The organism is Aminobacter sp. GW821-FHT11F06, from assembly GCF_058808215.1.
This window is the reverse complement of record NZ_JBXARL010000003.1, coordinates 568,236-624,022: the sequence shown is the minus strand read 5'-3', so window position 1 is coordinate 624,022 and position 55,787 is coordinate 568,236. Positions and strand designations below refer to the sequence as shown.

Genomic DNA, 55,787 nt, shown 5'->3' with positions numbered 1-55,787 from the left:
ATCACAGAGTTTCGCCCCTTTGGCGCTGTTTCGCTTTTCAGGCAATGGCCATAGATCACAACTGGCTTTGCCGGGCAACGCTATCAGCTGCCAATCGCGCAATTTTGTGGCAGGTGAACGCACATGCCATTTCATCGGTCGAGTGGTGCAACAAGGCCACACCACTCTTCCGGCAAATTGCCTGCGCTCAGAGAGTCCAGGGCGCGTGGACAGCGGCGCTGACAGCGATCAGCTCCGCCGAACGGCCGCGCTCGCGGCGCGACGTTTCGACGACCTCGAAGGCCGAATGGTCCGAAAGCAGGCGGCGCAAAGCAGCAGCATTCAGCCTGTGGCCGCCGCGATAGGAACGGAAGCAGCCGATGAACCGCGCACCGGCAAGGGCCAGGTCGCCCATGGCGTCGAGCGTCTTATGACGCACGAACTCATTCGGATAGCGCAGGCCTTCGATGTTGATGATGTGGCTGTCGTCGCCGATAACCACGGAATTCTCCAGCGACGAGCCAAGCGCATAGCCGGCAGCCCACAGCCGCTCGACGTCCTTCATGAAGCCGAAGGTGCGGGCGCGCGCGATGTCGCGGCGGAAGATGTCGTCATTGATATCCGACGCAAAGGACTGGCGCCCGATCGCCGGGCTTTCGAAATCGATTTCGACCTCGAATCGCGTGCCGCCATAAGGACGGAACTCCGCCCACGAGGCACCGCTTTCGATTCGCACCGGCTTGAGAACGCGGATGTAGCGACGCTTGACGTCCTGCACTTCGATGCCGACCTGGTCGATGGCTTCGACGAATTGCGCAGCACTGCCGTCAAGGATCGGCACTTCCGCACCGTCGACCTCAATCAGGAGATTGTCGATACCGAGGCCAAACAGTGCGGCCATCAGGTGTTCGATCGTGGCAACGTGGAGCCCGGAGGGGTCACCCAGCAGCGTGCAAAGGTCGGTCGCACCCACTTCCGACACAATTGCGCGGAACTCTCGGTCAGCAACCTGAAACACCACACCCGTGTCGGCGTCCGCCGGCGCGAAATGGATAGTCACGGGCTTCCCGCTATGGACACCTATGCCCGATAGCGAGACGCGTGATTTGAGTGTTGTCTGATAATCTTGCAAGTCGATCCCCATATGCCCGTCCACTTCACGTCCGCTTCGCCACACCACGGCGCACGGCTCTTATCTTCGCCAGACGGGTCCTCATCCCCACGACACCCGCCCAAGCGACCTTAATCGAGGCGAAGATAGTCTTCCGGATGATAGACTCCAAATCACGGTTTCTTACTCTGTGTAACTGCGGGGACGCTTGGACCCGCCCCGTCAACCTAATGATTTGAATGATCTTTTCAGATTAAAAGGCGGACGTCGAGACGCCCGCCTTTCAAACAATGTTACTGGTCGTTCACAGTTCAGTTGGCTTGCCGGCGAAGGAACGCCGGAATCTCCAGCTGATCGTCTTCCTGAGTCCGTGTCTGCGGCGCAAGGCGGCCCTGCTCGTCGAGCTGTCCACGACGCGGTGCGTAGAGCTGCGATTCCTGGCTGGTCATGCGGCGCTGCTCGGGGGCCGGCTGGCGCAGCTTGGGCTCGCGCGGCTGCGCGGGCTGCAGGCGTGCGGGTTCTTCCTCGCGGCGGGTCAGGCCGCTCGTCAAGCGCTTGAGCAGGCCCATCGGACCGCGGTCCTCATGATCGACCGGCTTGGCCTTGGCTTCCACCTCGGCTTTCACCATCGGCGGAAAGTCCTCGACGCGCGGCATGCGCTGCTGAACCGGAGCCGGCTGCATCATCTCGCGTTGGGGTGCCACCTGTGGCTGTGCCACCGGCTGAGGCGCGGGCTGATGGAACTGCTGCTGCGGCTGCGGCTGGTACTGCTGGGCCTGCGGCTGGGCAGGCGGAGCCTGGAACAGCTTGCTCTGGGGGCGGAACTCTTCACCCTGTGGAGCGGCTGCACGCGGCTGTGCCATGGCAGCGGCGTTGGTTTCGGCCAGGCGGATTGCCTCGGCGACAGGATCGTTGGCGCGGATTTCCATGCGCGGCTGCTCCTGCGGAGCGGCCTGCTGCGCCGGGCGGACCTCAACCGGACGCGGTGCCGGCTTCGGCGCCTGACGGATGGTCAGCGGTGTTGCAGCCATGTCGGCGGCCGCCTTGTCGATGCCGGTGGCAACAACCGACACGCGGATGACGCCTTCCAGATCTTCGTCGAAGGTGGCGCCCAGGATGATGTTGGCGTCCTGGTCGACTTCTTCACGGATACGGGTCGCAGCTTCGTCGACTTCAAACAGCGTCAGGTCGCGGCCGCCGGTGATCGAGATCAGCAGGCCCCTCGCGCCCTTCATCGAGGTTTCGTCGAGCAGCGGGTTGGCGATCGCAGCTTCGGCCGCAGCCATCGCGCGGCCCTCGCCCGATGCTTCGCCGGTGCCCATCATGGCCTTGCCCATCTCGCGCATCACCGAACGGACGTCGGCGAAGTCGAGGTTGATCAGGCCTTCCTTGACCATCAGGTCGGTGATGCAGGCGACGCCCGAATAGAGCACCTGGTCGGCCATGGCGAAGGCGTCCGCGAAGGTCGTCTTGTCATTGGCGAGACGGAACAGGTTCTGGTTCGGGATAACGATCAGCGTGTCGACGCATTTCTGCAGCTCTTCGATGCCGTAGTCAGCCGTCTTCATGCGGCGCTGGCCTTCGAAGTGGAACGGCTTGGTGACGACACCGACGGTCAGGATGCCCTTTTCGCGTGCAGCGCGGGCAACGACGGGAGCAGCACCGGTGCCGGTGCCGCCGCCCATGCCGGCGGTGACGAAGCACATGTGGGTGTTCGACAGGTGATCGATGATCTCGTCGATGCACTCTTCAGCGGCGGCGCGACCGACTTCCGGCTGCGAACCGGCACCCAGGCCCTCGGTGACGTGGGCGCCGAGCTGGATGAGGCGCTCGGCCTTCGACATGGTGAGCGCCTGGGCATCGGTGTTGGCCACCACGAACTCGACGCCGCGCAGGCCAGCAGTGATCATGTTGTTGACAGCATTGCCGCCGCCGCCGCCGACACCGAACACGGTGATGCGGGGCTTCAGTTCGGTGATGTCCGGCTTCTGCAGATTGATCGTCATAGTCCTCGTCCTTTTTGCCTTTCAAGCCGCTTCGCCGTGCGGCCGCCAATGGGGCTGTCCCCGTCAATTCCTAAAAACTGTCTCTCAACCACTGACTCATGCGATGCAGTTTTCCGCCCGTTCCCGTTGCCCTGTAACGGGAAATCCCTTTCGCCGAATGGCTTTCGATGCCGGCCATCTGCGGGTAGATGAGAAGCCCGACGGCGGTCGCGAAAGCCGGCCCCTTGGCCGCCTCCGGCAGACCTGCCACGCCAAGCGGGCGGCCGATGCGCACATTGCGGCCAAGAATGCGGCGGGCTGCTTCCGGCAGCCCGACCAACTGGCTCGCACCGCCAGTCAAAACGACGCGCTTGCCGACAGCATTGCCGTAGCCTGACTTGTTCAGGCGATCGCGAAGCAGCTCCAGCGTCTCATCGATGCGGGCGCGGATGATGCGCGTCATCATCGAGCGCGGGATCTGCAGTGGCATTTCATTGTCGTCGACGCCGATCGGCTGAATGCTGATCAGGTCGCGATCGTCGGCACTGCCGGGCAAAGCCGACCCGTGCATGACCTTCAGCCGCTCGGCATCGTCGAGACGCGTCGACAGGCCCTTGGCCATGTCCATGGTGACATGATTGCCGCCGATCGGAATGGAGTCGGCATGAACGAAGCGGCCTTCCGAGAAGACCGACAGCGTCGTCGTGCCGCCGCCCATGTCGATGCAGGCAGCGCCCATTTCGAGTTCGTCGTCGACCAGTGCTGCCAGGCCGCTGGCATAAGGTGTCGCAACCATATGCTCGACCGACAGGTGCGAGCGGTTGATGCAGAGCTCGAGATTGCGCATCGGCGCCGAATCGCCGGTCAGCACATGCATGTCGACGCCAAGCGTGTCGCCGACCATGCCGCGCGGATCGCGCACGCCGCGTTCAGCGTCGAGCGAAAAGGCGATCGGCAGCGAATGGATGACATCGCGCTCGGCCTTGAGCGCCTGCTTGGCACCCGCAGCGAGCACGCGCTGGACGTCTGCCTCTTCGACTTCATGGCCGCCGAGATTGATCGTCGCCGAAAATGCCTCGCTCTTGATGCGCCCTGCAGACAGGTTGACGATCAGGGAATCGGCGGTCAGCCCAGCCATGCGTTCGGCCGCATCGACGGCGAGCCGGATGGCATGCTCGGCGCGATCGAGGTCGACGACCACGCCCGACTTCACGCCTTGCGATTTCTGATGGCCGATGCCGATGACCTGGGCCTGATGGGTGCGCCCCTTGAGCAACTGGCTGCCCTCGGCCGGCTTCAGCTTGGCGACCACGCAGCAGACCTTGTTCGAGCCGACGTCGAGCACCGTCAGGATGCCCGAGCGGCGCGAGACCGGATCTTTTTGACCGCCAAGCCAGCTCATGTTTTCTTCTCCACCTTCGCCTTGACGGCCTTCGGCTTGGTGTTCAGCGCGGCCGCGCGCCGCTCGACCGCTTCCGGCGTGAGCTGAACGACCAGCCGGTCGCCGAAGCGCATGTCCACGGCCGAAATGTCACGCGTGAAAAGCGCGTTCTCGCGGTCGAGCGCGACGAGATCGGCAAGTGCCGCATCGACCTGGTTTTCAGGCAGCTTGACGGTGATTCCGTTGTCGAGGCGCAGATCCCAGCGCCGCTCGCCGATGCGGATATAGCCCTTCACGCGCGACGCCAGCTCTGGAAAGGCCTGAACCCGGGCAACGAAGTCGGCGGCACGTTCGGCGGCACCGAAACCAATGACCAGGGGCAAGGCAACCTGGCGACCGCCGGTGAACGGGGCGATGACCTTGCCATCCTTCTCAACGACGCTGAGCTGACTGCCGTGCTGCCAGATGGCGAACGCATCGCGCTCATCGACGCGAACCTCGATGGTATCCGGATAAACCTTGCGCACGGCGGCATCGCGCACCCAAGGCAGACTGACGATGCGCTCGCGCGCTTCTTCCGGATTGAAGCCGACCAAAGAGGTCCAGCCGTCGAGTTCGAGCTTGTCGAGAATGTCGATTTCGGAGGTCTCGCGATTGCCCGAAACCTTGATCTGGTCAACGGCAAAACCGCTGCGGGCAGTCACGCCCTGGACCATCGCCGGGAAGTGACCACCGAGATAGGCGCCATAGAGCGAGCTTGCGGCGAGAAACGCAGCCGTCAGCATCGACGCGGCATAGGGCGGAGGAGTGAACTCCCCACGCCCGAAGCGCGACAGCATGCGAACCGGCTTGCGCAGCAGCCGCGGCAGCACGAAATGCTCCGCGGACAAGGACAGCCCGAAGACGCGCGGCGTCGCGCCGTTCACCCTCCTGTTCTGTCCCGACCTCAACGCAAACACGAAGCGTCCTCCACCATCCAACTCAACAACTCACCAAACGAATGCCCGGCGTGGGCAGCAATCTCAGGCACCAGCGACGTCGGCGTCATGCCGGGTTGCGTGTTGACCTCCAGCCAGACGACCTCCCCATTTTCGGAATGGCGGTCGTCGTACCGGAAGTCAGACCGGGAGACACCCCGGCACCCGATCGCTTGGTGAGCCTTAAGCGCCAGTGTTTGTATTTTTTGGTAAATATTCGGTGAAACTTTCGCGGGGCATTCGTGCTTTGATCCCCCAGCGACATATTTTGAATCATAATCGTAGAAGGCGTGACCCGTCGGGATGATCTCGCAGACGCCGAGCGCGACATCGCCCATGACAGCGCAGGTCAGCTCGCGCCCATGGATGTAGCGCTCGACCATCACGGTATCGCCATAGCGCCACTCCGACGACGAGATCACCTGCGGCGGATGCGACTGATCCTCCTTGACGATGACGACACCGAAGCTCGATCCTTCAGCCACGGGCTTGACCACATAAGGCGGCTTCATCGGGTGCTGGTTGCGGATCGAGAAACGATCGAGAACCCGGGATTCGGCAATCGGAATGCCGGCAGCCTTGGCCACCTTCTTCGACTGCTCCTTGTTCATCGCAAGTGCTGAGGCGAGCACGCCGGAATGTGTGTAGGGAATGCCGAGATATTCGAGGATACCCTGGATCGTGCCGTCTTCGCCGAAGGGACCATGCAGCGCGTTGAATGCAACGTCGGGCTTCAGAGCCGAGAGCACCGCACCGACGTCGCGATCAACGTCAACGCGGGTGACCTGATAGCCCACCTGCTCAAGCGCAGCGGCGCAGGCATTGCCAGACGACAGGGACACAGGCCGCTCGGACGAAAACCCGCCCAACAGGACAGCGACATGCTTCGACTTCATCCCCAGTATCCCCTCTAGACTCGGACACAACACCTTGCTTCCAAAGACTAAATCAGAGCCTCCGGAAGTTGGACCTCCGAATGGAAACGCGGGCTACGCGTAACGCGACTCAAATCAGGAAACGCTTTAGGTCAGAGAATCAGAGACTTGATTCCGTGGCAAGAGCCGATTGGAATTCATTGCGATTTGATGACCCAGGCAGCTTCCGATCAGCCTCGCTTTGGCAGCACCAAAAGGCGGATATCGGGCAGCAAAAAGCCCTCGGCGCGGAGAGCGCGAGGGCTTGCGAAACATTGTCGCTATCGATGCTTTTCGGTGGCGCCCGCCCGATCTTGCCGGGCTGCGAGCAAGGCTTGAAACCTAGAGCAATTGCCCAAGGAACTCCTGCACTTCGTGGCCTGGCTTGAAGCGGCCGAGACGCTTGATTTCCCATTGCAGGCGGATGCCGGAATTCTCCAGCACACGGCTGCGCACGGTCTCGCCGAGATACTCCAGATCGTAGCCAGTGGCGTTGCCGGTGTTGATCATGAAGTTGCAATGCAGCGGCGACATCTGCGCGCCACCGATCATCAGGCCGCGGCAGCCGGCCTTGTCGATTTCCTTCCAGGCTGAAGTGCCTTCGGGGTTCTTGAAGGTCGAGCCGCCTGTCTTTTCGCGGATCGGCTGCACCGTCTCGCGGTGATGCTGGACTTGGTCCATGGCCGCCTTGATGGCGTCCTTGTCGTCAGCGTAGCCCTCGAAGGTCGCCGAGGTGAAGATCAGGTCGGAAGCCGCCGAAGAGTGGCGATAGCTGTAGCCCATGTCGGCGTTGGACAGCACATGCAGCTTGCCAGTGCGGTCGAGCGCGCGGACTTCAACGACACGCTCGCGCGTCTCAACGCCGTTGGCGCCCGCGTTCATGCGCAGCGCACCGCCGATGGCACCGGGGATGCCGTGGTAGAAATGAAAGCCGCCGATGCCGCTGTCGTGCGCAAGGGCCGCCACGCGCTTGTCGGGCGTCGCAGCACCCGCCTTGATCCCGGTTTCGGAAATCGCCGTCGCCTCGCCGAACCCCTTCGCCGAGAGGCGCACAACAAAGCCCGGAACGCCACCTTCGCGGACCAGCAGATTGGAGCCGATGCCGACGACCAGAACGGGGATCTCCTCGGGCACCGCCTTCAGGAAGGCCGCGAGGTCTTCTTCGTCGGCGGGCTGGAACAGCGCATCGGCAATGCCGCCGGCGCGGAACCAGGTGATCTTTTCCATTTCGGCATTGGGCGTCAGGCGCCCGCGCAGGCCAGAAAGGCGATCGCCAAGCTTTGTGATCAGCGCTTCGCCGCCCGTCACGACCCGCCTCCGGCGAGTTCTCCAGGCAGCGCATAGGCCCATTGCGTGATGTTGCCGGCACCGAGATAGACGACGAAGTCGCCCGGCTTGGCCAGCTCGCGCACGATCGGCGCGACAGCGGCGGGACCTTCGATATAGCGTGCGTCGCGATGGCCGCCAGCGCGGATGCGCGCTGTCAGCGTTTCGGAATTGACACCCTCGATCGGATCTTCGCCGGCGGTGTAGACGGGTGCGACCATGACCGTGTCGGCATCGTTGAAGCAGGCCGAGAAATCGTCGAACAGGTCGCGCAGGCGGGTGAAGCGATGCGGCTGGGCAATTGCGATGACGCGGCCCTTGGTGGCCTCGCGCGCCGCACGCAGCACAGCCTTGATCTCGACCGGATGGTGACCGTAGTCGTCGAACACTTCGACGCCGTTCCAGGTGCCGGTATGGGTAAAGCGGCGCTTGACGCCGCCGAAGGACGACAGCCCGCGCTTCACCGCCTCGGCCGAGACGCCGAGTTCGGTCGCGACAGCGATTGCGGCGGTAGCGTTGGAAACGTTGTGGCGGCCCGGCATCGGCAGGCGCAGGCCTTCGATGGTCGTCGACGATGCCGACTTGCGGTTGCGGATGACCACGTCGAAGACCGACACCGCACCGTCCATGTGGTGATTGGTGAAGCGCACGTCGGCCTGGGTGTTTTCGCCATAGGTGATGACGCGGCGGTCCTCGATATGGCTGACCAGCGCTTGCACTTCGGGATGATCGGTGCACATGACGCCAAAGCCGTAGAACGGCACGTTCTCGACGAACTGGCGGAATGCCTCGCGCACGTTGTCGAAGCTGCCGTAATGGTCGAGATGTTCGGGGTCGATGTTGGTGACGACGGCGACGTCGGCCGGAAGCTTCAGGAAGGTGCCGTCGCTCTCGTCGGCCTCGACCACCATCCAATCGCCCTCGCCCATGCGCGCGTTGGTGCCGTAGGCGTTGATGATGCCGCCATTGATGACTGTCGGGTCGAGATCACCGGCGTCGAGCAACGCCGCCACCATCGAGGTGGTGGTGGTCTTGCCGTGCGTGCCGCCGATGGCGACCGCGTTGCGGAAGCGCATCAGCTCGGCCAGCATTTCGGCGCGGCGTACGACCGGCAGCAATTTCTCGCGCGCGGCGATGAGCTCCGGATTGGTTTTCTTGATCGCGGTCGAAACGACGATCACTTCGGCGTCGCCAAGGTTCTCGGCACGATGGCCAACGAAGCACTCGATGCCCTTGTCGCGCAAGCGTTGCACATTGGCGCTATCGGCCTGGTCGGAGCCCTGCACCTTGTAGCCGAGATTGTGCAGCACCTCTGCGATGCCGCTCATGCCGATGCCGCCAATGCCGATGAAATGCACGAGGCCGATCGTCTGCGGCATCTTCATGGCCGCACTCCCTTCTTGAATTCCGAAACGGGTATTTTCGACGCAATAGCCTCTGCGAGGTCGGCGAGCAACCGTGTGGCATCTGCTTTGCCGACTGACTTAGCGGCAGCAGCCATAGCCGAAAGACGCTCTGGATCGCCCATCCCACCGCTCAAAAGCTCGGCGATGCGCTCCGGCGAAAGCGTTGCCTGCGGATGCACTTCACCTCCGCCGGCAGCGGCCAGACGCGCGGCGTTTGCCGCCTGGTCGTGGTCGAGCGCATGCGGATACGGCACCAGCAGCGCCGGACGACCGATGACGGCGATCTCGGAAACGGTCGAGGCGCCGGAGCGCGAAATCACCAGCTGGGCGGCGGCCATGCGCTGCGCCATGTCGGTGAAGAACGGCGAAACGTCAGCCGCGATACCGAGCTTGGCATAGGCCGCCTTGACCTTGTCGGCATCCTCGACGCGAGCCTGCTGGGTGATGCGAAGACGTTGGCGCTGCGCTTCGGGCAGCAAGGCAATCGCTGCCGGAACAGCGTCGGAAAAGAACTGCGCGCCCTGGCTGCCACCGAAAACCAGAAGGTTGAACGCATCAGCCCCAGCCGACGCGACATAAGCCGTCTTCGCCGCTTCGATGACCGCCGGGCGCACCGGATTGCCGGTCACAACGATCTTGGCGCTGTTGGCGCCGCTATTTTCCGGCAGGAAGCCGCCGGCAATCGCATCGACCCGGCTGGCCAGCGCCTTGTTGGCGCGACCCATCACCGCGTTCTGCTCATGCACCATCGAAGGCACGTTGCGCCGTGTGGCGGCATAAAGCGGTGGCAACGTCGGGTAGCCGCCGAAGCCGATGACGACCGAAGGCTTGATCTTGGCGATCACCTGCGAAGTCTGACGCACCCCGCGCCAGATGCTCCAGAAGGCGCGCAGCAGCGAAACCGGGTTCTTCGAACCGATGGTCGAGGACGAGATCGGATGGATGGCGGCGGCCGGAAACTTGCCGGCGAAACGCTCGGCGCGCTCGTCGGTGGCAAGATGCACCTGCCAGCCGCGCGCCGTCAGCTCGTGCGCCAGCGCCTCAGCCGGAAAGAGATGGCCGCCGGTCCCGCCGGCGGCAAGCATGACAGTTCCCTTGGCCATGTTATTCGGCCGGTACTGCGTGCCGCTGCATCGCGGCAAAACTGTTGGGCCTGAGCTTTTCGGGTTTCTTGCGCGTCAGCGCCAGCACCATGCCCATCGAAATCGCAATCGCGATCAGCGACGAGCCGCCATAGGAGATGAACGGCAACGTCATGCCCTTGGCCGGCATCAGTTGGAGGTTCACGCCCATGTTGATGACCGACTGGAGACCGAAGACGACAACCAGGCCTGCCACCGCATAACGGGTGAAATCATCGTGTTCCTTGAGCGCCGTGCGCAGGCCCCGCAGCACGATGAAGGCGAAGATCGCCATGATGATCAGGCACAAGATGATGCCGAACTCTTCGCCCGCGACCGAAAAGACGAAGTCGGCGTGGCTGTCGGGGATGACGCGCTTGACCGTGCCTTCGCCCGGCCCGACGCCGAACCAGCCGCCATTGATGATGGCATCGCGGCCCATGTCGACCTGGAAGGTATCGCCCTCGCCTGTCATGAAGCGGTCGATACGGCCAGCGACGTGCGGAAAGATCGTATAGGCGGCAAACAGGCCGCCGACACCGACAGCGCCAAGCGCGACGATCCAGAACCACGACATCCCTGCCATGAAGAACATCACGCCCCAGGTGCCGAGCACCAGCATTGTCTGGCCAAGATCGGGCTGGGCGACCAGCAGCGCCACCACGAGGCCAAGCAGGATCATGGCGAAGAGGTTGCCCGGAATGTCGGGCTGGCGTTCATGCTCGGCAAACAGCCAGGCGCAGATGACGACAAAGGCCGGCTTGAGGAACTCCGATGGCTGGATGGAAATGCCGGCGAGAGAAACCCAGCGCCTGGCGCCCTTCACCTCGACGCCGATGAACAGCACGGCCACCATCATCACCAGCATGATGCACAGCATCACCAGCGCCATGCGCCTGATCTGCCTGGTATCGAGGAATGATACCGCGATCATCACCAGCAGCGCAGGGATCGTGAAGATGATCTGGCGGGTGGCAAAGTGGAAGCTGCCCAGGCCGATGCGCTCGGCAACGGCGGGGCTTGCGGCGAATGAAAGCACGATGCCCAGTCCCATCAGCGACAGGAATGCCGCGAGGAACCAGCGATCGACCGTCCACCACCACAAGGCAACGGGACTTCTGTCGAGACGGCTGGCCATTATCTTGCCCCTCCGATAGCGCTGACGCCATCAATAGCATTCACAGCTTGCCTGAAGGCTTCGCCGCGAATCTCGAAATTCTTGAACTGGTCGAAACTGGCGCAGGCCGGCGACAACAGGATCACCGCTTCGCTGCTGTCGTCCTTGGCGGCGTCTTCAGCCGCATGTTCGACCGCGGCAGCTAGCGTGCCCGATATCTCGTAAGGCACCGCCTCGCCGAGCGTCGCGGAAAAGGCGGGTGCCGCCTCGCCGATCAGATAGGCGCGCGCGATGCGCGGAAACAGGCTGCGCAGCGGCTCGATGCCGCCTTCCTTGGGCAGGCCACCGGCGATCCAGTAGATGCGCGGGAAGCTCGACAAAGCCGGTGCCGCCGCGTCGGCATTGGTCGCCTTGGAATCGTTGACGAACAGAACATGCCCCTTGCGGCCAACCTGCTCCATGCGGTGCGCGAGGCCCGGAAAGCTCTCGAGCCCGGCCTGGATCTCGCCGAGGTCGAGCCCGACCTTGAGGCAGGCGGCAACAGCGGCAAGGGCGTTCTGCGCGTTGTGCTGGCCGCGCAGCGAACCGATGCCTTCGAGGAAGGCGATGCGGCTGTAGCGGCCGTCGATTGCTTCCATCAGATCGGCGCCGTCAGCGAAATAACCGTCGGTCAAAGGCAGGCGCTTGGATATCCGCACGACTTGCTTGCCGACGCGCTCGAGCCGGTCGGCGATCTGGGCGCAATAGATATCGTCGACGCCGATGATCGCGGTTTCGCTGCCGGCGACCAACCGCTCCTTGATCGTGGCGTAGTGCTGCATGGTGCCGTGACGGTCGAGATGATCGGGCGTCAGATTGAGCAGGATGCCGGCAGTCGGGTTGATCGAGGGCGCGAGATCGATCTGGTAGGACGAGCACTCGACGACATAGTGGCGGTCGGGCCGCGGCGGATCGAGCGTCATCACGGCGCGGCCGATATTGCCGCCCATCTGCGTGTCGCGCCCAGCCGACTGCAGGATGTGCGCGGTCAGTGCCGTCGTCGTCGACTTGCCGTTGGTGCCGGTGATGGCGATGAACGGCGCTGTCGGGGCAGTCGCGATCCGCTCGCGCGCGAACAGCTCGATGTCGCCGATGATCTCGACGCCCGCACCGCGCGCCAGTTCCACCGTCCAATGCGGCTTGGGATGGGTCAGTGGAACGCCGGGCGAAAGCACAAAGGACGAGATGCCGGCCCAGTCGGCTCCGCGCAGGTCGCCTGTGGCTATGCCTTCGGCGGCAGCCTTGGCCACGCTTTCGGGGTTATCGTCCCAGGCGAGCACGTCGGCCCCACCCTCGCTCAATGCACGCGCGGTCGCAATCCCCGAGCCGCCGAGGCCGAAGAGAGCTACTCGCTTTCCCTGAAATGAGGTGGCGGGGATCATATGAGGCCTCAGCGCAGCTTGAGGGTGGAAAGGCCGATCAGCGCCAGAATAACAGCAATGATCCAGAAGCGAATGACGACCTGACTCTCGGTCCAGCCAAGTTTTTCGAAATGGTGGTGGATCGGCGCCATCAGGAACACCCGCCGTCCGGTCAGCTTGAAGAAGCCGACCTGGATGATGACCGAGAGTGCTTCCATGACAAACAGGCCACCGACGATCGCCATGACGATCTCGTGCTTGGTGGTGACTGCAACGGTGCCAATCAGGCCGCCGAGCGCCAGCGACCCGGTGTCGCCCATGAAGATGGCGGCGGGTGGCGCGTTGAACCACAAGAAGCCGAGGCCAGCACCAATGACCGCGCCCAGGATGACGGCGAGTTCGCCGGTGCCGGGCACGAAATGGATCTGCAGATATTCGGCGAAGACAGCATTGCCCGAGAGGTAGGCGATGACGCCGAAGGACGCCGCTGCGATCATGATCGGAACGATGGCGAGGCCGTCGAGGCCGTCGGTCAGGTTCACCGCATTGCCGGCACCTACGATGACGAAGCAGGCGAAGGGGATGAAGAACCAGCCGAGATTGAGCAGGAAATCCTTGAAGAAGGGGAAGGTCAGCGACGACGAGAACGGCGCCTGGCCATTATGCATGATGATCCAGGCGGCGATGGCGGCGATCACGAACTCGATGCCGAGACGCGCCTTGCCGGAAAGACCGAGATGCGACTGCTTGGTGACCTTGAGGTAGTCGTCATAAAAACCGATGGCACCGAAGCCGAGCGTGACGAACAGCACCACCCAGACGTAGACGGAGGCGATGTTGGCCCACAACAGCGTCGAGCCGATGATGCCGCACAGGATCATCAGCCCGCCCATGGTCGGCGTGCCGGCCTTCTTGAAGTGGGTCTGCGGGCCGTCGGCGCGGATTGGCTGGCCCTTGCCTTGCCTCAGGCGCAAAGCATTGATGATCGCCGGACCGAAGATGAACACGATCAACGCCGAGGTGATCAGCGCGCCACCGGTGCGGAAGGTGATGTAGCGGAAGACGTTGAAGAACGACACCTTGTCCGCGAAATCGACAAGCAAAGTTAGCATAAGTATCGGTCCCCCGAGACCCCGTCAGGTCGGTGTTGTGTTGCCGGCCTGCGCCGGGAATGTCTTGATGAGCGCGTCAACCAGCCGGTTGAAGCCAATGCCCTTTGATGACTTGATCATGACGGCGTCGCCGGGCTGAAGCGTCTTGAAGAGGACGGATTTCAGCTCTTCGACACCGGTGCGATACTCCGCCCTGAACCCCTCGGGCAGCGTATCGGCAAGTGCCTTCATTTCCGGACCGGCCATCAGAACCATGTCGGTCCGGGTTGAACCGATAAGCTCGGCAAGCGCTGCATGCAACTTGGCCGAATGGCTGCCAAGCTCCAGCATGTCGCCAAGAACGGCGATACGCCGGCCGGCACCATAGATGGGCGTTGCGTCGAGCAGTTCGATCGCCGCCTTCATCGAGGCAGGATTGGCGTTGTAGCTTTCATCGATAAGCGTGATCGGCCCATTCGGAAGCTGCAGGATATGGCGCTGCCCGCGTCCGCTCTCAGCCGTCATGGACGCAAGCGCTGTGGCAACGGTCGGAACGTCGGCGCCACAGAGATGGGCAGCACCCAGCACTGCGAGCGCGTTCTGGACGATGTGGCGCCCCGGTGCGCCGATGCGGGCCGGAACATCGCGGCCGCCGATGCGGGCGACGATCATCGAATGATCGGCCTCCAGCGTGCATTTGAGCAGGCGGAAGTTGGCGCGGGCGTTTTCGCCATAGCTCATGACATTGTCGATGCCGGAGGCGCGGGCGAATTTTTCGAGCAGCTTGAAGCGGCCATCGTCGCGATTGAGCAGCACCGCCCCGCCCGGCTCGACGCCTTCGAATATCTCGGCCTTGGCCCTGGCGATCTCATCGAGACTGCGGAAGAAACCGAGATGAGCGGCGGCGATCAGCGTCAGCACCGCGATATGCGGGCGCACCATGCGCACCAGCGGGCTGATCTCGCCGGGATGGTTCATGCCGATCTCGAACACGGCGTAGTCGCAATCCTCGGGCATGCGCGCCAGCGTCAGCGGCACGCCCCAGTGGTTGTTGAACGAGGCGGCCGACGCATGCACCTTGCCGACGGACGACAAGGCGTGGCGCAGCGCTTCCTTGGTCGAGGTCTTTCCGACCGATCCGGTGACGGCGATGATGCGCGCCCGCGAACGGGCACGCGCCGCAATGCCGACCTTTTCAAGTGCCGCCAGCACGTCGGGCACAACGATCATCGGCGTGCTCAGCCGCCCAAGCGCCGGCAGCTTGCCTTCGGCAACGACTAGAAGGCCAGCACCGGCCTTGATGGCGGCGGTGGCGAAGTCGTGGCCGTCCATCGCATCGCCCTTGATGGCGAAAAACGCTTCACCGGGCTTGAGGCTGCGGCTGTCGATGGAAATTCCAGTGATGCCTTCTGGCATCTGGCCAAGTGGGCGGCCATCTGTTGCCTCAACGAGAGCGTCGGAGGTCCACAGAAGGCTCATGCCGCAACTCCGGCAAGCGCCTTGCGGACTTCCTCATGGTCGGAGAAATGCAGCGTTTCGCTGCCGACGGTCTGGCCCACTTCGTGGCCCTTGCCGGCAACGATCAGCGTGTCGCCCGCGTGCAGCATGCCGACGGCATCCTGGATGGCCTGGCGGCGGTCGCTGATCTCGATGGCACCGGGAGCCGCCGCCATGATCGCCGCGCGGATGCTTTCAGGCACTTCCGAGCGCGGATTGTCGTCGGTGACGATAGTCACGTCAGCCAGACGGGCGGCTATTTCGCCCATGATCGGACGCTTGCCGCGGTCGCGGTCGCCACCACAGCCGAAAACGACGATGACGCGGCCAGTCGTGAACGGGCGAACGGCTGCGAGAACGTTTTCCAGCGCGTCGGGCTTGTGGGCGTAGTCGACATAGACTGGGGCGCCATTCGCCTTGGTGCCGACGAGATCGAGCCGTCCGGGCGCACCTTCGAGATGTTCGAGTGCTGCAAGCGCCTTGGCGACGTCGGTACCGGTAGCAATCGCAAGACCTGCGGCAACGAGCGAATTGGAAACCTGGAAATCACCGGCCAATGGCAGGTCGATCTCGTAGATCACCCCGCCGCATTCGATTTCGGCGCGCTGCCGATGGCGTTCGTGCTCGACCCGTTTAAGGGCGAGGAACTGGCCGTTGCGGCCGACAGTCAGCACATTGAGCCCTGCGGTACGCGCGGCGTTGATGGTGGGCTCAGACCACGGATCGTCGGCGAAGATAACAGCCGGCGCGCCCTTGGGCAGGAGCGTGTCGAACAGGCGCAGCTTGGCGCGGTGATAGTCCTCGACGGTCGGATGGTAATCCATGTGATCGCGACCGAGATTGGTGAAGCCTCCGGCTGCCAGCCGCACACCATCGAGGCGACGCTGGTCGAGGCCGTGGCTCGACGCCTCCATCGAAGCGTGGGTCACCCCTGAATCGGCGAGTTCAGCAAGCAGCTTGTGCAGGGCGACCGGGTCAGGCGTCGTCAACTGGCCGTATTCGTTGCGCCCGGGCGCAACAACGCCCGTCGTGCCGATGCTGGCGGCGGCATAACCAGCATGCTTCCAGATCTGGCGGGTGAAGGCTGCGACCGAGGTCTTGCCGCTGGTGCCGGTGACGGCAACCATGGTTTCGGGCTGGCGACCGTAGAACCTGGCGGCTGCAAGCGCCAATGCCTGGCGCGGATCGTCAACCGAAATGACTGGAACGCCGACCGAAGCAAGGTCTGTGCCTTTGGCCGCAACGACAGCCACAGCGCCGCGCTTGGCCGCGTCGCCGGCATAAGCCGCGCCATCGGCCTTGCTGCCGGAGACGGCAAAGAAAACGGTCCCGGCATTCACCTGCCGCGAATCCGAAGAAACCCCGCTCACCTCGACATCTCTGGGCAAAACCCCATCGACGGGCAGGATACCGGCAAGGTCAAATAGTTTCATCGAGTTCCGTTCGCTACATACAAAGTGGCGCGCCACCACGGCGCGCCTCAAGAATCAGGGGTAGGAGGCCAGCGTTGCACCACTTTCGTGGCTGAATTCTGGCTTCACGCCAAGTAGGGGCGCTGAGCGGCGAATGATGTTGGCAACCATCGGAGCGGCATTGAAGCCTGCAGTTGCGCCCACTCCCGCATGTTCAGGCTTGGGCTCGTCGACGATGGTCAGCACGACATACTGTGGATCATCCATCGGGAATGCAGCAACAAAGGCGTTGAAGCGAACGTCCGAGGAGTAGCGGCCGTTGACAACCTTTTCGGCGGTGCCGGTCTTGCCACCGACGCGGTAGCCTTCAACCTGCGCCCGTGCGCCCGAACCGCCGGAGCCCTTGGTCGCATTGAGCGTGTAGAGATACTTCATGTCCTCGCTGGTCTTGGGCTTGACCACCTGGGTTGAGGCAGCGTTGGCCTCGGCTTCGGTGCGCATCAGGAAGGTCGGCTCAATCAGCCGGCCACCATTCATCAGCGCAGCCGCACCCACTGCTGTCTGCAGCGGCGTCGTCGACATGCCGTGGCCGAAGGCGATCGTGATCGAGTGCACCTTCTTCCAGACTTTCGGTTCAGTCGGGCGCGCAACCTCGGGCAGCTCGGTCTGCATGCGGTCGAGCAGCCCCATGCGCTTCAAAAACTCGCGATGGCCTTCGATACCGACAACGTCGGCCTCGCGCGCCGAGCCGATGTTGGACGAATAAATGAACACCTCGGGCACGGTCAGCACCCTGCCCTTGCCGTGAAAGTCGCGGATGGTCTGGCGTCCGATGGTGATCGGCCGGCTCGCGTCGAAGGTGGAATTGAGTGTCACCTTGCCGGAATCGAGCGCCATGGCGGTGGTGAAGCTCTTGATCGTCGAGCCCATCTCGTACAGGCCAGCCGACATGCGGTTCAGCCGATCCTTGTCTTGGGCATTATACGGGTTGTTAGGGTCGAAATCAGGCACCGAGCCCATGGCGAGCACTTCGCCCGTCTTGACGTTGAGCACGACAGCACCCGCGGCGATCGCCTTGTATTTTTCGAGCGCAATGACGAGTTCGTCGCGAACGATGTGCTGAACACGCAGGTCGATCGACAGCTTGACCGGCTTGAGGTCCTTGGCGATCGCCAACCCCGAGGCCTGGAGATCGGCGAGACCCTGGTCGTCGATGTATTTTTCGAGACCGGAAATGCCCTTGTTGTCGATGTTGGTCAGGCCAACGATATGCGAGGCCGTCTCGCCGCCGGGATAGAAGCGGCGCTTTTCGGTACGGAAGCCGATGCCGGGAATGCCGAGTTGCATGATCTCGGCCTGCTGCTTGGGCGTCAGCTGGCGCTTGAGCCAGACAAAGCCGGTGCCGCTCTTGAGCTTGAGATAGGTCTGCTCGACCTCGATATCGGGCAGCACAGTCGACAGCTTCTCGATCGCCTCGTCGGCATCGACGATGCGGCGCGGCTCGGCAAACAGCGAGGCCGTCTTGATGTCAGTGGCCAGGACCTCGCCGTTGCGGTCGACGATATCGGGACGCGAGGCGGTGACGCGCGATTCAGGCCCGCTCGACATTTCAGGGTCCAGCATGCCGAGATAGACGAGGCGTCCGGCAATCGTCGCATATATGCCGAAAAACACCGCCATGGTCATGACGACGCGGTTGCGCGTGCGCCCGCCATTCGCCTTGCGCGCGCTGTCGACGACGATCGACGCGTCCTTGCCTTTGCCAGTGCTGCGTTTTTTGCCGAGCAAGCCGATCATCGGGCAATCCCTCCGGTCACGGTCTGGTCCGGCGCGGCTTCGGCGACACCGCCGAAACGCCCCCTCGTAATGTCTTCGATGCTCAACGGTCGCACCGGCAGATCATTGAGATTGACGATCTGCCGTGCATCCACCGGCTGGAGCTTGAGCTCGGACTCGTATGCCTGCGACAGCTTCTGCAACCGCGACGGCTGGGTGAGCAGGCTCCAGTCGGCCTTCAAAAGGTCGATCGTGTCTTCCTCGAAGCGGATCTGCGCCTCGATCTTGTTGACGGCTTTGAGCTGGTTTTCGGCCTCGTCCTTGGTCTTGTAGGTGAATGCCGCGGCGCCAACCATGACGGCGATCAGCACGATGTCACTGGTGCGGAACATTGGCTCACCTTTCTCCCGACTGACTGACGTCGGGAAGCTTCGGAAGTCCGAAAATGGAAAAGTCTTCGCCGCGCGGCGCAGCAGCAGTGCGGACGGCAGCCCGCAGCTTGGCCGAACGCGAACGCGGGTTGATGGCCGTCTCGGCGTCGCTTGGTCCGACCGCACCGCCCGCCTTGTCGAAGGTCGTGACGATGGTTTCGAGTTCGGGCATGTAGCGCGAACGCGACGGGCTGGACGAGCGGTCGGTGATGAAACGCTTGACGATGCGGTCCTCGAGCGAATGGAAGGTGACGACGACCAGCCGTCCGCCGGGCTTGAGCGCGCGCTCGGCGGCAAACAGCGCCCGCGCCAGTTCGCCAAGCTCGTCGTTGACATAGATGCGCAGCGCCTGGAACACCCGCGTCGCCGGATGGATCTTGTCTTTCGGAGCACGACCGATATGGGTCTCGATGGCGTCGGCCAGGTCCAGCGTGCGTTCGAACGGACGCCGTTCACGGCGGCTTTCGATCATGCGGGCGATGCGCCCGGCATGGCGCTCCTCGCCGAGGAAACCGAAGATGCGCGCGAGGTCGCCCGTCTTGAAGCGGTTGACGATATCGGCGGCACTGGCGCCGGCCTTGGCCATGCGCATGTCGAGCGGACCATCTGTACGGAACGAGAAGCCGCGCTCGGCCTGGTCGAGCTGCATGGAGGAAACGCCGATATCGAGCACGACCCCGTCGACAAGTTCGACATGTTCGTCGAGGCTGGAGAACGGCGCCTGCACCAGCCGCAGCTTGCCGCCCGATTGTACTTCAAGTCCGCGCCCGGCAGCGATGGCATCTGGATCGCGGTCGATCGCCACCACCGACGCACCAGTTGCCAGGATGGCCTTGGTGTAGCCGCCAGCGCCGAACGTGCCGTCGACAATCACGTCGCCCGGCTGCGGATTGAGCGCAGTCAAAACCTCGGCGAGGAGAACCGGGATGTGGCGGGCCGGTCCGCCCTCGTGGCCATCGCCGTGACCCGCCATCATTCCGGTCGCTCCCCAGGCTTCGTCCCCTGCCGAAGCTTCAACAGCCGCGAGCGAACTTCCGCGCCATGGGCGCGCAGTCGCTCCGGCTCCCACATTTGAAAAAACTGTCCACGCCCGACAAAGGCCACGTCCGTGGTGATCCCGGTATGCTCGCGCAGGAAATCCGAGACCGAAATGCGCCCGTCCTGGTCGAGCTTCAGGAAGGTGCTGTCGCCATGGATGAAAAAGGACATGTCGTCCGCCGTCTGCAGGAACGGATCTTCTTGCGCGATGCGCTGTTCGTAGCGGTCGAGCAGGTCGAGACCGCCGACATCCAGCGCCGGAACATCGAGCGCCCTCAGCGCATAGAGCTCCGTGTAACCGCGCTTCTGCAATACGGCACGGAAATGCGCCGGAACGGAGACCCGTCCCTTCGCATCGATCCTGTTCACCGCATTTGACAGAAACCGATCCATCGCATGATCCGGCCGTTTGTGCGGCCGCGCCCCTCGTCGTCATGTCGTCCGCGCCCCAATGGCCCGGCCCAACCAGAATTCCAGACAGCCTCCGTCGACCGACAATGCATCGCCACCCGCAGCCGCCGCGGCAGCCGGATCGGCGAACGCCTCACCCTCTACTGGAACGAAATCATGGTTACCGATTTGGGATAACATGGGGTGATATGGGCGTCAACGGGAACTGGCTACACTGGACACCACGACCAGCCTTTCGGGCGCTTTCACGGTGCTCCGTTTTTTATGATCCATTAAGGCTAACGAAGCGTTATCGACTGGCAAAGCTCAGCCGAGCAGCAGCGAAGCCAAGCCGCATCGACAGGGCGGAGGCAGATCACCACTCTGACGCACAATGGCCTCGACATGACTGCGGAACGAGGCGAGAAAGGTTACGACATTTCATCGGGGATATTCAGATGTCTAGGCTAAGCCACTTTCTGCGTTCGCGGAGCAACATGGCCAATGCAGTTTCGTCCCTCATTTCCCAGCCACCAAGCGAGCCCGCACAGCCGCCTGAGCCGTCGGTTTACGAACAAGACGGGCTGCGGACGGCCCACAACCATGAATTCATGTATCAGCCTGATTTTGCGCGCGCATACGCACGCGGGGTGCAAGCGACCGGAACCGACTACTGTTGGCATTGGCGCGTGCACGTTGGCCTGTGGGCCGCTTCGGTAGCAGCGAGACTGCCCGGCGACTTTGTAGAGTGCGGCGTAAACCGAGGTTTCCTATCGTCCGCGATAATGCAACATCTGAATTGGAACAATCAGAACCGACGGTTCTTCCTTCTCGACACGTTCAACGGCCTGGACTTGCGTTTTGTAACTGAGGAAGAAGTTCGCTGTGGCGCTCCAGAAAAGAACCAGGCTGCAATAGACAGCGGCTTCTACACCGTCGACATCGCACCCGTGCGCCAAAACTTCGCTGAGTGGCAGAACGTCGTGATCATTCCCGGATCAATCCCCGAGACGTTGCCACAGATTACTTCGGACGCGATCGCGTTCGCCAGCATTGATATGAATTGCAGCCCTCCGGAAGTTGCTGCCATGGAATATCTGTGGGACCGCCTCGTTCCAGGTGCCATGATCCTCCTTGATGATTATGCCTACTTTGGCTACCGCCCACAGAAAGTGGCAATGGACGAATTCGCTGACAGCAAGTCCGTCAACGTCTTGTCTATGCCAACCGGCCAAGGCCTCATCATCAAGCCGAACACGGCCATTTGATTGCTTTCGACGAAAAGCAGCCGTAGCGTCGTCAGGCCCACCAATTGCAGCTACGAGCCCTATCGATGACCGACACGTCCAATTCCCGCGCTGCCTCGCTTGCCCATCTGCGCAGCACCAGGCTTTCCGTCGGCGATCCGATCCCCCTGCCCTTGACCATGGCGGCGATTTTTCATGCGCCTGGCGATGCCACCGGCTTCAACCAGTATGGCCGCTTCTCCAATCCGACCTGGGATGCGGTGGAAGAGATGCTCGGGCATCTGGAAGACGCGCCATGCCTGGCGTTTCCGTCGGGCATGGGCGCGATTTCGGCGGTGTTTTTCGCCCTGCTCAAAGCGGGCGACCGCATCTTGCTGCCTTCCGACGGCTACCACACCACCAGGATCCTGGCGGACCGCTTCCTCGGCGCGTTCGGTGTGACTTGCGACGTCAGGCCGACATCATCGTTCCTCGACGGCGGTTTCGACGGCTATCGCCTCGTCTTTGTCGAAAGCCCATCCAACCCGACGCTCGATATCTGCGACATCGCCGCTGTGGCTGAGGCCGTGCACAAGGCCGGCGGCCTGCTGGTCGTAGACAACACCACAATGACGCCCTTCGGCCAACGCCCGCTTGATCTCGGCGCCGACATCGTCGTTGCCGCCGACACCAAGGCACCCAATGGTCACTCAGACGTGCTCTTCGGCCACGTCGCCAGCCGCAACGCCGAAATCATCACCGCGGTCGCCGACTGGCGCCAGACCGCAGGCGGCATTCCCGGGCCATTCGAGGCCTGGCTCGTCCATCGCGGCCTCGAAACGCTCGAACTGCGTTTCGACCGCATGTGTTCTTCGGCCGAGATCATCGCCCCGCGCCTGAAGGCTCACCCGGCGATCCGCTCGTTACGCTTCCCCGGCCTGGAAGGTGACCCCTCCCACAATCTAGCGCGCGCCCAGATGGAGCGCTTCGGCTTTCTCATCAGCTTCGTGGTGGCTTCGGAAGACAAGGCGGAGGATTTCATCAACGGTTGCGAACTGATGCATGCAGCCACGTCATTCGGCGGCGTCCACACCGTTGCCGAGCGGCGCACGCGCCGAGGCGATGCCGTGCCGCCAGGGTTTGTCAGGCTTTCGGTCGGCTGCGAACCGGTTGAGGAACTGTGGCAGGCGATCAAGGCGTCGCTGGACAGGATCGTCGCTTGAACGCCTACGAAGCGACGTCGTCGCCTGTGATGTTGCGCCGGCCATGCAGGACCCGGAGTATGACAATGTCTCTTTCACCGACGCGGTAGTAGATAAGGTACTCGCCCTCGCCCAGAACTCTGATGCCCTCGGCGATGTCGGGACAGGCCTTGCCCAAATGTGGGTAAGACAAGAGGCCGTTCCAGCGTTGTTCGAAGCGGTCAAGCAGGCGGTCGGCCGCATTCTCGTTTTGCACGGCGAGATAGCACCAGATTTCGATCAGGTCTTCTTCGGCTCGCGCCGTTCGCCTGATGCGCATCCTTCGGCCTCAGTGGCCGGTTTGGCCAAGCCGCTTGCGCGCCTCGGCTTTTAGCTGATCCATCGTATCGAATTTCCCAGGTCCGCTGTCGATGCCTTCCTGGATCAGCGCGCGCAGTTCCTCGATGGTGTGGCCAAAGAGCTCGCGGCGCTCTTTCCATAGCCGCAACGCGTCGCGGATGACTTCGCTGGCGGAGGCATATTCGCCCGCATCGACAGCACCATCGACGGCGGCGGCGAGTTCGGGCGAGAGCGTGATGCTGCGCTTGTCGACATGGCCCATGGCTGCGGCTCCTGTTTGCAAGAAGGTACGATCAAATCGCACCGTTTTCAAGAATGCAGCAGGGTGCGTCTATAGGCGCGCAATCCCCGCGCCTTGAATCAAGGCACGCGGAAATCGCCGCAAGACACTGAAGGCATGGGCAAAAGGCAGCGCCAGCTGGCCTATAAGCCGGGTTTTGTATGGCCCCCGCGCCTTGCGACGCGGGAACGTGGCGACCATTCATCTTGGACGCATGTTGCCATGCGCCTCACGCAACCTACCCGGGCGGTGAGCCGGAAACAGCCCTGAGGGTTGCCCCTCATACCACCCCTATTCGGTTTTGCTCCCGGTGGGGTTTACCGTGCCGCTCCTGTTGCCAGTCGCGCGGTGGGCTCTTACCCCACCCTTTCACCCTTACCGCGGAAACCGCGGCGGTTTGCTTTCTGTGGCACTTTCCCTGGGGTCGCCCCCGCCGGCCATTAACCGGCACCGTGTATCCATGGAGCCCGGACTTTCCTCACCCGCTGCCTTTCGGCAATTGCAGGTGCGGCCGCCCGGCCAGCTGGCAAGGCGTATAGAATGGTTCGCACGGCAAAAGGCAAACGAAAACATTTGCCGGGAACCATCCTGTCGGCGTGTCGTTAGCGGCCGATACGGGCCTGCACTTTTTTGCAATAGGCGGCCGAAGTTGGGTTCATGCGCTTGGCGGCATGGCCGGCATTGTATTTGAGAATGGTGCCGCAGGTCGTACCGCCGCCGAGGTCATGCGCCATGGCGAGGTACTTCATGCCAAACTTGATGTTTGTTTCGGGGTTGAACAGCCCACTTGCCGAGCCGGAATAACCCATCATCCGAGCCGTCGCCGGCTTGATCTGCATCAGTCCGATTTCACCAGCGCGACCGCGCGTATTCGGGCGATAGTTGCTCTCGACACTGATCACGGCGTGCGCGAGCGACACCGGAACGCCGTAGGACGAGGCATAACGCGCGACGATTTCACCATAAGGTGCGTTCGTATTGGAGGCCTTCGCGCTCTTCGCAGCCTGTTCCTTGACGGTCCTGGCACCCTTGGCGCCGATCGATGCGGTCTTGAAATCGTCAACGGCAGCTTCCTTCTTGGAGCTGCACCCGAACAGATAGGGGCAATCGTCGGCCGCCTTGTTCGTCTTGGCTTTTTGGGTGGTTTCGATGATCGCCTTGGAGGCACGAACAGCACCCTCTTGGGCGTGAGCGGCAAAAGAAATCAGGCCGGCGGCTAATGCCACCGCAACAACGGTCAGATTCTTCATATTATCCTTGTTCTCGAATAGGCCGCGCGAAAACAACGCGCAGCATCCCTTCCTGACGCCGGGGCCCTCTTCGGGGCGTTGGCAGGATTAGCCGGCGCCTTGCACGACGATGCATTTGCGGGGGGAACTGGCGGGAAAAATGACCGGACAAGTCACATTGAGTGACAGATTGTAACCTTTGCGAATCAGCTACCTGATCTAGTCAAGGCTTCCTTGAAGCGATGAAAGCAGCCGGCGCAAGGTCGAAAAAGTCGAGGCATCAGCCACGCCGTTGACGCAACTTGTGCGGAAATGTCGTTGAAAAGCTTGGATAGTTACCGCTGTCTGGGCATCGAAATGGCCAGTGATCTCGACGCCGTAGCCATAAAGCGCCAGCATCGACTGCAGCTCCTCCACCGCGGAGCCGACCTCCCCCGGTTGCAGAATCGTGCGCCCATTGCGCGGCGAAGGTGCGACCCAATGACCTACGCCGGCGTCGAACAACATCCGCCAGGAAAACTTCTCGCCCGGGTCTACCTTGCGTCCGAGTGCGACATCCGAATGCGCCAGCACGCGTTCGGGCGCCACATCATGGCGTTCGACGATACCGAGACAGAGCGCGATCACCGCCTCCATCTGCCGCTTGGGAAACGAGCGATAGCCGAGCGCATGGCCGGGATTGACGATCTCGATGCCGATCGAGCAGGAATTTATGTCCGTCTGGCCGCGCCAGGAGCTTTTGCCGGCATGCCAGGCGCGGTCGCCTTCGCGCACCATCTGCACGACGCGGCCATCCTCGTGCACCAGATAATGCGACGACACCTCGCTGGCCGGATCGCACAGCCAGGCCTCGGCGCTTTCACCGGTCGCCATGCCGGTATAGTGCAGCACGATCATGTCGGGTTTCATCTCGTCGCGCCGCTGCCCGAAATTGGGCGAAAGCCGTACCTCGGCATGCGGGTGGTCGGGCTGAAAACCGCTCATGCGTGCCGCAATCCCCTTTCGATCATCTCGTAGGCCGCGTTGATCGCGGCGATGCGTGTCGTGGCGATCCTGATGAACTCCTCAGGCAGGCCGCGCGCGATCAGCTTATCGGGATGGTTGCTGGCGACAAGCTTGCGATAGTGCTTGCGCACATCTTCAAACGACCTGCCGCGCTCGATGCCGAGCACGCGATAGGGGTCAGCCTCGCCAAGATCGAGGTGGCGCGCCAGGATCGTCTGGTAGTGCACCTCTTCGATGCGGAATATCTCGGACACGCGGTGCAGGAAGGTGCTTTCGCGCTGGTGCAGCATCCCGTCCGCCTTGGCGATGTGGAACAGCCCGTCGAGGATGTCCTCGAGCATGCCGCAATTGGGGTGCCCCGAGCCGCACAGCCGCGCCATGCGCTCGGCATAGAATTCGTAGCCGGCGGCATCTTTCTGGGCGATATCGTAAAGGCGCGCCACGTCGCGGGCGTGCTCGGGCGGAACGGCGAATATTTCGTAGAAGGCGCGAACCTCGTCCTGGGACACCACGCCGTCGGCCTTGGCCATCTTGGCCGACAGCGCGATCATCGCCACCGAAAAGGCAACGCGGCGGCGCAGCTCGGCATCGCCTGAAAAGATGGTGCGGACGGCTTCCACGACATCGGAAACGCCGTTTGCCGCCGACGCCGAGATACGCGCGATGAAGTCGCCGAGACGGTCCCAAATCGACATGGCCGCTTCTTAGGATGAAACATTCGCAATTGCGAGATGCCATTGCGCAGGACAGATAACTTTGTCGGCAATGGTGCTTCTGGACCAAAACTCTGGACCAAAGGAAAATGCACGACGAAAAACTCAAGCCTCGCTATCGATTTGCGCCATGGACGCGCGCAACACCACCCAACCGGCACACACATTTTCCCGCGAGACCGTCGGTCTTGCCCTGGGCACGCTCGGCGTCGTCATCTTTGGTGGCACCTTGCCGGCGACGCGCGTTGCGCTGACGACCTTTTCGCCATGGTTCGTAACGCATGGCCGCGCTGCCATGGCCTCGCTTGCCGCAGCCCTGCTGCTCTTGGTCCTGCGCAAGCGGTTTCCCAAAGGCGATGCGCCGGCGCTTTTCCTCGCCGGCCTGCTTTTGGTGTTCGGCTTTCCGATCTTCTCCTCCATCGCCATGCAGACGGTGCCGGCCTCGCATGGCGGCGTCGTGCTCGGCGTTCTGCCCCTGGCAACCAGCATCTTCGCCGCCCTGATCGGCGGTGAGCGGCCGTCGGTATTCTTCTGGATTTGCGGTGTCGCGGGTGCTGCCCTGGTCGTGGCCTTTGCCATGCGCGACAACGGCATGAGCCTGACCACCGGCGACCTGTTCCTGTTTCTCGCGGCGCTTTCCGCGAGCCTGGGTTATGTCGTGTCAGGCAAGCTGTCGCGCCACATGCCGGGCTGGGAAGTCATCTGCTGGTCGCTGATCCTGACCGCGCCGATCTCGATACCCGGAGCGCTATGGAGCTGGCATCAGGAGTTCGCCGACGCCTCCCCAGCCGCCACATTTTCGTTTTTCTATCTGAGCTTCGGCTCGATGTTCCTTGGCTTCTTTGCCTGGAATGTCGGGCTCGGCATGGGCGGCATTGCGCGGGTCAGCCAGGTTCAGCTGCTGCAATCCTTCGTCACGCTCGCCATTTCGGCCTTCCTGCTGAAGGAGAATGTCAGCGGCGAAACCGTGCTTTTCGCGCTCGCCGTCATCGCCATCGTCGCACTGGGCCGACGCGCCCGGATCGCGCGCTGAGACCAGGAAAGGCCGGAGCCTTAAAGCTCCGGCCTTTCCTCCTCCCGCTGACTTACTGCGCAGGGGCAGCCGGCTCTACAGGCTTGGGCTGCATCGTGTCGTGGTTCTGCATATCGCCGCTCGTGCCTGTCTCAGGCGTCGGCGTGATGCCCTGGGTTGTTGATTTGTCGACCGCCGGTGGCGAGGCCTGAGGCGTCGCCGGTGCCGGCTGCTCGGTTGCAGGCGGCTTCACGCTCTCGGTGGTCGTGCTGTCGGTCTTGTTGTCGCTACAGGCTGCAATGCCAAACAGCGCGATGGCAGAAACAGACGCGAGAATGAGCTTTTTCATAACAATCTCCTTTCAAAAACGGCCCGCCAGGCGGGCTGTCGGAGAGAAAATGCATGGGACGCCGGCCGGTTTCATAACGTTCGGAGTCCGTTTGTCACATTTCTGGCCGCGCGCCCTGTCGTGCCGCCGTCATCGCCGCGTCACCGCGCTGTCACGCCGGTGCGCTACCCGCTGCACCAACAACGAAGCGGGGAATCGCATTTCCATGACCGACGTTTCCGGAGAACTTGTCTTTCGTGGCGGCAAGAAAGTTGGCAAGGCTGTCTATCAAAACCCAGCCCTTTCCAGGGAAGGACTGTCCGAGCGGCTGTTTGCCCTTTTGTTTTCCGGCCTTGTCTACCCCCAGATATGGGAAGACCCCGATGTCGACATGGAAGCCATGCAGCTCACCGAGGGCCACAAGGTCGTCACCATCGCCTCCGGCGGCTGCAACATCCTCGCCTACCTCACCCGTTCGCCGGCAAAAATCGACGCTGTCGACCTCAACGTGGCCCACATCGCGCTCAACAGGATGAAACTCGCAGCGGTCCGCCATCTGCCCGCGCAGGCCGATCTGTTCCGCTTCTTCGGTGAGGCCAATGTCGAGCACAATTCGCACGCCTATGACCGCTTCATCGCACCGCATCTCGATCCTTCGAGCCGGCGCTACTGGGAAAGCCGCAACTGGCGCGGCAAACGCCGCATCGCCACCTTTGACGGTAATTTCTACAAGACCGGGCTTCTCGGCCTGTTCATCGCTGCTGGCCATCGCGTGGCCAAACTCTACGGCGTCGACCCTGCCGCTATCATGGCCGCCGGCAGCCAGGAGGAGCAGCGCCGCTTCTTCAACGAGAAGATCGCACCCGTCTTCGAACGCCCGATGCTGCGTTTCGTCACCTCGCGCAAATCCTCATTGTTCGGCCTCGGCATCCCGCCGGCGCAGTACGACTCTCTGCTGACCTCAGGCGACGGTTCAATGGCCGGCGTGCTCAAGGCGCGCCTGAAAAAGCTCGCCTGCGATTTCCCGCTCGAAAACAATTATTTCGCCTGGCAAGCGTTCGCGCGGCGTTATCCTCAGCCCGGCGAAGCCGCCCTGCCCGCCTATCTCGAACAGGCCCACTACGCGACGATCCGCGACAATGTCGGTCGTGTCGGCATCCACCACGCCAACTTCACCGAATTCCTCGCCGGCAAGGACGCCGCCACGACCGATCGCTTCGTCCTGCTCGACGCGCAGGACTGGATGAGCGACGCCCAGCTCAACGCGCTGTGGACCGAAATCACCCGCACTGCGGCACCCGGCGCCCGCGTCATCTTCCGCACGGCCGCCGAGCCGAGCCTTTTGCCCGGCAGGCTCTCGCCCGCCTTGCTCGACCAATGGACTTACGAAGAAGCGCAGTCGCGCGACTTCACCGCCCGCGACCGCTCGGCGATCTATGGCGGCTTCCACCTCTATGTGAAGAAGCCGCTATGAGCGCGCCCGGGCTTTCGGCCAGCCATTCCGGGCTGATGGACCGGGTCTACCGGCATCAGCGCCATTTCTACGACCTGACGCGGAAATATTACCTGCTCGGCCGCGACCGCATGATCGCGGAACTCGATCCTCCGGCCGGCGGCACGGTGATGGAACTCGGCTGCGGCACAGGTCGCAACCTCATCCTCGCCGCCCGCCGCTTTCCCGATTCGCATTTTTACGGTCTCGATATTTCCCCCGAGATGCTGGCGACCGCCAGGGCCTCGATCGCCAAGGCAGGTTTGTCCGAGCGCATCACCCTGGCGCAGGCCGATGCGACCGCGTTCGATGCTGACGCCCTATTCGGCAAGACAGGGTTCGACCGCGTCTTCATCTCCTACGCGCTGTCGATGATCCCCGGCTGGGAACGCTCGGTTTCCGCAGCCCTTGCGGCGGCCAGCGGCTCCGTCCACATCGTCGATTTTGGCCAACAGGAAGGCCTGCCCGGCTGGTTCCGCAGCCTGCTCAAGCGATGGCTCACGCGCTTCCACGTCACCCCACGCGAAACCCTTGCCACCGAGATCGCCCGTCAGGCCCGCGCGGCAGGAAAAAGCTTTCGCTTCGTCGCACTTTATCGTGGTTACGCCTGGCTTGTCGTTGTCGGCGGACAGAGGCCTATCTGAGCGCCACAACCAGCGCCGCCAGCATGGCTTGCGGCTTGTAGTGCAGCTTTGATGGCGTAAGGCCCAGTCTGACAACCACCAGATTAGCCGAAGGCACGATCGCCACCGTCTGCCCGTCATGGCCCTGCATCCAGAACGCATCGGCCGGCAGATCGAAGCTGGCATCGGGATTGCCACCCGGCGGCGTGCCGCCCTCGGGCCCGCGCAGCCAGAGCTGGCCACGACCGTATCTCCCGTTCGATGCCGGTGCCTTTTCGCGCATCCACCCGACATAGCCCTCCGGCAGGATGCGCGCGCCATTCCATACCCCGTCCTGCAGCAGGAATTGGCCGAAGCGCGCCCAGTCATGCGCAGTGGCGTAGAGATAGGATGAACCAGCGAAGGTGCCGCGCGCGTCAGCCTCCAGCACGGCACTGGTCATGCCGAGCGGTCCAAACAGCTTTTCGCGCGGCCAAGCCAGCGCCTTGGCGGGATCACCCACCGCGTCCTGCCACAGCCGCGACAACAAATTTGTTGTGCCGCTGGAATAGGAAAAGACCTTGCCGACCTCATGCGCCAAAGGCTTGGCTTCGGCGAAACTCGCCATGTCGGGTTCGAGATAGAGCATGCGGGTCACGTCCGCGACGTCGCCATAATCCTCGTTGAACTCAAGCCCGCTCGACATCGCCATCAGGTCGGCAAGGCTGATTTTGGCGCGCCCATCCGCCTGCCACGGCGCAAACAGCGCGGCCTTGTCGACCGACATCTGGCCCTCGCCGACCAGCGTGCCGATGATCGCGGCTGTCACCGTCTTGGTCATCGACCAGCCGAGCAGCGGTGTCGCAGCGCTGAAACCCTCGCCGTAGCGTTCGCCGACGATCCTGCCGTTCTGGACGACGACTGTGGCACGCATGCCGGGGCCGGCAAGCGCCGCATCATCAAGAATCGCGTTGATCGCCGGATCTTGCGACGCCTCGACCCGCTCGCCTTCCGGCCACAGCGCCTCGCCATTGGCGGCAGGCGCTGCCGGAACCGCCCCAAGGGCTGCGGCTTTCAGGTCGCCGTCCGGCACCGTGCTGCAGCCAGCCCCTTCATGGGCAACCGCCAAGCCCTTGCCGAAGATGCCGAACAGCCCGGCGCGCACAGTGCCTGCACTCTGGTCGACATGAACCGACATCAGCCTGAGCAGCGGATGTCCTGGCGCCTGGACATCATCGGCAAGCACCTGATTGGCGTCGCGGCCGGCAAGGAAAACGTTGGAACAGACGATCTTGGCGGCATAGCCGGAACCGACGCGGATCAAATCGGGCGGCGCGAAATAGAGCCAAGCGGAAAGACCGGCGACCGCCAGGACCACGAGGCCAACCACCCATTTGAGGATACTGCCCGCTACGCGCATTGCTTCCCCCACCCCGGCATCATGGTTCCGCCATGGAATTGCCGTCATTCCTCACGCAAATCTTTGAGGCTGTCGAGCGCGATCAACGGTTTATCAACCATGATCGGCGACGATCACCAGAGGGGATAGGCGGTGTCTAGGGGAAACCGCTGATCCATCGAAGTAGAAGCTGGCCACATGGCCAACCCCATAACGACAAGCTCTGACCGGCTGTGCTGGTCCAAGGAGAAGTAATGCGCCGCGTTTCGGCTCTTGTGCTGCTCGCCTTCCTCGGCGCCTGCTCGACTGTAGACACCCTGTCGCTTGCCCCTGCTGGCAAGTCGACAACCATGGCCAGCGTATCGGTCAAGAACCCGCGCTTCAGCGACAGCGATCCGCACCAGTGGGAGAGCGGCGCGCCCTGGACCTACGCGATCCACGGCACCGATGTGTCGAAGTACCAGACTTCGATCGACTGGGCCAAGGCCAAGAGCAGCGGCATCTCCTTCGCCTTCATCAAGGCGACCGAAGGCGGCGACCGCGTCGACGACTATTTCGGCGAGCACTGGCGCGAGACCAAGGCAGCAGGTGTGCCGCGCGGCGCGTATCATTTCTACTATTTCTGCCGTCCGGCGGCCGAGCAGGCAAGCTGGTACATCAACAACGTGCCGAGGGAAGGCTCTTCGATGCCGCCGATCCTCGACATGGAATGGAACCCGCAGTCGCCGACATGCAAGCTGCGTCCGCCTGCCGCCACCGTGCGTAGCGAGATGAAAATCTTCCTCGACATCGTCGAGAAGCATTACGGCAAGAAACCGATCATCTACACCTCGATCGACTTCTTCGAAGACAACAACCTGTCGACGTTCCCGGGCTATCACTATTGGCTGCGCTCGGTGGCAGGTCATCCGACCTCGCGATACGGCAGCCACCCCTTCACCTTCTGGCAATACACCGGCACCGGTGTCGTGCCGGGCATCAAGGGCGACGCCGACATCAACGTGTTCAACGGCACAGAGCAGCACTGGAAGAAGTGGCTCGCCGCCAACACAAAATAGCATTTTCCAGGTACCTCGGACTGCACCTCCGGGCTGCGCATTTCGCATGGCAGATGCGACAAGAAGAGGGGGTGCGGCCCTCGCCCCGTTTCTGTAGAAAGCGCGGCAAGACATTGAGCTGGCCGTCCGGCTGCTTTCGCTATTGGGCGAAAGCCTTGACGTGACGGGCCAAGCAGGAGAGCTGCCCATGAAACTGCTGAGCAAGGCGCTGGTCGCCGTACTTTTGACCACTGCGGCCGCGCCTGCGATCGCCCAGGATACCGCTGCCGTTCCCCAGGGCGCGCCTGCGGCAACCTCGGAATGCGGCGACGATTTCGTCACCTGGAAGCAGAACCTCGCCAATGAAGCGCGCGCCGCCGGTGTCGGCGAACAGGGGCTTGCTGCTCTGGCCAACGCGGCGCTCGATCCGAAGGTGCTGGAACGCGACCGCGCCCAGGGCGTCTTTGCCCAGACCTTCACCCAGTTTTCCGAGCGCATGGTCAGCGACTATCGGCTCAAGCACGGTGCCGCCAACCTGCAGAAATATGGCCAGTACTTCACCATGGCCGAACAGGAATACGGTGTGCCCGGGCCGGTGATTGCCGCCTTCTGGGGACTGGAGACCGATTTTGGCGCGGTGCAGGGCAACTTCAACTCGCTCAACGCGCTGGTGACGCTGGCGCATGACTGCCGCCGGCCTGACCTGTTTCGGCCGCAGGTGATACCGCTGATCACCTTGATCGACCGCAACGTCCTGCCAGCAGACGTCAAGGGTGCATGGGCCGGCGAAATCGGCCAGACCCAGATCCTGCCCACCGACTATCTGGCGCGCGGCGTCGATGGCGATGGCGATGGCATTGTCGACCTGCGCAACAGCGCACCCGACGTCATCTTGACCACCGCCAAGAAGATCCAGTCGCGCGGCTGGAAGCGTGGCGAGCCGTGGATCGAGGAGGTCCGGGTTCCCGCCGAGATGGACTGGGAACAGACAGGCCGCACCAACAAGCAGCCGCTGACCACATGGGCCGACATGGGCGTCACCATGCGTGATGGCAGCCCGCTCAAGGACAATGGCCTCAAGGGCGCAATCGTGCTGCCGATGGGTCGCAAGGGTCCGGCCTTCCTGACCTACGACAATTACGATGTCTATCTCGAATGGAACCAGTCGGCGACCTACACGCTGACCGCAGCCCATCTTGCTGCCCGTCTCGCCGGCCAGCCGGCTTTCGATCGCGGCAATCCGGATGCAGGCCTGACTGGCGATGCCATGAAGCAGCTTCAGCAGAAGCTTGCCGACAAGGGCTACGACGTCGGCGGCATCGACGGTATCCTGGGCACCAACACCCGCGAAGCCATCCGCCAGGAACAGATGCGTCTCAAGCTGCCTGTCGACGGCTGGCCGACGGACGAGCTTTTGGCAGATCTTCAGGCGAGTAGCGAGTAGCGAGTAGCGAGTAGCGAGTAGCGAGTAGCGAGTAGCGAGTAGCGAGTAGCGAGTAGCGAGTAGCGTAGATCGGAGCTGCCAAACGGCAATTCAAGCCGCGTTGCCCTGTTCACTACTCACTATTCGCTATTCCCTATTCGCTCCCTTTCAATCCGCCATCGTCTCCAGGCTGGCCAATCCGACCGGCGCCTCGCCCTCGTCGAAGGGCGTCGTCACCTCAACGAAAGTGTCGGGGTAAAAGCCGTTGAAACGGGTCCTCAGCGACAGCGAATAGGCGCCGATATGGCCGATTTCGATCCAGTCGCCGGTGTCGATCGTCTCGGGCAGCCAGAATGGCCGTGACAGGATGTCGACGGAATCGCAAGTTGCCCCGCACACCTTGAACGGCACGATCTTGCCGACGTCGCCGTTGCGCGTGCGGATCGCCGGATCTGGGATGAAACGCGCCGGCAGCGTGATCTTGCCGGTCCACGAATCCGACAGCGACGCCCAGATGCCGTCATTGATGTAGATGCGCCTGCCCTTGCGCAGCAACACGCGCACGATCAGCGACAGGCAGCGCGCCACGATCACCCGGCCGGGCTCGGCCACCAGCGGCATCTCGTCGAAATTATATTCCTTCAGATCGCCGCGAAAGCGCGACATGATCTGCCCGATCGAGGGCATCACCGGCTTCTTGCTATTGGGGTCATGACCATATTCGGCCGGAAAGCCGCCGCCGACGTCCAATCCGGCAAGATCGAAGCTGACACGGTTGCGCACCCAGTCGACCGACGCAAGCGCGCGCTCATAGGTGTCGGGGTCCTCGATCTGGGAGCCGACATGGAAACACAAACCGACCTTGTAGCCATTGCGGTTCAGCCGTTCGGCGAGCTCGACCGCATAGGCTGGCCCCGCGCCGAACTTCTTCGACAGTTCATAGGCCGCCGACCCCTTGGTCTGCACGCGCACGAACACGGTGATCGCGCCAGGGTCGATGTCGAGCGCGCGCACCACGCGGCTGAGCTTGGTGATCTCGTCTTCGTGGTCGACGGCGATCACCCTGATACCGTAGGTCTCGAGCGCCAGCCGGATGTCGGACTGCGCCTTGACCGGGTGCATGTAGATCATCTCGGCGTCGGAGGAGACCTCCCTCACCGCCGCGAACTCGCCGGGTGACGCCACGTCGAACATCGTCACCCCGGCCTCGACCAGTGCCTTGAGCACGATCAGCTCGCCATTGGTCTTGACCGCATAGGCGGTCTTGCCGGGGAACATCTCCATGAAGGCCCTGGCATCGGCTTTCAGCACCTCGGGCCGGAAGCAATAGACCGGAGCATCCGGACGGAGCGCCAGTGCTGCCTCGCGTGCATTGTCGAATCGCTGCATGGAAGCTCCTCGTTGCGGGCCGAAATCTAAACCAAGCGGACAGCGATGCAACCCGAGCGAGTTTTGGCAGGAGCGTTGCGTCACCTGTTGGAATCGGGTGGCCCTACCCGAGAATCGCGCGTAGCTGTCGAATGTGACAAACCCAAGAAGGAACGCGACATGTCGGCAAGAGACTGGGCCAAGCTTCTGTTGCTGGGCGTCATCTGGGGTGGTTCGTTCTTCTTTGTCCATATAGCCGTCGGCGAAATCGCGCCGCTCAAGCTCGTCTTGTTCAGGGTGATGATCGCGGCCCTGGCGCTGCACGTCTATTTGCTTGTGCGCGGTCCGTCCTTCCGCCCCGCATTGCCGCTGGCCGGCACCTTGTTTGGGTTGGCGCTGCTCAACAATGTCATCCCCTTCTCGCTGATCTTCGCCGGCCAGACCGAGATCGGCGCCGGCCTCGCCTCGGTGCTGAATGCGACAACGCCATTTTGGACCCTGATCGTCGCCAACATGATGACATCAGACGAGAAACTGAACTGGAACAAGCTCGCCGGCATCGCGCTCGGCATTTGCGGTACCGCCGTCATGATCGGCCCCGGCCTTGTTGCCGGCCTCGGCGGCCCGGTGTGGGCCAAGCTGGCGCTGATCGGCGCGGCACTGTCTTATGCCTTCGCGCTGATGGTCGCGCGCCGCCTCAAGGGCGTGCCGCCGGCAATCGTCGCCACCGGCCAACTCACCGCCTCCACCATCATGATGATCCCGATCGTGCTCATCGTGCATGGCACCGGCGGTTTGTTTGCGGCCAGCGCCGGCGTATGGGCGGCGGTCTTTGCGCTTGCGCTGTTGTCGACGGCTTTTGCCTATCTGCTGTTTTTTGGGCTGGTCGCGTCTGCGGGCGCCACCAACACCTCGCTGGTCACGCTGATCGTGCCGGCGAGCGCCATCCTGCTTGGCGTGACCTTCCTTGGCGAGCGTCTGGAAACCTTCGAACTTGGTGGCATGGCGCTCATCGCACTCGGGCTCGTGACCATTGACGGGCGCCTTTTCAGACGCTGGGCAGCAGCAGCCAGCTGAAAGTTTGCCACAATTTCTCCACAGCCGTTACGAGCGCATTTGGCAAATAATTCCAAAGGCTAAGACGAGAGAATGCGTCGTAATTCTCACAATCTTGTCGCAATGCAGCACATTTTTTTCTTGTGTGTGGCCGAAATGACCCTAAATTCCGCCCTGTGACTTGCGCAGAGGAGGCTATGCATGGGACTGACTAGGTCAATCAATGCACTCATGATTTGCGCCGCGTTCGCTTTTATCGGCGCGCTCATTGTTGGAGCTCTTCCATAGGCCGCGCAGACGGCGGAAGACGATAGCACCTCTAAGGTGGAAAACTTCGAAAAGGCCGGGATCAAAATCCCGGCCTTTTCAGTTCCTCAGGCAGCTGCCGAGCTTGGCGCTGCTTGCGGGCGGATGCCGATCATGTGGCACACGGCAAACACCAGGTCCGCCCGGTTCATCGTATAGAAATGGAAGTCGCCGACGCCCCGCTCGACGAGGTCGTGCACCTGCTCGACAGCAACCGCCGAGGCGATCAGCGCATGCGTCTGCGGGTCCTTGTCGAGCCCGTCGAAACGCTCGGCCAGCCATGCCGGCACATGCGCGCCGCAGCGCGAGGCGAAATTCGCCACCTGCGTGAAGCTGTGGATCGGCAAGATGCCCGGCACGATCGGAATGTAGATGCCAGCCTTGCGGGCGCGCTCGACGTAGCGCTCGTAGAGATCGTTGTCGAAGAAGAACTGGGTAATCGCACGCGTCGCACCATTGTCGACCTTGCGCTTGAGCATGTCGAAATCGGTGGCGAAGTCGGGGCTCTCGGGATGCTTTTCCGGATAGGCCGACACCGAGATGTCGAAATCGCCCTGCCCCTTCAACGCTCCGACAAGCTCGGCACCGTTGGCATAGCCGCCGGGATGCGGCTGATAGGCTGCGCCCACGCCTTCTTTCGGGTCGCCGCGAAGTGCTACGAAGCGTTTGACACCCATGGCCGCGAATTCGGCGATCACCTGCTCGACCTCTTCGCGGGACGCGTCAACACAGGTCATGTGCGCTGCCGGCGTCAGCGTCGACTCCTCGAGGATGCGCTTGACCGTGCGCGCGGTGCGCTCGCGCGTCGTCCCACCCGCACCATAGGTCACCGACACGAATTGCGGATTGAGCGGCTCAAGGCGCTTGATGGTGTCCCACAGCCGCGCTTCCATGTCGTCGTTCTTCGGCGGGAAGAACTCGAACGATACCTTGACCCGCTCGCCGATATTAGAACGCCTGGACAGCTGGTATTGGTTCATCAGGCGGTTTCCCTTGCGGCTTGTATTTCAGGATTGGGGTCGGCGATCAGCAGGCGGCGGTCGCGCGCCAGCCACAGCTTGACGGTGAGGCTCGCCTTGTTCGAGGAGCCGCGCGGTTCGAACTCTTGCGTCTCCTCAAGCTCCAGCCCAGCCTCGGCCAGCCAGTCGGCGATCTGCCGGTCGGCAAAGCCAAGCCGTGCATGCGCATGCTCGGAGCGCAGGAAATCGAGCCCATGGGGGGCGAAATCGACGATCACCAGCCGCCCGGCGGGGCGCAGCAGGCGCGCCGCCTCCTGGATGGCGCGGGCCGGATCGTCGAGATAATGAAGCACTTGGTGTATGGTCACCAGATCGAAGGCGTCGCGCTCGACCGGCGGCGAGAAGATGTCGCCCTGGCGCACCTGGGCGTTGGCGATGCCAGCCTTGTCGAGATTGGCACGCGCCACCGCCAGCATCTCACGCGACTGGTCGATGCCGACACCACGGCGATAAAGCGGCGCGAAGATTTCAAGCAGCCGGCCCGTGCCGGTGCCGAGGTCGAGCATCGACTGGAACGGACGCTTGCCGACAAGCTTCAAAAGCGCCGCCTCGACGGCGCGATCGGCAACGTGCAGCGAACGGAGCTCGTCCCAGCTCGCCGCATTGGCGCTGAAATAGCGCGCGGCGCGCTCCTGGCGCTTGTGCTTGACGTCTTCGAGGCGCTCGAAGTCGCGCACCACCTGGCTGTCGGCCTTGTCGATGCCCGAGACCAACCCTTGCACAAAGGCGCGCGCCTGGTCGGCATCGGACAGGCGGAAAAATGCCCAAGAGCCTTCCTGGTAGCGGTCGATCAGGCCAGCCTCGAGCAGCAGCTTGAGGTGGCGCGACACACGCGGCTGCGACTGGCCGAGAATCTCGGTCAGGTCGGAGACGGTCAAATCGCCGCGCGAAAGCAGCGTCAAAATGCGAAGGCGGCTGGATTCGGCCGCCGCCTTCAAGGTATCTACCATCGTGTCGAGTGCGACGTGCATCGGCTTCGGTTCTCGCCAAAAGACATAAACATATCTTTATGTGACGAAACGAATGATTGCAACGCCCAATGTCGCATGCGGGCAAGAAAATGGCGCGACCGTGGGAGGATGCCATGCAGATGTTCGAGCAGCGCGAGGGCGAAGTGGCGCTCACCAGCGACCCGGCGGCCATGCCGGCCGATGCCAACCTCGTCTTCATCGGCAGCATCACCTCACCATGGAGGCTGCGAGAGGACTGCCCCAAGAACATGAATGCCGCGCGCGAAAAGGGCGGCGGTGCCACGCTTTTCATCGACCAGCCTTATCGGGCCGGCCTTGCCGGTCTTGCCGGCTTCAGCCACGTCGTAATCTTGAGCTGGTTCGAACAGGCGCCGCGGAATCTGATTGTGCAGAAACCGCGCCATGCATCTGAAGCCAAAGGTGTTTTCGCGCTGCGCTCCCCTGCCCGGCCCAACCCTGTCGGCCTGCATATCGCCGGCATCGTTTCGATCGACATCGAGGCCGGGCGCATCGAGCTGGACGCCATCGATGCGCTCGACGGCACGCCGGTCATCGACATCAAGCCGTACTTTCCGTCTGTCGATGCGTTCCCCGATGCCACGCGTCCGAACAAAGGCGGCAGCGAATGAACCCGCCCACCGGGCGCCGCCGCGCCATAGGCAAGGCGCTCACGCTGCTCTTGCCGCTGGCACCTTACGCCGACACCGAGGCAATCAGGGCGGATGCGCAGGCCAAACACATGAAGACGCTGCCGCCGTCGATTGCGGTGTGGCTGGCCACCGTCGCCCATATCCGCCACGCCCACACCGACTACGAAAAGCTGCTGTCGGAAGGCTACGACCGCGATTCCGCGCGTTTCTTCATCCTCGACGAGATCAATGCCGTGCTGACGCGCTGGCGCGCCACGCGCCTGCTCGACCCCGACGACGAGGACGTCTGAAGCGCCACCACAGGCACCGCTTGCCCGACAAAGCCATTTCTGGTTTCCTCGAATGGGCGGCTAATTTGCTGTGAGGAGACATGCGTATGGCGGAAAGCACCGAACCATATCGCCACCACCACAAGGACGGCAGCCTGTGGGTTGTCGGCCAGACCAGCGCTGGCCAGGCCGAAGGCTACTGGGAATGGTTTCGCAAGGACGGCACCAAGCTCCGGTCCGGCCATTTCAGCAACGGCACCCAGGTCGGCGAGTGGACGACCTATGACAAGTCGGGAAAGGTCTACAAGGTCACCACGATCAAGGCAGCAACAGCCTCGCGCAGCAGTCCTCTGACCGATGCCGGCCTGCCGCGCTGAGCACTATACCTGATAGATCCACTGCTCGGGAACGCGCACCGACACCTCCTCGCCTGAGGTGATTGTTCCAGGCTTCTCGATCCAGGCGACAAGCCCACGTAGGCGCTTGGCAACCCTTGGGAACAAAAGCGAGCCGGCATCGTGGTCGGCCATGCCGGCATGTTCGGCGACCGAGCGTCCGGCGAGGCGGCACGGCGCGTTCTGGCCGTCGATCTTGATTGTCACGCCGCCCTTGAAGAACAGCATCGTGCCCGACGGCAGCATCGACAGCATCGGCACGCCCTCAAGCACAAGATTGGCGCCGATCCACTCAGGCTTGATCTCGGCCAGCCCCATGCGGTTGGCGATGATCGCCATTTCGTCAGGCGCAACGATGGACAACTGGCGCTCGTTGCGCATTTCGGTGCCGCGCGGATACCACGGCTCGCGTCCGCCCGAGCGCCTGGTGTGTCCGGCATGGAAATCGCCGTCGATGCCCTCGAAGCCAAGCGGCAGCGTCTCCACCGCACGCGTCACGAAATGATCGAATGGAGCTGTATAGACGCCCGCCACGCGCGCAATAAGCTTCCTGCCCGGCAAAACCTCGGGTTCGCCTTCCCTGTGCATCGTCGGATCGAGCATGTCTTTGCCTCGCAATTTGAGGCGGCACCATGCCGATCGGCTAACTGGAAATCCAGACAAAAAGCGTGATCTTCCGATCACCAACCGTGATCCGTTACATCATCCTGACGAGCGCGCCACCGATCGAATAGCCGGCGCCGAAGGCGCAGACCAGCCCGTGGTCGCCCGCTTTCATATCCTCATGATTTTCCTTGAGCGCGATGATGGCCCCGGCCGCCGCCGTATTGCCCAACCGTTCCAGCACCATGGGGGCAGTGTCTTGATCGGCCTCATGGCCGAGCGCCAGCTTGAGGATCATCGCGTTCATGCGCGCATTGGCCTGGTGCAGCCAGTAGCGCCTGATATCGGACGGCGTCATGCCATGGTCGGCGAGGAAGGCGGTGATGAAGCGGTGCGCTGCATGCGTCACCTCCTTGAACACCTTGTTGCCGACCTGCTTGATCATGTTGCCTTCCATCTCGACGACGGAGGTGTTTTCCTGGCCGGCGCGCAGCAGGAAGCCGAAATTGGTGCGGATGTTGTTGGAGAACTGCGTCCAGTTGCGCGTGTCGATGATCTCGAAGCGCCCCGGCCGCGTCTGTTTCGGCCCCATTGCTTCGACAACCATGGCAACAGAGGCATCGCCGAAGATGAAATGTGTCTGGCGGTCGCGGAAGTTGAGATGCCCGGTGATGATCTCCGGTGTGACGATCAACACGCGCTTCTGCCCGCCCGAGCGCACCAGGTTGAACGCCACATGCAGTGCCGCCGCCGCCGACGAGCAGCCAAGGCTCATGTCGAAGGCTGCACCTTCGATGCCGAGTTCCTTCTGGATCTCGATCGATATGGCCGGATAAGGCCGCTGCTGGTGCGAGGCAGCGCAGATCACCATGTCGATGTCGGCACCGGTAAGCCCTGCATGGTCGAGTGCCTTGCGCGCCGATGCGACACCAAATTCCGCCTCCACCGACAGCGCGTCGTCGGCGCGCGGCGGAATGCGCGGGCTCATCCTTGCGGGGTCGAGAATGCCGTCGAGCGTGTGGACATGGCGGTTTTTCACGCCGGAGGCATAGACGATGAAATCGCTGTCCGATTTCTTGACCAGCTCCTGGCCCGCCGCCAGCCTCCTGGGGTTCTCGATATCGACCCAGGCATTGAAGCTTTCGACCAGCTCATCATTGCTGATCGAGGCTTCAGGAATTTCAACGCCGATACCACTGATGATGACGCGATGCATAAAACCGTCCGATGCCTGCAATTTCTCGCGAACCCCACCTCTCCGAAGGCGTCCCCAGATTCGCTGGCGGACAGTCTACGCCAGCCGGAGCGGTTCGAATACGGCCCGCATGGCTGTTATCCGGCTCAGATCGTGGACCGGCTTCGGAGATCAGGCTTGCCCCTATTTCCGCTGCGCAACCATGAACAGCCGGGGAAACCGCAAGAGAACCTTGCCGTTTGCCGCCGACGGGTAGGCAGAAGCGATGTTTGCTGTATAGGCGGCAAGGTAGGCCTGCCGTTCGTCCGCGTCGAGCGGATCAATGAAAGGGCGAAGCCCTGTTCCCTTCACCCACTCGACGATGGCCTCAGCGTCGGCCAATGGATGATTGTAAACCGTGTGCCAGATGTCCACGCGCACCGACAACGGGACAAGCAGGCCGTAATACGAAGAAACCGGCGGCAAGGGCGACCGCGCAACGCCTGCGATCTTGGCGCCGAAAGGCATGGTGGCAGCCGTTTGGCGCATCAAAACATGCGAGGGCTCGCCGATATTGTCGGGCATCTGCACGGCCAGGAAGCCGCCCGGTGCAAGCAGGCCGAGCAATCGCGCCAGAACCGCCTGGTGGCCGGGCAGCCACTGGAAGACGGCATTGGCGAAGATCACATCGACCGGCCCATCCGGTGTCCAGTTCTCCGCATCGGCGAGCTGGAAATCGACGCCTGGCAAGCGTTGGCGCGCGTCCGCGATCATGGCTGGCGAGGTGTCGAAGCCTGAGATTTTAGCCTCGGGCCAGCGGGCAGCGAGCAGTTCGGTCGAATTGCCCGGGCCGCAGCCGATGTCCACAACGTGCCGAGGCTTATCGATGAGGATTTGCGCCAAAAGGTCCCGCGCCGGACGCGTGCGCTCGTCTTCGAATTTCAGATATTGCGAAGCTGACCAGTCTTTCATTCCGCAAACTCCCACAGCGCAGATGATAGCAAAACGCCCCGCTTCGGGCGGGGCGTCTTATGCAATTCAAGACCTTAGCGCGTCAGGCGCTTGTGGCTCATCCGGTGCGGGTTGGCCGCATCGGCGCCGAGGCGACGAACCTTGTCTTTCTCATACTCTTCGAAGTTGCCTTCGAACCACTCGACATGCGCGTCGCCTTCATAGGCGAGCATGTGGGTGGCCATGCGATCGAGGAACATACGATCGTGGGAGATGATGACGGCGCAGCCGGCATAGGCTTCGAGTGCGTCTTCGAGCGCGCCCAGCGTTTCGGTGTCGAGATCGTTGGTCGGTTCGTCGAGCAGCAGAACGTTGCCGCCGTTCTTCAACATCTTGGCGAGGTGGACGCGGTTGCGCTGACCACCCGACAGATTGCCGACCTTCTGCTGCTGGTCGCCGCCACGGAAGTTGAACGACGAGCAATAAGCGCGGCTGTTCACTTCATGCTTGCCGAGCTTGATGACTTCGGCACCGCCTGAAATTTCTTCCCACACGGTCTTGGTCGGATCGAGCGCATCGCGGCTCTGGTCGACATAACCGAGCTTGACGGTCTCGCCGACACGGATGGTGCCGCTATCGGGCGTTTCCTGGCCGGTGATCATCCTGAACAGCGTGGTCTTGCCCGCGCCGTTGGGGCCGATGACGCCGACGATGCCGCCGGGCGGCAGCTTGAAGTTCAGGTTCTCGATCAAAAGCTCGTCGCCGTAGCCCTTGTTCACGCTATCGACCTCGATCACCACGTTGCCGAGGCGTTCGCCGGCCGGAATGACGATCTGCGTGTCGGTCGGACGGCGCTGATCCGCCTTCTCCACCAACTCTTCATAGGCCTTGATACGCGCCTTGGACTTGGTCTGGCGTGCCTTGGGCGAAGACGCGATCCACTCGCGTTCGCGCCAGATCGCCTTCTGGCGCGAATCGTCTTCGCGGCCTTCCTGGATCAGGCGCTTGGCCTTGGCGTCGAGATACTTGGTGTAGTTGCCCTCGTAGGGAATGCCACGGCCGCGATCGAGTTCGAGGATCCAGCCGGTCACGTTGTCGAGGAAGTAGCGATCGTGGGTGATGATCAGCACCGAGCCGGGATAGTCGCGCAGGTGCTTTTCCAGCCATGCCGTGGTCTCGGCGTCCAGATGGTTGGTCGGTTCGTCGAGCAACAGGAGGTCAGGCTGTTCGAGCAGCAGGCGGCACAGCGCGATGCGGCGGCGTTCGCCACCCGACAGCTGCGTCACTTCGGAGTCGGCGGGCGGGCACTGCAGCGCGTCCATCGCCATCTCGACCTGCTGTTCCAGGTCCCACAGGTTGAGACGATCCATCTCGTCCTGCAGCTTGGCGCCCTCGTCGGCGGTCTCGTCCGAGTAGTTCATCATCAGCTCGTTGTAGCGCTCGATGATGGCCGTCTTCTTGGAAACGCCGTCCATGACGTTTTCGAACACGGTCTTGTTCGGGTCGAGATGTGGCTCCTGCGCGAGGTAACCGACCGTCGCGCCGTCAGCCAGCCAGGCTTCGCCCGACCATTCCTTGTCGAGGCCGGCCATGATCTTGAGCACGGTCGACTTGCCGGCGCCGTTCGGGCCCAGGATGCCGATCTTGGCGTCGGGGTAGAACGACAGGTTGAGATTATCCAGCACCTTCTTGGTGCCGTAGGACTTGGTCAGTCCCGACATGTGATAGATGAACTGGCGTGCCACGCGCGCGTATCCTGCTTCTCAAGTGATAGGAGTTGGGCGCTATGTAGGCGATCCCGCCCCAAACGGCAAATGCTTTTGGGCCGAGCCGGGGCGCAAGGCGGATGCAAGCCAGGGACTGCAGGCGCCACTTATCGGCATTTCGGTCGGAGAAGACCATGACGTGCCCCGATCCAGGGCAAGCCTCCTCCGACTCCAATGTCGTTTGTCGAGCCTGTCACTCCTTCGCTTCAATGGGCGCTGGGAACCACTTTCCGTCCAGGACGTCGGGCTTGGCCACATACATGCGCATATTGAGCGAAAAACCCTTGCCCTCAGGGGTCGGCAGCCAATTGCTTTCCGCGACGTTTGCCGGCAACGCCGGGGCGAGCCAGAGGCTTAGCGAGCCGTCGTCGTTGGGCTTGAGATCCGAGACGTTGTTCAGGTTGTAGCGGTTCAGCTTGTTGGGCACGACACGATAATCCGGTACGCTATAAAGCGAGACCGACCAAAAGCCGTTCACCTGCGCCTCCGGCTTCGCATCCTTGGGGAACCTGATCTCATACGTCTTGCTGCCATTCAGCGGGCGCTTCTGGCTGTCGGTCTGGCCGATGAAATAGAGCGCTTCGCTGGCGACATTTCCCCACAAGCCACCATAGTTGATGATGTCGCGCGCCAGGATGTCGTTGCCGAAGTTGCCCGCGACATAGCTGACCGACCAGCCTCCCTTCTGGGTCCCGAACCCCTTCGCGCCCTCGAGAAAGCCAGGGAGGGCCTTGGTCTTGACGATTTCTTCGACCTTGGCCCGCGCATCGTCGCTGCTTTTTGCAAAGCTGGCGACCTTTTCCGCTGCCGCCTGGAATTCCGCAGCCTTGGGCATCGGGTCCGGATAGGTCGCAAGTACCTCCGGTATCTGATCGAAGATCGCCGAGGTGATCGGCGCGGCAGGGGTGAAATCAGGCACCTTGTAAGGCGGATCGATCTTGATGCCGTCGGGAACGTCGAGCGTGAACTGCTTCTGCAGGGCCACCGCCTCGTCGGGCGTCCCCTTCAGTTCCACCCGCGCCAGGATCTTTGCCTTTGCCGCCGGCAGTTCGACCTTGACAGCCCCATCGGGGATGGGAGGGTTGGTCCCTTTCAGCACCAGCGCGAACTTGCCGAATGGGTGGTCGGGAAAGGTCCGCTCGTTGATGTTGGCGATGACCTCGCCCCAGCCATCAAGCAATTGCGCCGTGTAATAACGTCCCTTGATCTCCGGGACGTTCAGGATCACCGCATGGTCGGCATCGACTGCGATCCATGCCTCGAGATAGGCCACGTCGAGGTTCGGATTGACGAACTGGGCCGAGCCCAGCGGATTGTACTTGATCTTGTTGTAGCCGACCTTTTCGACGTCAATGTCGTGGTTCTCCTGCTGAAGAACCAGATACCGACCATAAAGATACGTCCAGGCATCGGTGATTTCATTGTCCGTAGGCTCGTTTGCCTGGGCCTGCGCGAAGGTCGTAAGCAAAATCGCCCCCGGCAACGCTACGGTTAGGAGAAATCTCTTGGTAAAACACAACATATGACCTCCTCCAGCTATTTTCCGCGAGTTCGCCTCGTCGGCACTTTCAGTCCGCCGCAGTTCTCGTCCTCGAATAGCTAACCGTGAGGAACGACCGCTATCAAGTAAGAAATGGCCATCGAGCGCATTGCGCCCCAGTTGCCACGTCTGGCCCAATGATCTTGGCCCACCAAGCCTTGATCGGCCGGCAGGTCGTGAACATCCACCAGGCCGCGATCAGGCAGGCAGCATGTCGTTGGAAGTAAGCCTGCCACCCAGGGCGGACAGCGGGGCGGCGACGAGCAGCGGCTCGAGATTCAGCTCTCGAATGCCCGGCCCGCGATTTCCGCACCGCAGCAAGCAAACTTTAACCATATTTGTCCATCCTTTGACGATCATTGGTCGAGATGGGGACATTCCGGAAGTCACGCTGTTGCGGTCGCTCGCCGATCTGAGGGCTGTTGCGCGATAACTGGTTTGACGCGTTTGTGAGTAAAATCGTTCGTGCACGGCCCTTGCGCCGTTTGTTGCGCCCACTGCTGATCGCCTCGTTTGGCACCGCCCTTGCCGGCGCGACCGTATGGTCGATGGCTGGCATGGTCGCGACCGGCAGCTCGCGTGCTCTCGGCTCAACCAGCTTTTTGCCCAGCCCACAGATCGCTTTGGCCACTAAAACGCAGGCGCGAGCGCCAGTCGCCTATGTCAGCACCAGCAAGGCGTCGCGGCTGATCACGGCTACGGCGCAGCCTGTCGTGACCGCAAGCTTGGTGGCTGCCGCCGGGAAATCCGCCCGCCATGTCATTGGCGCGACCGCTGGCGCGAACGGCAAATCTGCGCGCTTCGACGCCGTCGCGAAAAAAGCCAGCATGACGTCCCAAAAACTCGCCAGCCTGTTCGCCGGCTCCGCCAACCCGGAGCTTGCCGCAGCGCCCGCCTCGGAGCGCTTTGCCTCGCTGCCCGACAGCACGCCCGAGCTTCCCCAAACCGTATTGGCCTATGCCGATCCCTCCCCGAACGCAGGCGCCGACACCGCCATGTCAACCTTGCTGGCGGCGCCGCCAGAGGAAGACCTCGCGGCGCAGGACCAGAACCCCGACACCAACGCTGCTGGCTCGCCAGACTATCAAGACACACCGTCCGACGGACCTATGCCGCAGTTGCGTCCGCGTGGGGCGGAAACGGCGAAATCCGACACCCAGCCGGTCGAAGAGCCGGCCACGCCAACAGTCGATGAACCCAAGAAGGCCGACCAGCGCGAGGCACCAAAGCAGACGCTGGCTTATGCCAGGCCGAATGTTCCGCCGGAACCAAAAGCCAGCGGCAGCCTCGGCCAGTCGCTGCGCAACCTGTTCGGCGGTGGCGGCGGATCAAGGGCCGGCGACGGCGTCGCCGTCTACGACATCAGCGCCGCCAAGGTCTACATGCCTGACGGCAGCGTGCTCGAGGCCCATTCCGGCGTCGGCAACATGGCCGACAATCCGCGCTACGTGAACGTCAAGATGAACGGGCCGACCCCGCCGCACACCTATAACCTCAGGATGCGCGAAAGCCGCTTCCACGGCGTCGAGGCGATCCGCATGCTGCCAGTCGACGGCAAGAACAAATACGGCCGCGACGGCTTCCTCACCCACAGCTACCTGCTGCGCGGCAGACAGGCGGAATCGCATGGCTGCGTCGCCTTCAAGGACTACCAGCGCTTCCTCACCGCCTTCAAGCAGGGCAAGGTCAGGCAACTCGTCGTGGTGCCAAGCGGCGGACGCGAGAGCTTCCGCCTTGCCTCCAACGGCAAGAGCGCCTGACAGGGCACGGTTCCGGCCATCTGCCGGAACACGATTTGCGTCGATGTGGCTTGTTGGTGTTGCTATGACTGGCGATATTGCTCGCCTGTTTTGAAGCCGCTGCTCCGCATGGTCAGGGGGGCCAAAATGTCAGGGCTCTACATCAATCAGCTGGAGCGCCTGAAGACGGCCAAAGGCAACGAGTTGCTGCAGGCAGATCGGCTTGAGGACGCAAAGGTCACAAATGTCGCGCCTCCACCTGTAGCCGCCGACGGACCTATCGAAATCAAGCTGGACAGTTCTGGTGTGCCCAAAGTCAGGATTAAGGCGTCCAAACCTTAGGGACCCTTTTTACCCACCTGGCGACAGATTGGGTCGATCTCACAGATCACGCCTTCACTGCCCCCTCAACCTCGCTGCCAGTGGACATCGCCACCCGGCTATTTCATAGCTGAGGCATGCTTACCGAAACCAACGTCCTTCGAAACTCCATTGCCGTCACATTCATTGTCGCGCTTTTCGGCATTGTCTTCGGCATTTTGAGCGGTTCGTTCTCGATCGCCTTCGACGGGGCCTACTCGCTTGCCGACGCGACAATGACGATCCTGGCGCTGATCGTCGCGCGCCTGATCACCAGCAATGCCACCCACAACCGTAGGCTCCATAAGCGCTTTTCGCTCGGCTTCTGGCACCTGGAGCCTATCGTCTTGGGCATGAACGGCATCGTCTTGATGAGCGTGTCGATCTACGCCCTGATCAACGCCATCGCCAACCTGCTTGCCGGCGGCCATCAGCTCGAATTCGACTACGCCATCGTCTATGCGGTGGTCACGCTCGCCGCCTGCCTGACGATGGCCTTCATCGGCAACCGCGCCAACAAGACGATCCAGTCCGACTTCGTCACCTTGGACGTCACCGCCTGGATGATGTCCGGCGGCATCACGGCTGCGCTGCTGGTCGCCTTCATCAGCGGCAGTTTGGTCGAAGGCACGTCGCTTGCCTGGATCGCGCCCTATGTCGACCCTGCAGTGCTGGCGCTTGTCTGCCTGATCATCATCCCGATGCCCATCGCCACGGTCCGCCAGGCGTTTTCGGACATCTTGCTGATCACGCCCGAAACACTGAAGGCGCATGTCGACGAGGTCGCGCGCGCAACCGTGAGGAAACACGGCTTTGTTTCTTATCGCGCCTATGTCGCCAGGGTTGGCCGCCTGACGCAGATCGAGCTTTATTTCATCGTGCCACCCGGCCTGCCGGCGAAATCCATCGAGGCATGGGACCGGTTGCGCGACGAGATCGGCGACGCCCTTGGCGATGAAGGTCCGGACCGCTGGCTGACGATCGCCTTCACCGCCGACAGGGAATGGGCGGAGTAGTTCCCCGCCACTACGCCTTGATGCGCCAGCCGGTCCTGAATATCCACCAGACCGCGATGAGGCAGGCCACCAGGAACACCAGCGTCATGCCGAGGCTTACGCCGACATTGACGTCCGATATGCCAAAGAAGCTCCAGCGGAAGCCGCTGACCAGATAGACCACCGGGTTGAACAGCGACACTGTGCGCCAGAACGGCGGCAGCATGTCGATGGAATAGAAGCTGCCGCCCAAAAAGGTCAGCGGGGTGACGATCAGGAGCGGCACCAATTGCAGCTGCTCGAAACTGCCGGCCCAGATGCCGATGATGAAGCCGAACAGACTGAAGGTCACCGCCGTCAGCACCAGAAACACCAGCATCCACCCCGGATGCTGGATTTGCAGCGGCACAAACAGCGCCGCGGTGGCGAGGATGATTAGGCCGAGGATGATCGATTTCGACGCCGCCGCCCCGACATAGGAGATGACGATCTCCAGATAGGACACCGGTGCCGACAAAAGCTCATAGATCGTGCCGACGAATTTCGGAAAATAGATACCGAAGGACGCGTTGGAGATGCTCTGGGTCAAGAGCGACAGCATGATCAGCCCGGGCACGATGAAGGCGCCGTAGCTGATGCCGTTGATCTCGCTGATGCGCGAGCCGATGGCAGCGCCAAAGACGACGAAATATAGCGAGGTCGAAATGACGGGCGAGACGATGCTTTGCAGCAGCGTGCGCCATGTGCGCGCCATTTCGAACAGATAGATTGCGCGGATCGCGTAAAAATTCATCGCCGTTCACTCACCAGATTGACGAAAATCTCTTCCAGCGAACTCTGCTTGGTCTGCAGGTCCCTGAAGCGGATTCCGGCGTCGTTGAGGTCCTTGAGCAGGGCGGTGATGCCCGTCCGCTCGCCTTGGGTATCGTAGGTGTAAACCAGCTCGTGCCCGTCCTCGGACAGGTCGAGTCCGTGTCCCGCCAGCTCGGGCGGCAGATGTTCCAGCGGGTTCTGCAGCTGAAGCGTCAGCTGCTTGCGGCCAAGCTTGTGCATCAGCTCGGCCTTTTCCTCGACCAGGATGATTTCGCCATGGCTGATAACGCCGACCCTGTCGGCCATCTGCTCGGCCTCTTCGATATAGTGCGTGGTCAGAATGATGGTGACGCCGGTTTCGCGCAGCAGGCGCACCACTTCCCACATATCGCGCCTCAGCTCGACATCGACACCCGCCGTCGGCTCGTCGAGGAACAGGATCTGCGGCTCATGCGACAGCGCCTTGGCGATCATCACGCGGCGCTTCATGCCGCCCGACAGGGTGATGATCTTGTTGTCCTTCTTGTCCCACAGCGACAGATCCCTGAGAATCTTTTCGATATGGGCGGGGTTGGCCGGCTTGCCGAACAGGCCACGGCTGAAACTGACGGTTGCCCACACAGTCTCGAAGGCGTCGGTCGTCAGTTCCTGCGGCACAAGGCCGATACGCGAGCGCGCCGCGCGGAAGTCGGTGACGATGTCGTGCCCGTCCGCGATTACCGTGCCTTCGCTCGGGTTGACGATGCCGCAGATGATGCTGATCAGCGTCGTCTTGCCGGCACCGTTCGGCCCGAGCAGCGCGAATATCTCGCCGCGCCGAATATCGAGGTTGATGTTCTTGAGCGCCACAAAGCCCGACGCATAGGTCTTGGAAAGATTGGAAACGGAAATAATCGGCTGCATGACGACCGTGGGGAAAATGAGGAAAATTCGAAGAAACGGCGTCGGAACTGAAATTCCGGCGCAAGGATTAGCGGAATATATGGGCTGTCATTCTGCGAACAAGACCAGCCTTGCCATCTCCTGACATCTTGCGCTTGTCAGGCAGGCGCCGCCACCCTTGACGCGCGCTTGATCCTCACTCAACAGTCCCATCCGAGGGGGCCAAGATGCCATTTGATACCAGCAGCACGCTTGCGTCTCCGACCGGTGCCAGGCTCAATCTTTACATCAGGCATGCCGACGCCCCTGCCCGCGCCGTGGTGCAGGTCAATCACGGCCTCGCCGAGCATGCCGCGCGCTACGGCCGCTTCGCCGACTTCCTCGCCGCGCATGGCTATCATGTCTACGCCCACGACCATCGCGGTCATGGTGAGACTTCTGCGCCGGGCGCCCCGATCGGGCGCTTCGCCCAAAGAGATGGCGTCGAGCACATACTCGACGATGTCGGGGCAGTGCATGACCTGATCGCCGAACAGCACCCCGGCTTGCCGGTGGTCATCTTCGGCCATTCTATGGGCGGGCTGATCGCGCTCAACTTCACGCTCCGCCATTCCGAACGCGTTGCCGCCGCAGCCATCTGGAACGCCAATTTCTCGGCCGGCTTGCTCGGCCGTCTCGCCCAGGCGATCCTTGCCTTCGAGCGTTTCCGCCTGGGTTCGGACGTACCGTCCCGCATCCTACCGAAGCTGACCTTTGCCGACTGGGCAAGCAAGATTCCTAACCCGCGCACCGCCTTCGACTGGCTGTCGCGCGATCCGGCGGAAGTCGATGCCTATGTCGCCGATCCGCTCTGCGGCTGGGACGCCTCGGTGTCGATGTGGATCGATATCTTCGACCTCGTCTTCGCGGGCGCCGACGACAGTAATTTCGCTGGCGTGCGCAAGGACCTGCCGTTCAATCTGGTGGGCGGCGAGCACGACCCGGCCACATCAGGCGGCAAGGCGGTCGAAGCGCTGGCCTCGCGCATGCGCCGGATGGGTTTTTCGAATCTTGTTTCAAAGGTTTACCCGGAAACCCGCCACGAAAGCCTCAACGAGATCAATCGCGAGCCGATCATGGCCGATTTCGCCGCCTGGCTCGACCGCACATTTCCCCGCTGACAGCGGCACCTGGCCCATCGCAACGTGGTGGCGGGATATCGGGACTCCTGATAGAGCGTGGCCACTTGAAATGAATTCTGGTGCCTCATGAGCAATCCGCCCCTTCACGGCGTCCGCGTCATCGAACTCGCCCGCATCCTCGCCGGCCCCTGGGCCGGTCAATTGCTGGCCGATCTCGGCGCCGACGTCATCAAGGTGGAGAACCCCGATGGCGGCGACGACACCCGCAAATGGGGCCCGCCCTTCGTCACCGGACATGATGGCGAAAACCTCTCGGCTGCCTACTATCATTCCTGCAATCGCGGCAAGCGCTCCATCGCGCTCGACTTTTCGACACCAGAAGGTGCGGATATCGTGCGCAAGCTCGTCGCCGATGCGGACGTTCTGATCGAGAATTTCAAGCTCGGCGGCCTCAAGAAATACGGCCTCGACTATGACAGCCTGAAGAAGATCAATCCCAAGCTGGTCTATTGCTCGATCACCGGCTTCGGCCAGGACGGGCCCTATGCCGCCCGCGCCGGCTACGACTTCATCGTCCAGGGCATGTCCGGCCTGATGTCGATCACCGGACCTGCCGGCGGCGAGCCGCAGAAGGTCGGCGTCGCCGTCACCGACATCTTCACCGGGCTCTACTCCGTCATCGCCATCCAGGCAGCGCTTCGCCACGCCGAAGCCACTGGCCAGGGCCAGCATGTCGACATGGCCTTGTTCGACGCCCAGATGTCGGTGCTCGCCAACCAGAACCTGAATTACCTGGTCTCGGGCAATTCGCCGGTGCAGATGGGCAACGCCCATCCCAACATCTCGCCTTATGAAGTGCTGCCGGTGAGCGATGGGCATTTCATCCTGGCTGTCGGCAATGACGGCCAGTTCCAGAAATTCTGCGCCATTGTCGGGCTCGAAGCCATCGCCACTGATCCTTTGTTTGCCACCAATTCGGCGCGCGTCGCCAATCGGGTCGCATTGCGCGAGAAGATCGTTGCGGCACTCGCCGCCTTCGACCGCGAAACGCTGCTTGCCAGGCTCGAGGTATCAGGCGTGCCGGCAAGCCCGATCAACACCATCGGCCAGGCATTCGCCGACCCGCAGGCGATCGCGCGCGGCATGCGCATGGACCTCGACGACGGCCACGGCAACAAGCTGCCGTCGGTGCGCGCGCCGATGGTCATGTCCGAGACACCTCTCACCTATGACCGCCCGTCGCCCCGGCTGGGCGAACACACCGCAGAAATCCTTGCCGAACTGGAGAAGAATGCGAAATGAAGACCGGCGGAAAACTGATCGTCGATGCGCTTGAGGCCAATGGCGTCGACCGCATGTATTGCGTGCCGGGCGAATCCTACCTCGCGGTGCTCGATGCGCTGCACGATTCAAAGATCCGCAGCATCGTCTGCCGCCAGGAAGGTGGTGCCGCGATGATGGCCGATTGCCATGGCCGCCTCACCGGCAGGCCGGGCATCTGCTTCGTCACCCGCGGTCCCGGTGCCACCAACGCCTCCGCTGGCGTGCACATCGCCATGCAGGATTCAATCCCGATGATCCTGTTCATCGGCCAGGTGGCGAGCCACGCCAAGGAGCGCGAGGCGTTCCAGGAAGTCGACTACCGCGCCTTCTTCGGCAACATCGCCAAATGGGTGGTCGAAATCGACGACGCAGCCCGCATCCCCGAACTCGTCACCCGCGCATTCTCCGTCGCCATGTCTGGCCGTCCCGGCCCGGTGATCGTGTCCCTGCCCGAGGACATGCTGACCAGCGTCGTCGAGGCTCCGGCAGCGCTGCCCGCCACCCCGGTCGAAACCCGCCCCGGCGAAGAAGAGCTTTCGAAGCTCGAGGCCCTGCTCAACGGCGCCAAGCGTCCCTTCGTCATTCTCGGTGGCACCCGCTGGAATGCCGAGGCCGTTGAGCGGATCAAGAAGATTTCGGAAGCCTGGGCGCTGCCCGTCGGTGTGTCCTTCCGCCGCCAGATGCTGTTCGACCACCTGCATGAAAACTACGCCGGCGACGTCGGCATCGGCGCCAACCCCAAGCTCGCCAAGGCGATCAAGGAAGCCGATGTCGTGCTGCTGATTGGCGGTCGTTTCGGCGAAATGCCGTCGTCCGACTACACGCTGATCAAGAGCCCTTATCCCGACCAGACGCTGGTCCATGTCCATGCCGACGCCAACGAGCTCGGCCGCGTTTACCGCCCGACATTGGCGATCAACGCATCGCCCGCCGCTTTTGTCGAAGCCTTCGCCAAGCGCAAGCCTGCCGCCAAGCCGGCCTGGGCCGAAGCCACCAAGGCGCTGCACGCCGCTTATCTCGAGTGGTCGACGCCACCGCTCACCGGTCCCGGTGCTGTCCAGATGGGCCCGATCATGAACTGGCTGGAAAAAGTCCTGCCGGAAGACGCGATCCTCACCAATGGTGCTGGCAACTACGCGACCTGGGTGCACCGCTTCCACCGCTTCCGCCGCTTCGCCACGCAAGGTGCGCCGACCTCGGGCTCGATGGGCTATGGCACGCCGGCTGCGGTCGCTGCCAAGGGCCTGTTCCCAGACCGTGAAGTCATTGCCTTCGCCGGCGACGGCTGCTTCTTGATGAACGGCCAGGAGTTCGCCACCGCCGTGCAGTACAACCTGCCGATCATCGTGATCGTCGTCAACAACGGCATCTACGGCACCATTCGCATGCACCAGGAGCGCGAATATCCCGGCCGCGTCGAGGCGACCGACCTCAAGAACCCGGATTTCGCAGCCCTTGCCCGTGCCTATGGCGGCCATGGCGAGACCGTGCGCGAAACCGGCGAGTTCGCGCCCGCCTTCGAACGCGCGCGCTTAAGCGGCAAGCCGACGATCATCGAGATCAAGCTCGATCCGGAAGCGATCACGCCGACGCGCACGCTGAGCGACATCAGGGACAAGCGCTGACGCTTGCCTTGGGGACAAGCGACGACGCTTGGGGAAAGTGTAGCCGTCGTGGCAAATGCGCGTTTTTGATGCTATTGAGGCCGCGCATTCGCGCCATCCAGACGTAACATGTCCCCAGGCAAGATGATGATTTCAATCGTCATTCCGTGCAAGAACGAGGCAGAAACCCTGCCGCAATCTCAGGCTGATCGCCAATGAGCGGCATCTGGCCATGTCCAAAACGGACTGACCGCGCATGACGAGTTCCGGAATCAAATTCTCCGAAACGCCCTCCAAGGCGTTGTCGCCGCTCACATATCTGCTTTTGGCACTGCTAGCCCTGTTCGCCTTCGCGCCGGGCATTTCCACCTTGCCGCCCACCGATCGCGACGAGTCGCGATTTGTCCAGGCGACCAAGCAGATGGTCGAGAGCGGCAACTATGTCGACTTCCGCTTCCAGGGCGAGCCGCGCTACAACGAGCCTGCCGGCATCCACTGGCTGCAGTCGGCAGCCGTGTTGCTGAGCGGACAGGGCAGCGAAGCCCCGATCTGGGTCTACCGGCTGATATCGGTCCTCGCCGGCACCTTCTCGGTTCTGGCGCTCGCCTTCATCGGCGACCGCATGTTCGGCCAAACCGCTGGCGTCATCGCTGGCCTCGGCCTGATGGGGATCCTGATACTGGGCGTCGAGGCGCGCATCGCCAGGAACGATGCAACCCTGCTCGCCACCGCCCTGCTCGCCCAGGGCACGCTTGCCGGCATCTATCTCGGCCATCGCGACGGCAAACAGCAAGGCCGCGCGCATTGGCTGTTCTGGGCAGCCCAGGGCCTGTCGATCCTGATCAAGGGCCCGGTCATCCCGTTCATGAGCGTATTGACGATCGCCGCCATTGCCATCTTCGACCGCGACCGTTCATGGCTGCGCAAGCTGAAGCCGCTCAGCGGCATCCTGGTGACATTGCTGGTCGCGGCCCCCTGGCTGATCACGCTCAAGACCGGTAGCGCGTTCTGGCAGGAATTGGTCGGCAACGACCTGTTGAGCAAGGTCGGCTCGGGCCAGGAGTCGCACGGCTTCCCGCCCGGCTATTATCTCCTCACCTATACGCTGTTCATGTGGCCCTTCGCGCTTGTGGCGCTCGAAGGCGGCCTCAAGGCGCTTAGACGGTTCCGACAGGACCCGCGCCTCTTGTTCTGCCTCGCCTGGTACCTGCCCTATTGGGTCGCCATCGAGCTGATCCCGACC

General features: G+C 62.5%; 53 protein-coding genes and 1 other RNA gene (2 of these 54 cut by a window edge). 18 read left to right on the top strand and 36 right to left on the bottom strand.

Annotated features, from left to right (window positions below):
* The 18 genes from AC1RTB_RS10850 to mraZ all read right to left on the bottom strand — a co-directional run.
* Window positions 1-2, bottom strand: a 2-nt sliver of a protein-coding gene (locus tag AC1RTB_RS10850; RefSeq protein WP_492881397.1) for an outer membrane protein assembly factor BamD. It extends 868 nt beyond the left edge of the window; just 2 of its 870 coding nucleotides fall inside the window; only part of the start codon is in view: it crosses the left edge, with 2 bases visible at window positions 1-2; its stop codon lies off the left edge, out of view.
* A gap of 185 nt (window positions 3-187) precedes the next feature.
* Window positions 188-1,123, bottom strand: coding sequence for a UDP-3-O-acyl-N-acetylglucosamine deacetylase (gene lpxC, locus AC1RTB_RS10845; RefSeq protein WP_492881398.1), 936 nt, complete (start codon window positions 1,121-1,123; stop codon window positions 188-190).
* A gap of 278 nt (window positions 1,124-1,401) precedes the next feature.
* Window positions 1,402-3,096 carry a cell division protein FtsZ gene (gene ftsZ, locus AC1RTB_RS10840; RefSeq protein WP_492881399.1) on the bottom strand — a complete coding sequence of 565 codons (1,695 nt, stop codon included), beginning with the start codon at window positions 3,094-3,096 and terminating at the stop codon, window positions 1,402-1,404.
* 70 nt (window positions 3,097-3,166) lie between these two features.
* Window positions 3,167-4,477, bottom strand: coding sequence for a cell division protein FtsA (ftsA, locus tag AC1RTB_RS10835; RefSeq protein WP_492881400.1), 1,311 nt, complete (start codon window positions 4,475-4,477; stop codon window positions 3,167-3,169).
* The gene (locus AC1RTB_RS10830; protein ID WP_492881401.1) at window positions 4,474-5,415 is read right to left on the bottom strand and encodes a cell division protein FtsQ/DivIB; all 942 of its coding nucleotides are present in this window, start codon (window positions 5,413-5,415) and stop codon (window positions 4,474-4,476) included. The genes ftsA and AC1RTB_RS10830 overlap by 4 nt, the downstream gene beginning before the upstream one ends.
* Window positions 5,403-6,329: a D-alanine--D-alanine ligase gene (locus AC1RTB_RS10825; protein WP_492881402.1), complete on the bottom strand. Its 927-nt coding sequence runs from the start codon at window positions 6,327-6,329 to the stop codon at window positions 5,403-5,405. Before AC1RTB_RS10825 ends, AC1RTB_RS10830 begins: the two co-directional genes overlap by 13 nt.
* 360 nt (window positions 6,330-6,689) lie before the next feature.
* Window positions 6,690-7,655 (bottom strand): UDP-N-acetylmuramate dehydrogenase, encoded by a 966-nt coding sequence (gene murB, locus AC1RTB_RS10820; protein ID WP_492881403.1) that lies wholly within the window; start codon window positions 7,653-7,655, stop codon window positions 6,690-6,692.
* Window positions 7,652-9,058: a UDP-N-acetylmuramate--L-alanine ligase gene (murC, locus tag AC1RTB_RS10815; protein ID WP_492881404.1), complete on the bottom strand. Its 1,407-nt coding sequence runs from the start codon at window positions 9,056-9,058 to the stop codon at window positions 7,652-7,654. The genes murB and murC overlap by 4 nt, the downstream gene beginning before the upstream one ends.
* Window positions 9,055-10,182, bottom strand: a complete 1,128-nt coding sequence (gene murG / locus AC1RTB_RS10810; RefSeq protein WP_492881405.1) for an undecaprenyldiphospho-muramoylpentapeptide beta-N-acetylglucosaminyltransferase — start codon at window positions 10,180-10,182, stop codon at window positions 9,055-9,057. Before murG ends, murC begins: the two co-directional genes overlap by 4 nt.
* Window position 10,183: 1 nt before the next feature.
* Window positions 10,184-11,338 (bottom strand): putative lipid II flippase FtsW, encoded by a 1,155-nt coding sequence (ftsW, locus tag AC1RTB_RS10805; protein WP_492881406.1) that lies wholly within the window; start codon window positions 11,336-11,338, stop codon window positions 10,184-10,186.
* Window positions 11,338-12,738, bottom strand: coding sequence for a UDP-N-acetylmuramoyl-L-alanine--D-glutamate ligase (murD, locus tag AC1RTB_RS10800; RefSeq protein ID WP_492881407.1), 1,401 nt, complete (start codon window positions 12,736-12,738; stop codon window positions 11,338-11,340). Before murD ends, ftsW begins: the two co-directional genes overlap by 1 nt.
* Window positions 12,739-12,746: 8 nt before the next feature.
* Window positions 12,747-13,829: a phospho-N-acetylmuramoyl-pentapeptide-transferase gene (gene mraY / locus AC1RTB_RS10795; RefSeq protein WP_476798969.1), complete on the bottom strand. Its 1,083-nt coding sequence runs from the start codon at window positions 13,827-13,829 to the stop codon at window positions 12,747-12,749.
* Between the two features lie 24 nt (window positions 13,830-13,853).
* Complete coding sequence (locus AC1RTB_RS10790) at window positions 13,854-15,287, bottom strand: UDP-N-acetylmuramoylalanyl-D-glutamyl-2,6-diaminopimelate--D-alanyl-D-alanine ligase (RefSeq protein ID WP_492881408.1); 1,434 nt, start codon at window positions 15,285-15,287, stop codon at window positions 13,854-13,856.
* On the bottom strand, window positions 15,284-16,738 hold the full coding sequence (locus tag AC1RTB_RS10785; protein ID WP_492881409.1) for a UDP-N-acetylmuramoyl-L-alanyl-D-glutamate--2,6-diaminopimelate ligase: 1,455 nt from the start codon (window positions 16,736-16,738) through the stop codon (window positions 15,284-15,286). The genes AC1RTB_RS10790 and AC1RTB_RS10785 overlap by 4 nt, the downstream gene beginning before the upstream one ends.
* Window positions 16,739-16,792: 54 nt before the next feature.
* Complete coding sequence (locus AC1RTB_RS10780; RefSeq protein ID WP_492881410.1) at window positions 16,793-18,514, bottom strand: peptidoglycan D,D-transpeptidase FtsI family protein; 1,722 nt, start codon at window positions 18,512-18,514, stop codon at window positions 16,793-16,795.
* A complete protein-coding gene (gene ftsL / locus AC1RTB_RS10775; protein WP_492881411.1) occupies window positions 18,511-18,885 on the bottom strand; it encodes a cell division protein FtsL in 375 nt (124 codons plus the stop codon). Before ftsL ends, AC1RTB_RS10780 begins: the two co-directional genes overlap by 4 nt.
* Window positions 18,886-18,889: 4 nt before the next feature.
* A complete protein-coding gene (gene rsmH / locus AC1RTB_RS10770; RefSeq protein ID WP_492881412.1) occupies window positions 18,890-19,900 on the bottom strand; it encodes a 16S rRNA (cytosine(1402)-N(4))-methyltransferase RsmH in 1,011 nt (336 codons plus the stop codon).
* Entirely contained in the window at window positions 19,897-20,355 is a 459-nt protein-coding gene (gene mraZ, locus AC1RTB_RS10765) for a division/cell wall cluster transcriptional repressor MraZ (protein ID WP_492881413.1), read from the bottom strand. The genes rsmH and mraZ overlap by 4 nt, the downstream gene beginning before the upstream one ends.
* A 494-nt stretch (window positions 20,356-20,849) precedes the next feature.
* Here mraZ and AC1RTB_RS10760 point away from each other — a divergent pair, with 494 nt between their 5' ends.
* Both AC1RTB_RS10760 and AC1RTB_RS10755 read left to right on the top strand, forming a co-directional pair.
* The gene (locus AC1RTB_RS10760; RefSeq protein ID WP_492881414.1) at window positions 20,850-21,620 is read left to right on the top strand and encodes a TylF/MycF/NovP-related O-methyltransferase; all 771 of its coding nucleotides are present in this window, start codon (window positions 20,850-20,852) and stop codon (window positions 21,618-21,620) included.
* 65 nt (window positions 21,621-21,685) lie between these two features.
* Entirely contained in the window at window positions 21,686-22,801 is a 1,116-nt protein-coding gene (locus AC1RTB_RS10755; protein ID WP_492881415.1) for a cystathionine gamma-lyase, read from the top strand.
* Between the two features lie 4 nt (window positions 22,802-22,805).
* Here the strand turns inward: AC1RTB_RS10755 and AC1RTB_RS10750 are convergent, their stop codons facing one another.
* The 6 genes from AC1RTB_RS10750 to AC1RTB_RS10725 all read right to left on the bottom strand — a co-directional run bounded on the left by AC1RTB_RS10750 (window position 22,806) and on the right by AC1RTB_RS10725 (window position 26,328).
* The gene (locus AC1RTB_RS10750; RefSeq protein ID WP_492881416.1) at window positions 22,806-23,099 is read right to left on the bottom strand and encodes a type II toxin-antitoxin system RelE/ParE family toxin; all 294 of its coding nucleotides are present in this window, start codon (window positions 23,097-23,099) and stop codon (window positions 22,806-22,808) included.
* Between the two features lie 9 nt (window positions 23,100-23,108).
* Complete coding sequence (locus AC1RTB_RS10745) at window positions 23,109-23,381, bottom strand: type II toxin-antitoxin system ParD family antitoxin (RefSeq protein WP_492881417.1); 273 nt, start codon at window positions 23,379-23,381, stop codon at window positions 23,109-23,111.
* Between the two features lie 148 nt (window positions 23,382-23,529).
* An RNA gene (rnpB, locus tag AC1RTB_RS10740) (RNase P RNA component class A) lies at window positions 23,530-23,926 on the bottom strand.
* 75 nt (window positions 23,927-24,001) lie between these two features.
* Window positions 24,002-24,649 carry a lytic transglycosylase domain-containing protein gene (locus AC1RTB_RS10735; RefSeq protein ID WP_492881418.1) on the bottom strand — a complete coding sequence of 216 codons (648 nt, stop codon included), beginning with the start codon at window positions 24,647-24,649 and terminating at the stop codon, window positions 24,002-24,004.
* 198 nt (window positions 24,650-24,847) lie between these two features.
* The gene (locus AC1RTB_RS10730) at window positions 24,848-25,612 is read right to left on the bottom strand and encodes an N-acetylmuramoyl-L-alanine amidase (RefSeq protein WP_492881419.1); all 765 of its coding nucleotides are present in this window, start codon (window positions 25,610-25,612) and stop codon (window positions 24,848-24,850) included.
* On the bottom strand, window positions 25,609-26,328 hold the full coding sequence (locus tag AC1RTB_RS10725; RefSeq protein ID WP_492881420.1) for a TerB family tellurite resistance protein: 720 nt from the start codon (window positions 26,326-26,328) through the stop codon (window positions 25,609-25,611). Before AC1RTB_RS10725 ends, AC1RTB_RS10730 begins: the two co-directional genes overlap by 4 nt.
* A 148-nt stretch (window positions 26,329-26,476) precedes the next feature.
* Between AC1RTB_RS10725 and AC1RTB_RS10720 the strand changes: the two genes are divergently transcribed.
* Window positions 26,477-27,379 carry a DMT family transporter gene (locus AC1RTB_RS10720; RefSeq protein ID WP_492881421.1) on the top strand — a complete coding sequence of 301 codons (903 nt, stop codon included), beginning with the start codon at window positions 26,477-26,479 and terminating at the stop codon, window positions 27,377-27,379.
* Window positions 27,380-27,431: 52 nt separating this feature from the next.
* Here the strand turns inward: AC1RTB_RS10720 and AC1RTB_RS10715 are convergent, their stop codons facing one another.
* The gene (locus tag AC1RTB_RS10715) at window positions 27,432-27,707 is read right to left on the bottom strand and encodes a hypothetical protein (RefSeq protein ID WP_492881422.1); all 276 of its coding nucleotides are present in this window, start codon (window positions 27,705-27,707) and stop codon (window positions 27,432-27,434) included.
* A 205-nt stretch (window positions 27,708-27,912) separates the two neighbouring features.
* Here AC1RTB_RS10715 and AC1RTB_RS10710 point away from each other — a divergent pair, with 205 nt between their 5' ends.
* Together AC1RTB_RS10710 and AC1RTB_RS10705 are read left to right on the top strand one after the other, a co-directional pair.
* Window positions 27,913-29,160, top strand: a complete 1,248-nt coding sequence (locus AC1RTB_RS10710; protein WP_492881423.1) for a BtaA family protein — start codon at window positions 27,913-27,915, stop codon at window positions 29,158-29,160.
* Window positions 29,157-29,822 carry an SAM-dependent methyltransferase gene (locus AC1RTB_RS10705; RefSeq protein WP_492881424.1) on the top strand — a complete coding sequence of 222 codons (666 nt, stop codon included), beginning with the start codon at window positions 29,157-29,159 and terminating at the stop codon, window positions 29,820-29,822. Before AC1RTB_RS10710 ends, AC1RTB_RS10705 begins: the two co-directional genes overlap by 4 nt.
* Here AC1RTB_RS10705 and AC1RTB_RS10700 read toward each other — a convergent pair.
* A complete protein-coding gene (locus AC1RTB_RS10700; protein ID WP_492881425.1) occupies window positions 29,815-31,200 on the bottom strand; it encodes a serine hydrolase domain-containing protein in 1,386 nt (461 codons plus the stop codon). The genes AC1RTB_RS10705 and AC1RTB_RS10700 overlap by 8 nt on opposite strands.
* A gap of 233 nt (window positions 31,201-31,433) precedes the next feature.
* On the opposite strand from AC1RTB_RS10700, the gene AC1RTB_RS10695 reads away from it, so the two are divergent.
* Both AC1RTB_RS10695 and AC1RTB_RS10690 read left to right on the top strand, forming a co-directional pair.
* Entirely contained in the window at window positions 31,434-32,237 is an 804-nt protein-coding gene (locus tag AC1RTB_RS10695; protein WP_492881426.1) for a glycoside hydrolase family 25 protein, read from the top strand.
* A 187-nt stretch (window positions 32,238-32,424) separates the two neighbouring features.
* Window positions 32,425-33,660 (top strand): lytic murein transglycosylase, encoded by a 1,236-nt coding sequence (locus AC1RTB_RS10690; RefSeq protein WP_492881427.1) that lies wholly within the window; start codon window positions 32,425-32,427, stop codon window positions 33,658-33,660.
* A gap of 147 nt (window positions 33,661-33,807) precedes the next feature.
* Here AC1RTB_RS10690 and AC1RTB_RS10685 read toward each other — a convergent pair whose 3' ends face one another.
* Window positions 33,808-35,028 (bottom strand): alanine racemase, encoded by a 1,221-nt coding sequence (locus AC1RTB_RS10685; protein WP_492881428.1) that lies wholly within the window; start codon window positions 35,026-35,028, stop codon window positions 33,808-33,810.
* 159 nt (window positions 35,029-35,187) lie between these two features.
* On the opposite strand from AC1RTB_RS10685, the gene AC1RTB_RS10680 reads away from it, so the two are divergent.
* A complete protein-coding gene (locus tag AC1RTB_RS10680; RefSeq protein ID WP_492881429.1) occupies window positions 35,188-36,084 on the top strand; it encodes a DMT family transporter in 897 nt (298 codons plus the stop codon).
* A gap of 353 nt (window positions 36,085-36,437) precedes the next feature.
* Here AC1RTB_RS10680 and metF read toward each other — a convergent pair whose 3' ends face one another.
* Together metF and AC1RTB_RS10670 are read right to left on the bottom strand one after the other, a co-directional pair.
* On the bottom strand, window positions 36,438-37,349 hold the full coding sequence (metF, locus tag AC1RTB_RS10675) for a methylenetetrahydrofolate reductase [NAD(P)H] (protein WP_492881430.1): 912 nt from the start codon (window positions 37,347-37,349) through the stop codon (window positions 36,438-36,440).
* Entirely contained in the window at window positions 37,349-38,359 is a 1,011-nt protein-coding gene (locus AC1RTB_RS10670; RefSeq protein ID WP_492881431.1) for an ArsR/SmtB family transcription factor, read from the bottom strand. Before AC1RTB_RS10670 ends, metF begins: the two co-directional genes overlap by 1 nt.
* Window positions 38,360-38,478: 119 nt before the next feature.
* Between AC1RTB_RS10670 and tsaA the strand changes: the two genes are divergently transcribed.
* From tsaA to AC1RTB_RS10655, 3 genes are all read left to right on the top strand, one after another.
* Window positions 38,479-38,988, top strand: a complete 510-nt coding sequence (tsaA, locus tag AC1RTB_RS10665) for a tRNA (N6-threonylcarbamoyladenosine(37)-N6)-methyltransferase TrmO (protein ID WP_492881472.1) — start codon at window positions 38,479-38,481, stop codon at window positions 38,986-38,988.
* Window positions 38,985-39,299 carry a DUF2293 domain-containing protein gene (locus AC1RTB_RS10660; RefSeq protein WP_476783488.1) on the top strand — a complete coding sequence of 105 codons (315 nt, stop codon included), beginning with the start codon at window positions 38,985-38,987 and terminating at the stop codon, window positions 39,297-39,299. The genes tsaA and AC1RTB_RS10660 overlap by 4 nt, the downstream gene beginning before the upstream one ends.
* An 86-nt stretch (window positions 39,300-39,385) precedes the next feature.
* Window positions 39,386-39,655 carry a toxin-antitoxin system YwqK family antitoxin gene (locus AC1RTB_RS10655; protein ID WP_492881432.1) on the top strand — a complete coding sequence of 90 codons (270 nt, stop codon included), beginning with the start codon at window positions 39,386-39,388 and terminating at the stop codon, window positions 39,653-39,655.
* 3 nt (window positions 39,656-39,658) lie between these two features.
* On the opposite strand, the gene AC1RTB_RS10650 is transcribed toward AC1RTB_RS10655, so the two are convergent.
* The 5 genes from AC1RTB_RS10650 to AC1RTB_RS10630 form a co-directional block, all read right to left on the bottom strand.
* Window positions 39,659-40,276: an MOSC domain-containing protein gene (locus AC1RTB_RS10650; RefSeq protein ID WP_492881433.1), complete on the bottom strand. Its 618-nt coding sequence runs from the start codon at window positions 40,274-40,276 to the stop codon at window positions 39,659-39,661.
* A gap of 94 nt (window positions 40,277-40,370) precedes the next feature.
* On the bottom strand, window positions 40,371-41,492 hold the full coding sequence (locus AC1RTB_RS10645) for a beta-ketoacyl-ACP synthase III (RefSeq protein WP_492881434.1): 1,122 nt from the start codon (window positions 41,490-41,492) through the stop codon (window positions 40,371-40,373).
* Window positions 41,493-41,654: 162 nt separating this feature from the next.
* Window positions 41,655-42,422 (bottom strand): trans-aconitate 2-methyltransferase, encoded by a 768-nt coding sequence (gene tam, locus AC1RTB_RS10640; RefSeq protein ID WP_492881435.1) that lies wholly within the window; start codon window positions 42,420-42,422, stop codon window positions 41,655-41,657.
* Between the two features lie 74 nt (window positions 42,423-42,496).
* Window positions 42,497-44,146: an energy-dependent translational throttle protein EttA gene (gene ettA / locus AC1RTB_RS10635; RefSeq protein WP_492881436.1), complete on the bottom strand. Its 1,650-nt coding sequence runs from the start codon at window positions 44,144-44,146 to the stop codon at window positions 42,497-42,499.
* 214 nt (window positions 44,147-44,360) lie between these two features.
* Window positions 44,361-45,845, bottom strand: coding sequence for a DUF1214 domain-containing protein (locus AC1RTB_RS10630; RefSeq protein WP_492881437.1), 1,485 nt, complete (start codon window positions 45,843-45,845; stop codon window positions 44,361-44,363).
* Between the two features lie 338 nt (window positions 45,846-46,183).
* Here AC1RTB_RS10630 and AC1RTB_RS10625 point away from each other — a divergent pair, with 338 nt between their 5' ends.
* The 3 genes from AC1RTB_RS10625 (at window position 46,184) to AC1RTB_RS10615 (ending at window position 48,822) form a co-directional block, all read left to right on the top strand.
* A complete protein-coding gene (locus AC1RTB_RS10625; RefSeq protein ID WP_492943810.1) occupies window positions 46,184-47,467 on the top strand; it encodes a DUF2778 domain-containing protein in 1,284 nt (427 codons plus the stop codon).
* Between the two features lie 126 nt (window positions 47,468-47,593).
* The gene (locus AC1RTB_RS10620) at window positions 47,594-47,788 is read left to right on the top strand and encodes a hypothetical protein (protein WP_492881439.1); all 195 of its coding nucleotides are present in this window, start codon (window positions 47,594-47,596) and stop codon (window positions 47,786-47,788) included.
* Between the two features lie 116 nt (window positions 47,789-47,904).
* Entirely contained in the window at window positions 47,905-48,822 is a 918-nt protein-coding gene (locus AC1RTB_RS10615; RefSeq protein WP_492881440.1) for a cation diffusion facilitator family transporter, read from the top strand.
* Window positions 48,823-48,832: 10 nt separating this feature from the next.
* On the opposite strand, the gene AC1RTB_RS10610 is transcribed toward AC1RTB_RS10615, so the two are convergent.
* Window positions 48,833-49,594, bottom strand: coding sequence for an ABC transporter permease (locus AC1RTB_RS10610; RefSeq protein ID WP_492881441.1), 762 nt, complete (start codon window positions 49,592-49,594; stop codon window positions 48,833-48,835).
* The gene (locus AC1RTB_RS10605) at window positions 49,591-50,517 is read right to left on the bottom strand and encodes an ABC transporter ATP-binding protein (RefSeq protein WP_492881442.1); all 927 of its coding nucleotides are present in this window, start codon (window positions 50,515-50,517) and stop codon (window positions 49,591-49,593) included. Before AC1RTB_RS10605 ends, AC1RTB_RS10610 begins: the two co-directional genes overlap by 4 nt.
* Window positions 50,518-50,723: 206 nt before the next feature.
* Between AC1RTB_RS10605 and AC1RTB_RS10600 the strand changes: the two genes are divergently transcribed.
* The 4 genes from AC1RTB_RS10600 to AC1RTB_RS10585 all read left to right on the top strand — a co-directional run.
* Window positions 50,724-51,656, top strand: coding sequence for an alpha/beta fold hydrolase (locus AC1RTB_RS10600; RefSeq protein ID WP_492881443.1), 933 nt, complete (start codon window positions 50,724-50,726; stop codon window positions 51,654-51,656).
* Between the two features lie 87 nt (window positions 51,657-51,743).
* Window positions 51,744-52,919, top strand: coding sequence for a CaiB/BaiF CoA transferase family protein (locus AC1RTB_RS10595; protein WP_492881444.1), 1,176 nt, complete (start codon window positions 51,744-51,746; stop codon window positions 52,917-52,919).
* A complete protein-coding gene (locus AC1RTB_RS10590; protein ID WP_492881445.1) occupies window positions 52,916-54,565 on the top strand; it encodes a thiamine pyrophosphate-binding protein in 1,650 nt (549 codons plus the stop codon). The genes AC1RTB_RS10595 and AC1RTB_RS10590 overlap by 4 nt, the downstream gene beginning before the upstream one ends.
* Window positions 54,566-54,800: 235 nt before the next feature.
* Window positions 54,801-55,787: the 5' portion of an ArnT family glycosyltransferase gene (locus AC1RTB_RS10585; RefSeq protein ID WP_492881446.1), read on the top strand. The gene runs 696 nt beyond the window's last position; the window shows 987 of its 1,683 coding nt (coding positions 1-987); its start codon is at window positions 54,801-54,803; the stop codon falls past the right edge of the window.

Excerpts from the sequence above, each read along its gene's own strand:
- lpxC (WP_492881398.1), bottom strand. The coding sequence starts at position 1,123 with ATGGGGATCGACTTGCAAGATTATCAGACAACACTCAAATCACGCGTC.
- ftsZ (WP_492881399.1), bottom strand. The coding sequence starts at position 3,096 with ATGACGATCAATCTGCAGAAGCCGGACATCACCGAACTGAAGCCCCGC.
- ftsA (WP_492881400.1), bottom strand. The coding sequence starts at position 4,477 with ATGAGCTGGCTTGGCGGTCAAAAAGATCCGGTCTCGCGCCGCTCGGGC.
- AC1RTB_RS10825 (WP_492881402.1), bottom strand. The coding sequence starts at position 6,329 with ATGAAGTCGAAGCATGTCGCTGTCCTGTTGGGCGGGTTTTCGTCCGAG.
- murC (WP_492881404.1), bottom strand. The coding sequence starts at position 9,058 with ATGAAGATGCCGCAGACGATCGGCCTCGTGCATTTCATCGGCATTGGC.
- murG (WP_492881405.1), bottom strand. The coding sequence starts at position 10,182 with ATGGCCAAGGGAACTGTCATGCTTGCCGCCGGCGGGACCGGCGGCCAT.
- ftsW (WP_492881406.1), bottom strand. The coding sequence starts at position 11,338 with ATGGCCAGCCGTCTCGACAGAAGTCCCGTTGCCTTGTGGTGGTGGACG.
- murD (WP_492881407.1), bottom strand. The coding sequence starts at position 12,738 with ATGATCCCCGCCACCTCATTTCAGGGAAAGCGAGTAGCTCTCTTCGGC.
- mraY (WP_476798969.1), bottom strand. The coding sequence starts at position 13,829 with ATGCTAACTTTGCTTGTCGATTTCGCGGACAAGGTGTCGTTCTTCAAC.
- AC1RTB_RS10790 (WP_492881408.1), bottom strand. The coding sequence starts at position 15,287 with ATGAGCCTTCTGTGGACCTCCGACGCTCTCGTTGAGGCAACAGATGGC.
- AC1RTB_RS10785 (WP_492881409.1), bottom strand. The coding sequence starts at position 16,738 with ATGAAACTATTTGACCTTGCCGGTATCCTGCCCGTCGATGGGGTTTTG.
- AC1RTB_RS10780 (WP_492881410.1), bottom strand. The coding sequence starts at position 18,514 with ATGATCGGCTTGCTCGGCAAAAAACGCAGCACTGGCAAAGGCAAGGAC.
- ftsL (WP_492881411.1), bottom strand. The coding sequence starts at position 18,885 with ATGTTCCGCACCAGTGACATCGTGCTGATCGCCGTCATGGTTGGCGCC.
- rsmH (WP_492881412.1), bottom strand. The coding sequence starts at position 19,900 with ATGATGGCGGGTCACGGCGATGGCCACGAGGGCGGACCGGCCCGCCAC.
- mraZ (WP_492881413.1), bottom strand. The coding sequence starts at position 20,355 with ATGGATCGGTTTCTGTCAAATGCGGTGAACAGGATCGATGCGAAGGGA.
- AC1RTB_RS10760 (WP_492881414.1), top strand. The coding sequence starts at position 20,850 with ATGGCCAATGCAGTTTCGTCCCTCATTTCCCAGCCACCAAGCGAGCCC.
- AC1RTB_RS10755 (WP_492881415.1), top strand. The coding sequence starts at position 21,686 with ATGACCGACACGTCCAATTCCCGCGCTGCCTCGCTTGCCCATCTGCGC.
- AC1RTB_RS10750 (WP_492881416.1), bottom strand. The coding sequence starts at position 23,099 with ATGCGCATCAGGCGAACGGCGCGAGCCGAAGAAGACCTGATCGAAATC.
- AC1RTB_RS10745 (WP_492881417.1), bottom strand. The coding sequence starts at position 23,381 with ATGGGCCATGTCGACAAGCGCAGCATCACGCTCTCGCCCGAACTCGCC.
- AC1RTB_RS10735 (WP_492881418.1), bottom strand. The coding sequence starts at position 24,649 with ATGAAGAATCTGACCGTTGTTGCGGTGGCATTAGCCGCCGGCCTGATT.
- AC1RTB_RS10730 (WP_492881419.1), bottom strand. The coding sequence starts at position 25,612 with ATGAGCGGTTTTCAGCCCGACCACCCGCATGCCGAGGTACGGCTTTCG.
- AC1RTB_RS10725 (WP_492881420.1), bottom strand. The coding sequence starts at position 26,328 with ATGTCGATTTGGGACCGTCTCGGCGACTTCATCGCGCGTATCTCGGCG.
- AC1RTB_RS10720 (WP_492881421.1), top strand. The coding sequence starts at position 26,477 with ATGGACGCGCGCAACACCACCCAACCGGCACACACATTTTCCCGCGAG.
- AC1RTB_RS10715 (WP_492881422.1), bottom strand. The coding sequence starts at position 27,707 with ATGAAAAAGCTCATTCTCGCGTCTGTTTCTGCCATCGCGCTGTTTGGC.
- AC1RTB_RS10710 (WP_492881423.1), top strand. The coding sequence starts at position 27,913 with ATGACCGACGTTTCCGGAGAACTTGTCTTTCGTGGCGGCAAGAAAGTT.
- AC1RTB_RS10705 (WP_492881424.1), top strand. The coding sequence starts at position 29,157 with ATGAGCGCGCCCGGGCTTTCGGCCAGCCATTCCGGGCTGATGGACCGG.
- AC1RTB_RS10700 (WP_492881425.1), bottom strand. The coding sequence starts at position 31,200 with ATGCGCGTAGCGGGCAGTATCCTCAAATGGGTGGTTGGCCTCGTGGTC.
- AC1RTB_RS10695 (WP_492881426.1), top strand. The coding sequence starts at position 31,434 with ATGCGCCGCGTTTCGGCTCTTGTGCTGCTCGCCTTCCTCGGCGCCTGC.
- AC1RTB_RS10690 (WP_492881427.1), top strand. The coding sequence starts at position 32,425 with ATGAAACTGCTGAGCAAGGCGCTGGTCGCCGTACTTTTGACCACTGCG.
- AC1RTB_RS10685 (WP_492881428.1), bottom strand. The coding sequence starts at position 35,028 with ATGCAGCGATTCGACAATGCACGCGAGGCAGCACTGGCGCTCCGTCCG.
- AC1RTB_RS10680 (WP_492881429.1), top strand. The coding sequence starts at position 35,188 with ATGTCGGCAAGAGACTGGGCCAAGCTTCTGTTGCTGGGCGTCATCTGG.
- metF (WP_492881430.1), bottom strand. The coding sequence starts at position 37,349 with ATGAACCAATACCAGCTGTCCAGGCGTTCTAATATCGGCGAGCGGGTC.
- AC1RTB_RS10670 (WP_492881431.1), bottom strand. The coding sequence starts at position 38,359 with ATGCACGTCGCACTCGACACGATGGTAGATACCTTGAAGGCGGCGGCC.
- tsaA (WP_492881472.1), top strand. The coding sequence starts at position 38,479 with ATGTTCGAGCAGCGCGAGGGCGAAGTGGCGCTCACCAGCGACCCGGCG.
- AC1RTB_RS10660 (WP_476783488.1), top strand. The coding sequence starts at position 38,985 with ATGAACCCGCCCACCGGGCGCCGCCGCGCCATAGGCAAGGCGCTCACG.
- AC1RTB_RS10655 (WP_492881432.1), top strand. The coding sequence starts at position 39,386 with ATGGCGGAAAGCACCGAACCATATCGCCACCACCACAAGGACGGCAGC.
- AC1RTB_RS10650 (WP_492881433.1), bottom strand. The coding sequence starts at position 40,276 with ATGCTCGATCCGACGATGCACAGGGAAGGCGAACCCGAGGTTTTGCCG.
- AC1RTB_RS10645 (WP_492881434.1), bottom strand. The coding sequence starts at position 41,492 with ATGCATCGCGTCATCATCAGTGGTATCGGCGTTGAAATTCCTGAAGCC.
- tam (WP_492881435.1), bottom strand. The coding sequence starts at position 42,422 with ATGAAAGACTGGTCAGCTTCGCAATATCTGAAATTCGAAGACGAGCGC.
- AC1RTB_RS10620 (WP_492881439.1), top strand. The coding sequence starts at position 47,594 with ATGTCAGGGCTCTACATCAATCAGCTGGAGCGCCTGAAGACGGCCAAA.
- AC1RTB_RS10615 (WP_492881440.1), top strand. The coding sequence starts at position 47,905 with ATGCTTACCGAAACCAACGTCCTTCGAAACTCCATTGCCGTCACATTC.
- AC1RTB_RS10610 (WP_492881441.1), bottom strand. The coding sequence starts at position 49,594 with ATGAATTTTTACGCGATCCGCGCAATCTATCTGTTCGAAATGGCGCGC.
- AC1RTB_RS10605 (WP_492881442.1), bottom strand. The coding sequence starts at position 50,517 with ATGCAGCCGATTATTTCCGTTTCCAATCTTTCCAAGACCTATGCGTCG.
- AC1RTB_RS10600 (WP_492881443.1), top strand. The coding sequence starts at position 50,724 with ATGCCATTTGATACCAGCAGCACGCTTGCGTCTCCGACCGGTGCCAGG.
- AC1RTB_RS10595 (WP_492881444.1), top strand. The coding sequence starts at position 51,744 with ATGAGCAATCCGCCCCTTCACGGCGTCCGCGTCATCGAACTCGCCCGC.
- AC1RTB_RS10590 (WP_492881445.1), top strand. The coding sequence starts at position 52,916 with ATGAAGACCGGCGGAAAACTGATCGTCGATGCGCTTGAGGCCAATGGC.